The organism is Pedobacter sp. HMWF019, assembly GCF_003061025.1.
GTDB lineage: Bacteria > Bacteroidota > Bacteroidia > Sphingobacteriales > Sphingobacteriaceae > Pedobacter.
In genome coordinates, this window is the sequence record NZ_QAIL01000136.1 from 1 (window position 1) to 49,967 (window position 49,967).

The window sequence follows — 49,967 nt, forward strand, 5'->3', positions numbered from 1 at the left end:
GATGAAAACAACCTTAAAAGCATCCCTTCTTGTGCTTCTTGCAGTATCCCTAAATGCTGAACTTAAGGCACAAGGTGTAAAAATTCCACAGGCCAGTAGTGGACAAACCATCACACAGGATTTTGGTTTAGGCAAAATAACCATCAGTTACTCCCGCCCAAATGTGAAAGGCAGAAAGATCTTTGGAGGTCTGGAATTGTATGGTAATGTATGGCGTACTGGTGCAAACAGCGCTACGGTAATTAAATTTACAGATGATGTTACTTTTGAAGGTAAACCGGTTCCTGCTGGCGATTATGAACTTTTCACTGTTCCGGGTAAGGACGAGTGGACGGTAATCCTCAATAAAATGTCAAAACAATGGGGCGCTTATGAATATAAAGAGTCTGAAGACTTATTGAGGGTTAAGGTAAAACCAGTAGCTTTAAAAGATAAAGTAGAAACCTTCACCATACAGCTGGCCAATGTATATCCAACCAAGGCTCAGTTACAATTACAATGGGAAAACACTTCGGTGAGTGTGAACCTGACCACTGATGTAGATACTAAAGTAATGGCAAGTATTGATGAGGCCATGAAAGGGGAGAAAAAACCTTATTTCTCTGCTGCACAATATTACTATGAAAATGGTAAAGATCTGAACAAGGCTCTGGAATGGATGAATGCGGCAGAAGCTGCAGATCAAAAAGGCCCGTGGATCAGGTTATGGAAAGGCCGTGTGCAGTTAAAAATGGGTGATAAAAAAGGTGCAGCTGCTAGTGCAGAAGCCGGACTTAAACTGGCAAAAGAATCAAACAATGAAGAATATGTAAGATTGAATTCAGCATTATTGGCTGAAGCGAAGAAATAATTCCTCTATCTTCTTTTAAAAGGGCGGCCTTCAGGGCTGCCCTTTTTTATGTTGTACGGGTTTAAGTATCTGCTGAAGAAGAAGACTGATAACCACCACCAGCAAACAGCCGATGACATTGAGCCATAAATAAGCCACCACCTTGTAGTAACCGCAAACACAAACCGCTATTTCGGTTAGAATAGCAGCTATAAAGACCGCTCTTCCATCCACTTTTTTCAAATAAAAGGCCACTAAAAACACCCCGAGAATTGTTCCGTAAATATAAGATCCCAGAATGTTCACCGCTTCGATTAGATTGCCGATCTTACTGGCATATAAAGCCATCAGAATACATACGCCACCCCATAAAATAGTTGCCCATCTGGAAGCATTGAGGTATTGCTGATCTGTTGCTTGTTTGTTGATCAATCTTTTATAGATATCAATTACACTTGTTGAAGCCAGAGAATTTAAAGCGCTGGCCGTAGATCCCATAGAAGCCAGGAAAATAATCGCGATCAGCAAACCAATTAAGCCTTTTGGAAGGTATTTGGTTACAAAGCTTAGAAAGATATAATTGTTGTCATTGATATCGGCCTTAGGGTCATTTTTCAGCATCAGGTCTGTAGCCTTTTTCCGGACACTTTTGGCCTGTTCATCGGCTTCCTTCAAAACGATACGCTGCTGGTCTATCCGAACCTGATCTTTCTGATCAAGAGCGGTTTCCAATTGCTGGAGTTCGTGCTGCTTCCGGTTAAAAATATCAGTATATTCTGCTTCAATTTGCTTCAGTTCTGGTTGATAACTGCTGTTTTGCAACTTATTCAATTCAAAACTATTAAAGAATACCGGAGGACGGTTATATTGATAAAAGGCAAAGACCAATACTCCGATCAGAAGGATCAGGAACTGCATCGGGATTTTGACCAGTCCATTCATCAGCAACCCCATACGGCTCTGTCCTATGGAGGAGCCGGTAAGGTAACGCCCTACCTGGCTTTGATCGGTACCAAAGTAAGAGAGCTGCAGGAAAAAGCCGCCAATCAGGCCACTCCAAACCGTATACTGATTATTCCAGTCAAATTTAAAATCGATGGCATTGGTCCGCCCCATTTTACCGGCAATACTGATGGCTTTGCCCAAGCCTACACTGGCAGGCAACAAATGTACAACCACTACACCGGCAGCGAAAAGACCACAGAAAATAATGGTCATTTGCAGCATTTGTGTGTAAGAAACGGCTTTGGTTCCTCCGTAAACGGTATAGAAGATAACCAGGCCACCGATAAATATAGTTGTATAAGTCGTATTGATGTTCAGTATGGTAGAGAGTATAATGGAGGGGGCATAAATGGTAATTCCTGTAGAGAGACCCCGCTGAATAAGAAAAAGAAAGGCGGTTAAGGCCCGGGTATTTAAATCAAAACGCTGCTCCAGATACTCGTAGGCGGTATAGACCTTTAAGCGATGAAATATAGGCACAAAGGTGATGCACAAGACAATCATTGCCAGGGGCAAACCAAAATAGAACTGTACAAAACTCATTCCGGTAGAGTAAGCCAGGCCGGGTGCAGAAAGAAAAGTAATGGCACTGGCTTGTGTAGCCATCACCGAAAGGCAAACGCTATACCAGGGCATACTTTGATTGCCCAGCAGATACCCCTGGATGTTTTGAGCACCACGGCTCTTGTACACCCCATAAACCACAATGGCCAATAAGGTACAGATCAGTACTGCCCAGTCGAGGTTACTCATTCAAAGTATTTTGTAAAAAGGTAAAACAAAAGGATAAGTACCCCCAACCAGAGAATCAGCAGCCGGTAAAACTGCTGCCAGCTTTTTACAAAGGGCGGCAGTTCGGGGTCTTTTTGGGGATCCTTCATTATTTGGTATTTTGGTTTGAAATTAAATTGACCAGCAATCGGTATGCTCCTGGTACACCTGCAGGAAGTTCACGGTAAAAGACCAGACCGGAATAGACGTATTTGCCTTTACCATAACTGGCCACCAGCAGAGATCCGTTGGAGGGATTTTCTCCGGTGTCGTTCATAGACAGTACTACGGTATATTTGGGATCGATATCTGTGGCAAAATAAATACCACGCTCCTGCACCCAGCCGTCAAAGTCTTTGGCGGTGATTTTATTCGGATAGTTGAGCACCTGGTGCTCTGGTGCAAGGAAAGTGACTTTAGCATCTTCTTCGGTAACCCGGTCTCTTGTGAGCTTAAAAGGATATGGCCCCAGGTCGTTGATCTTCAAAGGACTGTTTACATTGTACTGGATCATCAATGTACCTCCTGTTTCTACATATTTGAGCAGTTTAGGCTGCATAGCTTTTACCTGGTCATTGATGTTGTACAGCCGTACTCCGGTAATGATGGCGTCAAAGCCGGAAAGATCGGTATTGAGCACTTCATGATCAGAGAGCAGCGTCACTTCATAGCCAATCTGTTTTAAAGACTGAGGAATCAGATCGCCCGCTCCGGCAATATAGCCAATCTTTTTACCAGAGATCTTCAGATCTACTTGCTCTACACGGGCTTCGGCTAAGGGAAATAAGGTTTGTACGGGAATATGATCGTAATTGATGATGTGCAAGCCCCGGTTAAAGGTTTGCCCGCCGGTTTGTATTTTTAAAGAAAGTGTACCGCTTCCAGTAGATCCTGCTGGGGTAACGGTGAAATTAACGAGTTCCTGATCACCTTTTGCGGCCAGGTTGAAGTCGATCTTCTCTGGCGACACTTTCCATCCTCCGGGAACCACTGGAATCAGGGTGCCCTGGCTCCCATCTTTAAAGCTGTTGAGTTGTACAGCAAAATTCCGGGGCTGGTTGCCATTAAACACATAGGCTTTTTCTGCCAGGGTAGCGGTAACCGGAGGGGCAATCACCAATGGCTGATAAATTTCTCCTTTTACCGGATCGGTGTATTTATAGACTACCGGCCGGTCGAAGCTGATGATTTTTCCTTCGATATTAAAATTGAAGGTGATCTTTGGCAAGTTGGGGTTTTCAGGGTAGCCAATTAGTAAGGGGTCGTTAATGGTATAGGTGCCAATGGCGTGTTTCTCTGCCAGCCAATAGGGTTGCGATAGCTGATCTGCAGAAATTTTGCTCTGTATATTAATGATCTGATTGCTCTGGGCTGCTGGTGGCGGGGCCACTAAATCTGACACCTCGGAAAGTACGATGGAATTTCCCGGACGGATGAGGATTTGCGAATTCACAGGAATGGATTCTTTTAAGGCATATTGAGCTTGCTTAGCATAGCTTTCGAACCAAAGCCCTGAAGCAGCGACCAGAAGTTCTTTGATCTTTTTTATCTTTTCTGTTTTCCAATAGTCGTCTGATAATTTTTCAGCTGCTGTAAGGATTCTGACCAGGGCTGGTACAGATTTGGAAGGATCGGTAAGCTGGTAAGCCGCATTGGCTTCCTGGATCAGGCGACTGATCTCCTGCCCGTCTTTAACACGTGTCCAGGTTTGGTCTATACCTTCAAAAAGATCCTGTTTAGCCGCGGCACCAGCCACCGGGCTAAAATATTCTATGGCCGGCCCGCGCTGTTTAGCGGAGCCAAAGCCCTGGCTCTTATGGTTGGATCTGCTTTCGGCTGCAATTTCTCCATAACCTTTGCCTAGTAGCGGGTTAAAACTGCCTACATCTATTTTAAGCTGGTCATCAGCAGTGGTATTGTTGCCCCCGAAATTGAAGGTATTCCAAACCAGGCGTTTGGCCTGCCAGATCTTTACATATTTAAGTTGTTCGGGAAATTGTTTTGGATCGGCAGCAGCACTGAAGGCTTCACGGGCAAGAATAGCAGAAGCAGAATGATGTCCATGTCCCGCTCTTGCATCTTCAGGGAAACGGGTAATAATTACATCTGGTCTGAATTTACGGATCACCCAGACCACATCGCCCAGGATTTGCTGTTTGCCCCATATTTTAAAACTTTCTTCAGGGTTCTTTGAAAAGCCAAAATCATTGGCTCTGGTAAAAAACTGTTCTGCGCCGTCGGTGCGTCTTGCAGCCAGGAGTTCCTGTGTACGGATCAGACCGAGCAAATCGGCTTGTTCATTTCCGATCAGGTTCTGCCCTCCGTCTCCCCTGGTGAGAGACAGATAGCCGGTCCTCAACTTACGGCCTTTGGCCAGGTAAGCCAGCAGGCGGGTGTTTTCATCATCGGGGTGTGCGGCAATATATAAAACACTGCCCACCACATTCAGGGCTTCGAGCCCTTGCTTGATCTCGCCCGCAGGGAGTTGAGTAGAGGTTTGTGCTTTAAGAAAAAACGGGGTTGCAAAAATAAGCAGCAATAAAGAAGCCCTAAGTTTCATATGTATAAGTTAATTTCCGAAATTAATCAATACCTATGAAACTTAGGGCTCCCTTCAAATATTTTACAAGAGAATTTTACTGCTGATTTCTTTGTCTATGGTAATAAATCCAGGATACTTGATGATTGCTCCTGCAACTTTAATGCTTGGTCTGATCTTTAAGGTAACAATTCCCTTTTTTTCCGGTCCTCCATTCCTGGCTTTTAAAAAGCCGGTGATGCTTTCCATGGTCTTGCTGTTGGAGATAAAAGGATAGATATTGGCGGTCATATTTACCGGCACTACAGTCGATTGTCCGGAGTTTACTTCTACACTTTGATTTACAAAACCATTGGAAATCTCTTCCTGGTTGATCAGGATCTTATATTCAAATTCATTGATGGAGGCATCGCTGGAAGTTGGATTGGTGATCTCAAGGTTCAGTTTGGCCCTTAGGGGGATATCCCGTCTCAAAAGTCCAAGTGCCAGGCCGGGCAAGCTTCCAATGTTAATGTTCTGATCGCTGATCAGGCTTTTAATGTCTGTTCCAGCAATGGAGATCTGGTCGGCGGATACGATCCTGTAGGTGCATTTTTCAAGTGCTTTGATCTGCTGGGCTTGTTTATTGAGGCCACATCCGGATATAGATATAGTGATTGCCATCAGGCAAAATAATGCGAGTTTCTTCATAATGCTATAACGGCTAATTTTTAGAAATGATATGTTTGGATAAATTAACGTCTTCTGCCTGGTTTTTTACCGATCAGGGCATCTACGCTGTATCTGCCTGCGCCCGAAAACAGCAGGAATATATACACGATCAGGTAGTGACAGGCAAGTTCTTTTTTGGCGAAGGCATCGGGTGCATGTATAATGAAAATGGCAACAACCATGGTAACGATTAAGGGAATCACTGCCAGACGGGTTGCCAGACCAAACAGCAACAGCACTGAACAGCCTACTTCTGCAAAGACGGTGAGGAAGAAAGAAAGTTTTTCGCCCAGCCCCAAAGGGTCTCCAAACTGAATTGGGGCACCGCTAAGTACTGGATTTATTTTACTCAGACCATGGGTCAGCATAAAGGCGGCTATACCTATTCTCAGGAGTAAAAGTGCAAAATCAAGGCTTTGGTGATTGTAGTTGGTGTTAAAAATTCTCCTCATTCTTCAGTTTATGTTAAAGGTATGAGTTGTAAATATATTATTTTTTGTGCTTAATCAACAAGAGCTTTGGTAAATCCAGCCATGGCATCTTGTACAATCATCTTTTTGGTGACGTCTGGTTTTCCGCTTTCAATCATTTGTATGGATACCAATCCATGCAGAATGGACCAGTAGGTGTGGAATTTCAGGAAGTAATCGGCTTCTGGATTTTTGCTGCCTGCAATGGCTTCTTTTATAGTGGAGATCATCAGCGCCGTCATTTCCTGCAGTTCAGGAACTTTTTTGACGGTATCGCAAGCGGGAATGCCCAGGCCAAACATGAGTTGGTAATATTCTTTATTGTCGAAGGCGAAGTCCCAGTAGGCATCGCCCATAGCTGCAAGCTGCTGTGCAGGGTCTGTATGTGCTGTTTTGACTTCCCTCAGGGTTTCGGCCAGCTTTTCAAAGCCTTCTTTGGTAAATTCGAGCAGAATGGCTTCTTTGTTTTCGAAATGGTTATAGATCACAGGGATGCTGTATTCTATGGCATCTGCAATTTTGCGGATAGACAGGGATTGCCAGCCGTCCGTGATCACCAGCTGCCAGGCAGCCTCCAGGATTCCTATCCTGATACTTTCTTTGTGACGTAGTTTGCGTTCGGCGATTCCCATGCTTATTATTTTAGTTAACAGTGTTAGCAAAAATAAGTCTATTCATCAGATAAAAGAAATGATCTGCTGCAATCTGACTTTAGCTTAACAAAAAAGCTGTTTATGGCCTATGTATGGATATATCTAAAGGTTAAATTGATCCTTGGTGCCGACGCTCGGGCGAGCTTTGGTAAACGGTGTTCCCAGATTCTTTGGGTATCGCCACGCATTAGCAGCAGGCTGCCATGCTCAAGTTCAACGGAAATGACGGGGAGCTTTTCCTTGTAGTTCCGGAACTGAAAGATACGCTGGGCTCCAAAACTGACTGATGCAATGATGGGGTATTCGCCAAGTTCTTTTTCATTGTCTCTGTGCCAGCCCATGCTGTCTTTTTCATCACGGTAGTAATTGAGCAGGCAGGCATTAAAGGGGGCATTACATTTCTCTTCCACTTTTTGTTTGATCTCTTTTAGTGCGGCCGTCCACATAGTGGCTTGCATGGTTAGCCCGGAGTAGGTATAGTTAATTTCCGGTCCTCCGTAAAAAGCGGTTAGCCTGGGTTGCATCACTGTTTTTCCGAACATCTTAATGGGTTCCTGCTTCCAGAGGACTTCCTTTATTAAAGTGTCTAAATAGTTGTCACTGTCATCTTTTGGAAAGAAATCCGGGAAGAAAAGCACTTCTGAAGGATGAGTAAGTACGTTGACATGTTCGCCGTAAACGAAAGGATCCATATTGAGCTGTTGAGTATTCAAAGTTACATGCTTTATTCCGGATTTCATGTGGATGCCGGATATGGTGCCTGATCTGAAGAATATGCAGGTTGCTTAGTTGAAAGGGTATGCATGTTGCTTATTTTAAAAAAAAGAACACGCTGCTCGAATGCTGCTTAAGCTTAAGCAGCCTTGAAGAAGATGTGCCAAAATTTTCACACCAGACAAGCCCTGCCAATTTTCACACCAGACGAGCCTACCCAAAATCTCAAATAAAGAATTACTTTTCAACCAATACAGGTAAACTAAAGTAAAAGATGACATGATGCCCTTCTACCCTGACTTTTAAGATGCCTTTGTTTGCGGCAATGTACTCCCTGGCCAGAAGCAAGCCAAGCCCTACGCCACTCTCCTTTGCCGTTCCACGGGTAGAAAGATGATTGTTTTCTTTCAGCAAATTCTCCAGCTGGAGTTCAGAAACACCCGCTGTTACATTGTCTACTGTGACATAGACCCCATCTTCACCATTGCTCAGATCCAATGTAATTTGCTGTCCAATCGGAGTGAATTTAATCGCATTATCCATCAGGTTCCTTAAAACCAGTTGAATTTGGTTTTCATCGGCAAACACCGGACAGGTACCATCTGCCTGCAGGACCAGTTCCAGCCTTTTACTCTTTGCCAGAGGTCCATACACCAGCATCAATCCTTCGGCCATTTCTTTCAGATCGAAAGATACCGGATCACTACTCACCGAATCCATTTGGCTTTTAGCCCAGTAGAGCAGGTTATCCAGGGTATGGTAGATCTGGTCTATATTCTCCCTGCTGCTGTTGAGGAGCATCTTCAGTTCATTCAATTCCAGCAGGTCCATATCCGTTAAGAAAAAGATGCTTTTTAAACTGTTAAAAGGACTGCGCAAGTCATGCGCAATGATAGAAAACAAGCGGTCCTTAACCGCATTGGAAGCTTCCAGGGTTCTTACCGCCTCCAGATACCGTTCTGTTCGCTGTTTGACCACAACTTCCAGCCTGGCCTGTTCTGAGATGATCAGCTCCATATTTTCCTTTTGGGCAGCAATCTTATCGCGGCGCAACGTATTATAATGATCAGCAAGACCAAAAGCCAGGAAAAGCAGTTCGAAAGTAAAACCCATAGGTCCTACTTCGAAAGACCAGTCGTGATAAGGAAGCAGTTCCAGCCGGGTCAGGAACAAGTAAATCAAGGCAATACAGATAAAAGACCAGGCCAGCAAGAAATAAACGGCAGGCCGGTGTCCATTAAGGAGGGCCTTAAACCCAACCAGCCATAAAAGTAAACCGGTGGTTAGGAAAAGTACATTTACAGACCTGGAAATCATCAGCTTACCACCAAATATACCAATAATTAAAATCACCAGCCAGCCGATAATTAATGTATTAAATATCCATAAATAGCCTTTCAGTCTGGTTTTCGCACTTAGAAATTCTTTAGAAAAGTAAATCACCGATATACAGGCCAGACTGGCAAACAAATGGGGATAAAGATTGAGAAATATCCTGGTTGAATTTCCAAAAATATAGCTATACCCCCGGGTATATAAAATCATGTATCCAAATATACCAGCAACATAAAGCGCATAATACAGGTACATTTTGTCCTTAAGACCAAAATAAAGAAAAAGGTTAAACAGCATCAGGGTGAGCAATACACCGATATAGAACAGTTCAAAGCGTGTTTTCGAATTGAATCCTTTTAATAAGGTTTCGGCTGTACCAACCTTCAGGGCCAGCAACATCATATTGTTGGATTTTACCCGCAGATAGACTGTTTGTACAATGGAACCGGTATCCGGATCGGGCAAACTGAACACAAAATTCTTACCCGAAATAACATCTTCGCTCGAAGGATACAAACTCCCCCCATGAAGGTGTTCTGTTCTACCACCGGGTAATGTGGCATAAAGATCAATATCTTCGATATTGGGAACATCAATGACCAGAAAACTATTGCGTTCGGGAATGTTTTTATAACTGAATTTGATCCAGAAAGCCGAAGTACTGGTCCCCAGATCCAGAATCTCGTTTTTGGACCGCCGAAATTTGCCGGCACTGTCCATTACTTTAATCTCCTGAAGGGTCATTTTAGCTGGCTTATCCTGAAAATAGCTCAGGTTCCTGCCGATATTATAATAACCGGAACTTTGCAAATCAAGCACTTGCGATGAAGCCAGGAGAGGGAGCGCAATGAAAAAAAGAAAATGCACCAGCAGGTACCTCATAGAATACAGAACTTATTGACCTAATTTAAGGATTTTCCCTGTACTTTAAATCATAAGTAATGCAGAATTATTTTTTAACTCCCCTGTACTGTTCGGTTACAGGGAAGTTAAGGGCTATATTTTGTGTGTTTTAAGGCTGGAATAAAAGTGGTTCGTTTAGTGTAGAGATTTTATTATGGTTGTTTTTAAGCAGATCAAAAACCTGAATCTCATTTGTCCCCTTTTTTAGCCAGCAAGCAGGAACATAAATAGTCTGCGTAGGACCAATTTCCCAGTATTTTCCGAGATGATGTCCATTTAGATAAACAAAGCCTTTTCCAAAAGAGCGGAGGTCAAGATAGGTATCTCCTGTTTCATTTAAAGTAAAAACACCCCTGGCCACAACAGGTCCATCCTGTACCATTTTTTTGGAATAACGCAGTCCTTTCATAGTAGCATAAGGCAATTTATACATTTTCCAGCCTTTGAGTTCTCTACCGTCGAGACTTACTTTTTCAGTGATTCCATGCCTGTTATCGGTTAAATAAGGTCCATAATTAATCCTTCCGTTATTTTCGACCAGGATGTCCAGCACTGCGTGTGGCGGCAGATCAGACAAATGAACAGAATCCTGTTGTAAACGCCTGTCTAACACCCCGATCTGCTTACCGTTGACATATACAATTCCATAATCTCTTAATTCCCTAATTTTCAAATTGCCGGAACGCTGTGTTCCCAGTATGGTTCTGTATAATACAAAGCCATAGGCCTGGTTCAGCTCTTCAAAACTTAAAGGATGTTCCTGTTGCACAGGCTCCCCTAAATTTTGCAGGACAGCATGGTAACTACTAAGAGAAATGGAAGGAATAGCAATAGTTTTGTGTTTTTGCGGGACCGGTGGGAGTTCAGTGCCATCGGGCAAATGTTTAGCGATAATCTTCCGGAACAAATTGAATTTGAGGGTTGGGTTGCCTGCTTCATCCAGTGGCGCATCGTAATCATAACTTGAGGTTTGCGGTAAATAAGGTTGTTTACTGTCAAAATTTGCACCGTTCATAAAGCCCCGGGTAGTTCCGCCATGAAACATATACATATTGATGGAGATTCCTGCTGCCAGAACCTGATCTAGTTTGTGTGCGGCAGTTTCGGCAGGAACGGTACGGTGCGTTTTTGTTCCCCAGCTATCGAACCAGCCGGGATACCATTCTGCAATATAATAGGGTCCTTTTCCACCATGATACTTGTTGATCAGGGCCTTCACTTCAGCCGGGTTATCCAAACCATTCACGGCAGGCAGATACCCTGGCAAATAGCCGTCAGGCATCTGCCCGGCACCGTCACAGGTAAATAATAAGGCATCAAATCCAGCTTCCCTGAAGAGTTTTCGGTTGATGTCAAGGTATTCTTTGTCATTGCTGTAAGATCCATATTCATTCTCAATCTGTACCATAATGATATTCCCGCCCTTAGTAATCTGTAATGGAGCAAGCTGTTCGGCAAGTTTAAAAATATACTTACGGTAAGCATTCAAAAATCCAGGGTCTTTACTGCGGACTTTCATATGTTTGTCCTTTAACAGCCACCAGGGATAACCGCCAAATTCCCACTCGGCACAAACATAGGGACTGGGTCTCATGACCACCCATAGTCCTTCTTCTTTGGCTATTCTGACAAATTCGGCAATATCATTATTTCCACTAAAATCGTATTGGCCCTGAACGGGTTCATGCACATTCCAGAAAACATAAGTTCCAATGGTGTTCAGGCCCATGGCTTTGGCGGCTTTCATACGTTCACGCCAGTAAGCCCTTGGAATCCTGGTACAATGCATTTCACCTGAGATCATCTGAAGGGGTTTCCCATCGAGTAAAAAAGTGGAGTCTCCAAGTGTAAAAGTATGTCTGGCTTGCTGGGCGTATCCCAAGGATATGTCTGCATAAAATAACACAATTGCCGCAAGGGCTATACGGATTTGTTTCATTATCATTATTCTACGGCTCATTATTTGGCATTATAGATATGTACCCAGTCAATCTGAAAATCTGCCGGTAGCTCGGCACTTACTGGTGTTCCTGAATGTCCTTCCAGACTTAGGATCAGGGGCCTTAGCTGGGTTACAAATTCCGGTGTCGGAGAAGCATCCCATTCCCAGTATTTCACCCCATCCAGGTAAAAACGAAGCTTTCCCTCCCTCCTTTCCAGTCCATACAGGTGAAAATCCTCATCCAGTCCGTTAGAAATATAGAATTGCTTCCAGCCAGGTACGGTATTCCCTTTTCCCCAGGGCCAGGTCAGCAGACTGCTGGCAACACGGTGGGGCACTGTTTTTGCTTCCTTGGTTTCCTGCATATCAATTTCAATATTTGGATTTTTGGCCTCTACCGGCTCATCACCAAGCCAGATGGCGGCACATACATTTGCTGCTTTTTTCACCATTCTTGCTCGAACTTCGGTATAGGTATTTCCTCCGATCTGGAATTTTGATTTCAAACAGCCGGCCGTGTACAGTTTACCTTTATAGTCCTCTCTTTTGACCATGAGTTTAGCTACTCCATTACTCACTTCTGTATTGGCATTTTTGTAGATCAGGTCTTCTGATTCTCCATTCCAGTACCATAAAGGTGCAGCACTCCATTTGCTGTCAGTGAAGCTGTCAAAATCATCGCTCCTGTCGGCGTCCAGCACCCAGTTTGCACCCTTTGGTGTAATAGAAACACTAGTGTCTTTTTTGATGGCTGTTTGGGAACTGTTGTTCTTTTTACAGGCATATAAGCCTGTAATGAGCATAAAGCTTGCTATAAGATGTAAATTTTTCATGTTTTGGTTTTATTTTTTTGATACTTCCAATAACCATCCCTTTTTAGGGGCTACGGCTATAGGCTGTGCAGGATCGAAAATTTTCGCTTCCTGGAAGCCTTCGATGTTAACGGATTGTATTTTTAAATCGCTTGTGTTCATTGTATCTGGTCCTGGCCAGCGAAATTGCGGACGGACATATTGAATGGAATCACTAAAGTTGCCAATAGCCAGCAGCAATTTATCGTGATGCGCATAAACGGATATCTTTACCTCTGGTTTATCGCTGCTGACCGGACACTCTTTGTCCCAGTAACCCAGCATCCTGGCATCCTTTATATTGAACTGGTCCCAGTATTTCCATAAAGCAGCGGGTGAACCTGCGCCCCAGGAGTGTCGTATAGAGGTGCCATAAACCATGCCGAGCCATTTATTGCCGTCGTCCTGCAGCATTTCCCCCATTACACCAAAAGGAATCCCGGAAAACTGCACCAGCCATTCATCCGGACTCATTTCGTTATATTTAAAGGATTCTCCAAACCATATCCTGTCGAGATAAGGAAAAAAAGAAGCATATTGATTGGCTGGCCCTATGGAATAATTATTATTGGAATGCAGATCGATCAGTGCCTGGGCATTATACTTTAGCAGTACCCTTCTTAGGCGTTCGATCACTTCATGGTCGTAGGCCACATCGTCGAGATAAAGGCCATCGATCTTGTCGTGCTCCAGCATCCACCTCAGTCCTTCTATATAATAATTGATCCACCTGGAAAATCCGTTGATCACAACAGAAGCGTCTGCAGTTTGATCCTTAAAGGGGCTATACCAGGCGGCCTTATAACCGGAATTTAAATGTTCCCAAAGCCATGGCGATCCTTTTCCAGGTCCAGAAGGGATAATTTCTGGACCGAGACTTTTCAGAGCGTAGATTTCGGGGGCATGATTGCTCAGTTCGCGAATGGTATAATAGAGTTTTACCTTCCTCGAGGCCTGGTGTTGTTTTTGGATATAGCCCGCCAGGGCCTCCCTTACGATAAAAGGATAATTGATATAAGGATTAAGCGTTGTATTGTGGTGTATATTAATCACATTAGCCCCTTCAGCAGCAGCCTTTTCTATGTGGAGCGGATCTCCCTGGTAATAACGCTCCGAAAAATGCTTCCTGCTGTTTATATCCTTAACCGGGGTGATCAGAATCTTTAATCCAAAACTAACCGCCTGCCGGTCAGTCAATTCAAAAGGACCAGTACAAGCCGTCATTACCATTTCTTGAACCGTTCCTTTTTCAAGGCTTATCCTTCCCATATGGTGGTTAGACCAAATGGCAGGGGGTTCAGGTTTGTAATCATTGAGTAAGGGACCACTGTACCCATCGCCCTCAAATTCCAGGTGCATACCCAGGTCTGTACTGCCGAGCCAGATGCTGTCCCATGGTCCTTTCCAATCCCAGACATAAGGCAGTGCGGGGAGGTTTCCTCCTTTTAAACCAATTCCCATAGCATAGGGTACACTTTCCTTTTTAAAGACTGCTTTAAGCTTAAGGTCGGACAGGCTAACTATTTTTGAAGTTTTTAAAGAGAACCGGTAACGTAAGGTACCATCAAATTCAAAAGTCCCCAGGCAACTGATCTGAACATCCGGAGCACTCCAGATCGTGTTCCAGGTTATCTTACCAGTTTGATCTATATAGCTTAATTGCCCTGGCCTAAAATCCAGCTTTTCTCCAGCGCTCATTGCACTAAGCGACAGGGCGGCAGCCAACAACTCACCCGATTGGCTGCTGATGTCTTGGGGTAAACCGTATTCATTGAGTTTAACCTGTTTTTGACCGGCTTTTAGCAGGTTTCCAGACCTGGTTAAAGGACCATAGGGTGCAATCGGCTGGTCACTAATGCCAAGTGTAGAGTTGAGCCACCTCAGCCTGGCATGTCTCCAGAGTTCATCATCCCCACGATCTGCAAGTACTTCACTGGTGATGTCCAATATCAGGCCAACGGATTGTCTTTTCCCGTTTTCAGCCAACACCGAGAGGCGACCGGTGTATCGCCCGGGCCGAACGTGCAAAGGGACAGAAATACCGATCCACAGGGGTTGGACATGACCTTGTTTCACCTGAATTTTAAAGTGCAGGTCTTTTCCGTCCCAGCCTTTTCCTTCCTGGTTAAAACAAGTGAGGCTGTCTTTGGAAATGCGGTAGTGGTCTTTTGCATTGATCAGATCTGAAAAATTCACCTTCAGATCTTTCAGCGTTTTTTTTGAGGCCAGCACACCCAGCTGAAGGGTATAATATTCATTCCTGCACGCTGTCCCTTTAAATACGGAAACTGGTGCTTTCCGGGCCCATTTAAACGGGATCCGGTCAGTAAGCCGAATTGGGAATGCACGGTCTTCAGGAAAGATCATAAAGTCTGCTTTCGAATGCCGGATCAGTTCCTGCTCTTCCATAGGGCTTGCGGGAAGTCCCATAGAGGTAAAAAAATCGGTCTTTTTTCTGGCCTGGAACTTGAGTACCCGGGCCGCAGGAAGTGCTTTAAAGTGCAACCTGACTTCTTTAAGCCAACCTTGGTCTGGGTGGTATTCAGGCGCAAGATAATCATTCCAGGGCGCACCATAACGGGCATCATCCGATCTTATCTTAAAATGATAGGGCAAATAATAAATCTCGTATTTCCCGGGCCCCGGGGAAGGATCAAAAGCCAGTTCTCCTTTTTCAGCGTTCAACCGGTGTATATAGACGTTTTTAACTTCTTCTCCTGTGCGGGCATAAATGATAACGATCTTTTTCAGTTCGGGTTCAGGATCGGGCCTCCGCCAGGGAAGAATTAAACGAACAGCATTAAAATTACTGCTCGTTACATCCACTATAGCCCGGTGATTTCCTCTAGCTTCGGCATTCCATGCGGAAGTTGCAATTTCATGTACAATTCCATCTGCTGTAAAAGGTTCAAACTGACTGTTTTCTCCATACTGCCCAAAGCTTTGCTGAACACAGCAAAACAGAAAACAAAGCGCAGTGAGGCAGGTAATTTTTGGCATAGCTATCCTATTTAGACAGTATAAAGGCTGTCTGATTAAAAATCTAAATAAATGAATAAACAGGTCTTCCCGGCTGATAGAGGATGCCGGGAAGAAACCCGATCAGGGGTTGACCTTAATTGTCCAGACCTGTTGATCCTGTCGGTTACCTGCTATTACTGTGTACTGAACGGGCTTTGTGAAATCCGTATACGCCCCCATAGCTGGCTTCACAATAGCTCCTTCAGAGACAACAGCGGAAGGAAACAATGACCCGAGTGTTATCCCCGGGCTTGTAAGAACAGTGATCAGGCTCTGCTTTTGATCTATCGTTACAGAACTGATCACATTTACCCCTGCTTCTGTGACCAGACGAAAAGACTGGATTTCTGTCTTTGCACTTGTTGTAGCGGGATATATTTCTTTTTTCTTACAGCTGCACAGGCAAGCCATAAAAAGTATATAGACTAAGGTTATTTTTTTCATTGAAATCTAATTTTATGTTCGTTTAAATTACCAGTCCTTATTTTGTGACAGATTACTATTGACCTGTAATTCTTCTACAGGAATTGGCCAGGTATAATATTTAGGATAGATCAGCTTTTTTGTTTCCATAGCCTGGGACGGCTGTCCAAAGTTTTCTCTTCTGTAACCATAAAAAACAGCACCGAATGGCATGGTCCTTTCAAAATCTTTCCATCGTTTATAATCCCAGTATAATTGCTGTTCTTGTATCAGTTCCACTTTACGTTCGTGTTTAATGATCTCCAGGAGTTCATCACTTCCCCCTGCGGTAACCGGTGGCATACCTGCTCTTGATCTGACATCATTGAGGTAAGGCAAGGCCTCTCCGGTATGACCAGTTGCATTTAAAGCTTCTGCATACAGTAATAAAACATCGGCATAACGAATCAAAATATAGTTGTTGGCGCTGTTGTTGTAATAGTACACCGGATTAAAATTGGAAGGTTCCACCATCTTCTTGAAAAAATAGGCATCATTATCTGCATCCGGCGAGAAAGTACGGTTTGCTGGTTTCCAGTATTCTCCGGGCTTAAGGATCGTCCCCCCCTGTGAATGAATATTGGGGTTGAAGAAAGTTTGTGCCAGGCGAGGGTCGCGGTTAGCAAATTCGTTGTTCGGATCATAACCTGGATACACACCCTCCAGAGGGCTTTTATTACTTTTTGTATCTCTGTACCGGTTCATTGCTGCGAAGCTGATTCCATATGCCTGCCAGCCTTCCTTGCATTCAAACAAATCAATATAATTCTGGTGGGCCTGAAAACCTTTCCAGCCCGGACCGGCAAAAACAGTGGTGATGGAATTGGGACTCAGGTCTTTCATAAACTGGTAGGAAAGCAGGATCTCTTTATTTTCATTTCCTTCATTTTCTTCCAGAAACAGATCACCGAAATCCCGGTTAGGGTCATTATATTTTCTAAACAGAGAGAATTGTCCGGAAGAAACCACTTTTTGCAGGGCATCGGCTGCTGTTTTGTAATATTCTGGTTTATTGTAAAATCCAGCTATATACATTGCTGCACGCGCCTTCAGTACATAAGCTGCATATTTGGTCAAATGCCCGTGTTTACTATCAGAAGAGGTTTCAGGCAATTCGTTAATGGATTTATCAAATTCCGTCATGATAAAGTTAATGATCTCTTCTAAATTGTTTTTGGCTGGCAGGGTCTCCAAAGGAATTGGAGTAGTGATCAGGGGTACTTCTCCATAGCCTTGTAGCAATCGCGTATATAAAAAGGCCCTGATTACCCTTGCCTGTCCCCTGTAATTGTCTAGTTTGCTTTGCTCCAGCTGCCCCTGGAATTTATCTACATTGGCAAAAAAGTTATTTATGTTACGGATTTTGGTATATTTTGCCTTCCAGTTATCTCTTATCCACCAATTGTCGGCGGTTAAAGAGCCATTTGTTGCAGGGAAAAATCCGGCCTCCCACGAATTTTTCAGGAAGAGCAGATCAACGAGGATATCCATATATGGAGCGCCGTCCCCTTCAAGTTCCCGAAAGGATGCATACATGCCATTAACAGCATATTCGAGATCTGATGGCGATTTATAAAAAGAATCTCCCGATAAATTGGTTAACGGTGGGGTATCCAGAAATTTCTTACAGGACACCATCATGGTTAACAACAAAACAGCATATAATAAAATTATCTTTTTCATAATGTTCAGCTTAAAATTTCAAATTCACTCCGAAAGATATTACCCTGAAATTGGGATACCAGTCGTTATTGATGTCCCTTTCCGGATCAAATCCGTCTACATAGTCAGGTGCGTAAGTAAAAAGGTTTGAAGCTGCTGCATACAAGCGCAGGCTCTGTATTTTTGATTTCTGCAACATACCGGAAGGAAATGTATATCCAATCTGCAGGTTCTTGAGCCTCAGATAAGATCCGTTTCTGATCCACCAGTCGGAGTCTGAACGGTTATGGTCGTAATTTTGCAGTATCCTGGGAAACTGGGCATTGGCATTGTGGTTTTCAGGGGTCCATCTGTCCAGGTTTACGGCCAGCGGCGAATTGTAATTTAAGAGAACGTTCCTGATATAGTCGCTGATGACCCGGTTTGTATTTCCTGCTCCCTGAAGGAACACATTGAGGTCGAAATTCTTATATTTCATACCCAGGTTCAGGCCAAACTGGGTTTTGACATAGGAATTACCAATTTTCACCTTATCAAGGTAATCAATCCGGCCATCACCATTCTGGTCCTTGTAGGCCAGATCGCCTAATCCAATCTGAGGAGGTACACCATCCAGGTTCTTATAATTCTTCAATTGTTCTTGTGAATTTATAATACCGGTAACCTGGTACCCATAAATGTCTCCAAGATCTCCTCCCGGCCTCAAACTATCGCTGAAAGGGGTTGCACGGTCTTTAAGGTCGATGATCCAGCTTTTCCAGCCGGATATAGTGAAAGAGGCGTTATAGCTCCAGTCGGCGTTGATCTGTTTGGAATGGGTTAGCATAAAATCATAGCCATGACTGCCCACTTTTCCGGCATTGGTGGTGATCCTTGAACTCGGAAGCCCGATAACTGTTGATACCGGAACACTGAGCAATATATCATTGGTCTGTTTTTTCCATAAATCAAATTCAAAGCCCAGCAAGCCCTTATAGAAACTTCCGTCCAAGCCAAGGTTATACGTGCTCGTGGTTTCCCAGGAAAGATTGGTGTTGGCCGGATTGCCCAATAGCACGCCAACCACCTGCTTATCATCAAAATTATAATAAGCCCCTGAATTCAGATTGGCATAAGATTCGTATAGCCCAACTTTCTCTGCATTTCCGAGCTGGCCATAGGAAAAGCGCAGCTTGAGCAAATCAACCGCTTTCATATTTTCCATGAATTTCTCTTTTTGCATATTCCAGCCCAGGGAGACCGAAGGGAAAAGACCCCACCTATGGTCTTTTGCAAATCGGGAAGAACCATCATACCGTGCTGTGACTTCCAGTAGATATTTGTCTTTGTAAGCGTAGTTGAGACGCGAAAAGCCTGACATAAAAGCCCAGTGGTCTGCAGAACCGTTGTTGGTTTGTGTCGCTGCATCTCCGGCGTTGAGCTCATAAAGTTCATCATTGATAAAATCCCTCCGGTAAGCTGAAATCTTATCGATCCTATAAGATTCTTGTGAGTAACCGCCCATGGCTTTAAAATAGTGATCGCCAAAGGTTTTCTCATAGGTTGCTGTGACTTGCAGGTTGTATTTATTCTCTTTATTCCAGTCTTCATTGAGGCTGTTTGGAATGTACTGAGAGACTTTCCGGGTAATAAAATCCCAGGATTCTGATTTCTTGTTATAGGCACTATTGTCTGCATAGCCACCTATAAAACTTCCCATTACATTAACGGTCAGGTTTTTTATAGGTTTGTAGTTTAGACTGCCCGTAACATTGTACTGGGTTAAATTATTGGATACAGGCCCGTATTGTTCAATCACCGAGACTGGGTTAAATGTAGAGGTCAGGTAATTTCCGTTGGCAAACATCTGTCCGCCCCAGTGTCCGTCTGAAAATCTGACAGGCGAGGTAGCTGATGCCCGTAAGGCCTGGTTAAAAAGCCCTGTGGCCCAGTTCGCGTCCCGGTTTGTACGAAGGTAGGAAGCCAGCATCTGCAGCTCAAGTTTGTCGGAAATTTTACTGGTCACATTGGAACGGAGGTTGATCCTGTGGTAGTGGTCAATCGTTTTTACCGAACCTTTCTGATACAGGTATTCTCCGGAGAGAAAATACCTTCCGATAGCACTGTTTCCGCTTGCACTCAGGTAATTATTGGAAATTAAAGCATTCTTTTGGGTGATCTCATCCAGCCAGTTCGTATTGGCATGCATATCCGGATCTGTACCATCCTGGAACAATCTTAAATCATCGTCAGAATAAACCTTTGTTTTTCCTTCATTGGTGGCTGCTTCATTCAATAGGGTTGCATATTCAAAGGCATTGATCGTTTTTGGAAAAGTGGTGGGCGACTGAAAGCCAGCATAGGTATTGAAATTGATTTCGGCCTTATCCATTTTTCCGCCTTTCTTCGTTGTAACCAAAATAACCCCATTGGCTGCCCGGGCTCCATAAATGGAAGCAGCAGCAGCATCTTTTAAGACAGAGATGCTTTCAATATCTCCGGGCGCCAAAGTCCCGAGATTTCCCCCAGGCACACCATCAATCAGTACCAGGGGATCAGAAGAAGCCCCGTCTATGGTTCCTATCCCTCTGACAATGATAGAAGGTGAGGAACCAGGCTCGCCAGAAGTTTCACTAATGGTCATACCCGGTACCCGCCCGGCAAGGGAAGAAATGATATTTGGCCGGGGATTGTTTTCCAGATCTTGCATTTTTACAGTAGAAACAGCAGCGGTCAGACTGGATTTCTTTTGGGTACCGTAGCCTACGACAACCACTTCATTCATCGCATTGACTTCTTCCTCCAATGTCACACTGATCACCGGACCAGCAGATAGGGGGACTTCTTTAACAATATAACCAATATAGCTGAAGACCAGGCTTCCTCTTTGATCAGGCACTTTCAGCGAGAAATTTCCGTTCCCATCTGTGCTGACGGCAACGGAGGTTCCCTTTAACCTTACGCTCACCCCCGACAGCGGTTGCCCTGTATGGTCAGAAACAGTTCCTTTGATAAGAATTTGTTCATTGAGCAACCCATTCTGGTCTTTCCAGGTGGTAATCTGCTTTGGTTTGACTACAATGGTCTTTTCTTTAATGATATAGCTTAGGTTCTGGTACTGAAAGCATTTGGCCAATACCTCTTCCAGAGTGCCATTCGTAACGTTTATGGTCACCGGATGGGCATCATGGATGAGCTCATCTGCATATAATATTTTATACTCTGTCTGGTTTTGAATCTTCTTCAGTATCTGGCCCAGAGGCGTATTCCTTTCTGAAAGGCTGATTCTTTGACCATAGCTGGCATTACTGATTTGTAAAAAAACAGTCACCAGCATTATAAATGTCAGTTTTATCCGCATTAATATTTTTCTTTTTATATCCCTGTCGGCGCAAAGGTGCCGGCATTTTTTCCATACAGGAGATAAATTAAAGCTGTAGCCCTGCATTACAGGGGGCGAAGCATAAAATTTCATATATTTGGTTGTTTGGGTTTGTCTATTTGGTTTCTTGACTTATATAGGGCGTACCCGGACAATAGTCCCGATGAGCGTCGGGATCTGATCCGGTGGCGTGAGCGCGCCCCCGGATTTCTTCCGGTCTCTTACTGCAGTGAACGTGCTGAAAGAAAGAGAGAAATTTTGTAAAATTACTTCATGACCAGGATCCTCCTCCCTTCAAGTTTAAAATGAACCAATCCTGTTAATTCAAGCATATTCAATACCTCAGTTACATTTTTGTACCTGGAGATTGTTCCTGTAAATTTCTTATCAGTGAGGTTATCCTTAAAGATAACTTCTACAGCATACCAGCGGCTGATACTCCGCATGATGCTCCCCATATCTTCACTATTGAAAACGAAATCACCATTGACCCAGGCTATAGCAGAGCCTGTATCTGCTGATCTAACATTCAGCGCATGCCGGGCATCTAGCACTGCCTGCTGACCGGGAACAATTTGCACACTCTGTTGTCCGGCACTAACTTTCACAGAACCTTCTATAAGTGTAGTTCGAATATCTGCTTCATCTTTATAGGCCTTTATGTTAAAGTGGGTACCCAAAACTTCCACTGTTTGACGGCCCGTATAGACCTGAAATGGATTGGATTTGTTTTTGGCCACCTGGAAATACCCCTCCCCTTTTAATTCTACTTTACGCCCGCCTTTATTTGGGAAAGTTGCCGGATATTTAAGGGAAGACAGTGCATTTAACCACACATGGGAACCATCTGAAAGGATTACCTGGTATTCTCCGCCTGAAGGTGTTTCAATGGTGTTCAACCCAGATGTATTTCCGGTATTTGTTTCCGGGCCGGAAGAGATATCATAAACCAGTTCTCCATGATCAGTGGTACTGATACGGATTCCTGACTGTCTGGCGATTTCTCCTTTATTAGATTGATCTAAAATAATCTTATGACCGTTGGCCAGTGTAAGTACCGCCTTGTTGCTTCCCGCGTGGATCACCACGCTTTGATCGGCTTTTACAACGGCCTGTTCTCTGAACCGGATAAAATATATACCTGCACTTATCGCCAGGAGCAGTATAGCGGCAGAAATATATCTGTACAGGTTAAATGTACGTTTACGGTTTTTATATTTCCTCACATTGTCTATCAGGGATTGAAAGATGAGATTTTCAGTGTTTGTTTCTTCACCCATTAATTTGCTGTCCCAAACGGCATGTCTCTTTAAAAGCTGTCCATAGATCTGGTCAAACTTTTTCCGCTCTTCTTCTGTCGCGGTTTTATCCAAACATTTTATTGCGAGTTCCCGAAATTCCTGATCAATTGCAGAGGTGTCCATACAGATACGTCTTATCAAAGGGACTTAGCCCCCAAAAAAATAAAATATTTTTTCACTTACAGATCAGTGGTAGCATTACGGCTATCCAGAATACATGATCTCCCATAGATTTACGAAGATGTCTAAGTGCTATGGTCATCTGGTTTTCAACGGTTTTAACACTAATTCCCATACGCTCTGCGATCTCTTTATTACTGAGGTACTCTTTTCTGCTCAGCAAAAAAACCTCCTGGCAGCGTTTAGGCAAAGAAGAAAGGTTCAGATCAACCAGCTGATTAATATCATTTTCCGCAAGCCTGTCTTTGAGTTCTTCCATACCTGCCAGTCTTTCAAGCTCACCGGGTTCAACAAAGACTTTGCGGTTGCCTGCAGATTTGATATAAGTAAGAACTTTATATCTGACCGCAGTAAAAAGATAGGACTTCAGAGACTCAATAACAACATCATTTTTGCGCATCCACATCTGAAGGATAACATCCTGCACAATATCCTGACATTGTGCATCATCCCTGATAATACTATATGCGGAGAGATATAATCTCTTCCAGTACTTCGCATAGATATGTTTCAAAGCAGCCTGCTCATCGTGCTTTAACAAGCTGATCAAATTCTGGTCACTATATATTTCCTGCTGTAACACCATTTTTACTGAACGAATCTATACAAATAAACAGGAATTCAAAAATACTTGACTTTTTTAATGAAAATTATCTGACACGCACTTTTCCAGGTTTCCTTTTCAAAAAAAAAGGGCGGTAAATACCGCCTCTTTTTTAACTCAACGATCTCTGTTTTTTACGCTGAAGGAACAATATAAATGGCTTGGTTCTTTACAACAGACAGTTTTATTTTTCCATTTTTCAACGAAATTCGTCTGGATAGCAATACCGGGCCGTTTATAGTGATCTCATATAGATCTGCAAATTTTACTTTTTGCCAGTTCAGTGGCAAAACCCATTGCTTATGCTCATATCCGGATTCGCTGTAGGCAATAATTCTATTTTTTTCCCATAAAGCAGGAACAAAAAGATCATTATTGTCCCTTAACATCAATTCGCCCTGCTTGATAAGGTGGTGACCTTTCTGGTTAAATGCTTTGATACCTTCCGAATAAAGCAATGTATCTCCCTGTAGAGCAATCCTGCTGTGCTGGCTTAAGTAAAACCAGGGCAGGGTTGTTCTACAAAATTGTTCTTTAAAACCCGGAAGGTTTTCCTTGTCCTGAACAAAAATCTCTTCTCCGTGCATACTTGATCCAAACCTGAAATCCCCGTCTCCTTTACGATCAGTACGCCCTCTGGCAGAAAGACATTCAGGCGTGTTCATTTGAAATCCAATATCAGCTGGATACCACCATGACATGGGTTGCAATCCATAGAAGCCCTCTCCCGGAGGATGCGCCCAAAACAATCCTTCACCTGTAACATCGAATCCTTTTGCCCTCCAGTACCTGAATATTTTATGCTGTGTTTCGGCCTCTTTGAAAATGTCGATTCCACCATTTTCTTTTTTGGCATGCCATGGACTGAGTGTAGGCTGAAATTCCGTTTTCGATACAAAAGCATCAATATGAATGGTATGGCCGATCTTTAATTCTGGAATCATCTCCACCAATCTGTCAATTCTGCGCTGCGCAAGGCCTTCAGCCCATTCCCGTGTATAACTCACATTATACAGACTATCACCTTTAATTTGGATACTGCTGCTCAATACCCGCCCATTGATGTCTCTGGCCAGAACATCTTTTTTCAAATATTCATTCCACAACGGACTACTTTTATAGGCATCCGCCATATTGATGTGCAAGCTCACTGTAGTATGATATTTTCGTCCTTCGCGGATAAGCCAGTTCAGACTCTCCAGAGCAGTCTTGTCCTGTTTGCGTTTAAGCCTGGGATTGACTTCATCCCAGGCTGGATAAAGATGGTCGTGGCCACCTTTCTGCCATCCAACCAGGTAAATGATTTTAGGAATGCCCATGGTCAGATTATCCGTTTTCCGGATCACATCAAATGCCTGTTCAAAGGTGCAAATTACATCATGCGCGTTCTGAAACAACGGTTCTTTTTCAAGACGTTCTACAGGTTCGCCTTCCATACCCATCATCAGTTTCATAACCAGTATTTGATGGTATTCCCGGTAGTATGGTCTAACAACAATATCTGTACTTGCTGTAAATACTTGTGTATTCCTTTTGACTGTTACAGTGATGGTTGCAAGCCCTCCTTCACCAGCAAAGGCCTGATCACCTTTAAGGACCAGAACAGGCAGCGCATCACTTGAAAGTTTACTCTTCACCATAAAGCTGATTTCTGAAGGGTTGAGTTTTACCTGCTGTCCATTTTTGTCTACGGCAGAGACAGATAGCTTTGCAAATTCTCCAGGATGCAAGAGGGGATTAAGTACTTTTTTATCTGAATAAAGTGATATGGACTTCAATTGAACCTCTGATGCTCTGGTATAAAGTGTCATAGACACCAGCACTATAAAGAGGGTATAAATGATTGTTCTGTTCATCTAAAACGTGTTTGTTGAGTTTTTAATATTTTCTTATTTTTTTAAGGAAGGTATGACTCTAATTAATACAACTCCCCTGGTCGGTACCATTGCGGTATACTCGCGCGCTGCAGTTCCAATATTTTTTTGACGCCATATATCCCGTATGTTCATGCTTGAATCGGGCAGACCGGCTTCCTTCCATTTTACAGTGACTCTTTCCTGTGTTTCTCCTTTATTACATAAACCAATAGCCCTGCTCCCATCTTCAAGTTCTTTAACAAGGACAAAAGTATTTTCCGTTTTAGAAACAACTGATGCGCATTTCCCAAGTAAATCCTGATCAACATCAATCACTTCAGCATTACAAAGAACATTCAGGCTGAAATCATTCAGCTTGGTCAGATCTCCGCTATAGAACAAGGGTGCGGCCAGCAATGCCCATAAAGACATAAAGGAGTATTGTTCTACCGGACTTAATCTGGTCAGTTCGGGGAGGCCCATTCCATTTGTGTTGCCGACATATCCAATCTGTATATAATCCGGGTCACTCCAGGCCCCTGGCCTTGTCCATTTTCCATGTACAGCATTTTTAAGCGCGACTTCAAAGAACTGGTTAAGTTCCGGCCCAAGGTCAGCCCCCGTACGCCAGGAATTTCCGGCTTCGCTTCCCCAGACCCAAACATCATTTCTGCCATACTGACATAGGTTAAAAGAGATGTCACGGCTCTGGCTTTTAAGCATGTAACCCATCTTAAGATACGGCGCCTTCATCAATTGATCCGAGGTAATTCCGGGAAGGCTATCCCTGATTTTTTTTTCCAGGTATTCATAAGAACAATAATCATATTTCAGGAAGTCAAAACCCCATTTTGCAAATTGCAGGGCATCTGCAGCCTCATGGCCATAGCTCCCGGTAAAGCCAGCACAGGTGGTTGGCCCTGGCGAAGTGTAAATTCCAGCTTTCAATCCTTTTCCATGAATGTAATTGGTTAGCGATCTCATGTCTGGAAAATAGGAATTAGGAAGTATGTTTCCGATGGCATCCCGTGCCCGGCCCACCCGACCGAGATCCTTGTGGTGCTGTGCATTCATCCAGCAGTCGTCAATATTAATATACTGATACCCAGCATCAGCCATACCACTGCTTACCAGGTGATCGGCTGCCTCGCGCATCATTTGATCGGTGATGCGTTCATAATGAGCATACCAGTTGTTCCAGCCCATTGGCGGACTGAGATTGATCTGGTCTCCGCATTTAATCTCCAATATCCGGGTATCTTTGCCATAACGGCTCTTTCCTGAAAGTTTAACCCTGTAAGTTCCTTTTTTCTGGATCTGACCGGTAATGATTCCGGTTTCTTTATGGATACGAAGTCCCTGTGGTAAGCCTCGCGCAGAAAAGCTGATCGGTCTTATACCAGTTGCAGGAATGCGGTAAAGGAAAGGATGACCGGGACGGCAGCCGTAGATCTTTGGACCATTGATTTTAGGTACCGGGCCCGGTTTAGGTGTTAGGATCTCTGCTTCCTGACCTGCAGCTCCAATAGCTGCAGGTATTTTTGTTCCTTTAACATAGATCGTATCCTTCATTTTTGCTAAGGGTTCCTGTGCACTTGATCGCAAAGCGATTCCCGTAGAACAAAACAAAAGAAGGTAAAAGACAGGGAGGTAAGTTTTATGTTTGATCTTATTCATGGTATTAAAAATTAATAACCTGGGTTTTGACCTACATCAGCTCCATGGTTTCGGAAATAGTCGACCTCTGATTGTGGAAATGGCCAGAGATAGTTATTGGCTTGAAATACATATTTAGTCGGTGCTTGATCCAGTCCTACTGCATTGATCTTCTGATCGGCTATTTTCCACCTTTTCAAATCCATTAAGCGTTGTCCTTCAAAAGCAAATTCAATCCTTCTTTCATGCCGTATCTTTTCTCTGAGCCCAGACTGAGATTGTGCAGAAGGATCACTTTCTGCCGTTGGCATTCCGCTTCTTGACCTGACCAGGTCAATAGCCTTATAAACATCGGCACCAGGACCGGCTGCTTCATTTTGTGCTTCTGCAAAAGTAAGCAGTACGTCTGCATACCGCAGGAGCACAACATCATTCTGACAATGACTGCCTAAATCTGTACTGTTTTTATCAGCATCTATATATTTTCTAAGATTATACTTAAGTGGCGGGGTAAGTAAAGGAATTCTCGGACTCCAGTCAGGATAGCCTTCACCTCCAAAACCATAGGAAGAGCCAGGTACCATAATTGTCTGATTTAATCTTGGATCTCTTTTGTCGTATGGAGATGCCGGATTATACACCGCAGATTTTCCTATAGGCAAACCATCTGCTCCTTCATAATCATCTACCATATTTTGGAAAGGCAAAACACTCATCCACCAGCCATATCTGACGGCACTGTTGTTCTCAAAGTTTGGGCTGAGGTATTTTACTGAAAACATAATTTCAGTGTTATCTGTCCCCTGCCCTGCGTCCTGAAAAATTTTATCATACCGGGGATACAGATGAAATTTGTTGTTTTGAATAATAAGTTGTGCACTGGCAGCAGCATCAGCATACTTCTGGTTATAGAGTTGTATTTTAGCCTTGAGCAGTATTGCTGCCGCTTTTACAACATGTCCATCGGTATACACAGCATCTGGAAGATATGAAATTGCCCAGTCCAGATCGCCAAGAATTTGCGTAACTACTGCTTCTTTAGAAGATTTTTTAATCAGGGGATCCGTTACAGAATAAGGATGCAAAATTAAAGGAATACCACCATAAAACTCAGAGAGATGGAAATAATAAAAGGAACGCAAAAACAAAACTTCTGCTTTCCAACTGTTCTTCTGATCGGTAGATGAAGGCACTTTATCTACGTTGTCCAGAAAATAGTTGCAGGTAGCAATTTTACCATAGGTATCGTTATAAAGGTCAGCGACCAATCCACCGGTAGACGGACTAATTGGTCCTGTCATCGCACTTTTGGCATTTACAGCATTATTCCAGTCCCAGGCATTATCAGAATAGCAATCCCAAAGTGGGTAAGTATCCATATTGAATCTGCTCCCGAGCAATGTATTATAGCAACCTGTAAGGGCCATTGTGGCATCTTTTTCTGTTTTCCAGAAAGTACCAGCAGACAAGGCATCATGCGGACTAAGATCAAGAAAGTTTTTTTTACAGGAAGAAAGACCTGCTACAAGCAGCAGACATAATATATATATATTATAATTTATTTTTTTCATCATCAATATTTTTAAAATGCTAAAACTGAATATTTAACCCGAATGTCAGTGAACGCATTAATGGATAAGTGTATGCCCCGCCATTAGACGGATTTTCCGGATCGCCAAACTCATACTTGGTGATCGTAAAAAGATTTTGTGCATTAAGAAAGACCCGTACTTTCTGCATAGCCGCGCGTCTGGTTAATGCCGCAGGTATAGTATACCCAATGGTTATATTCTTTACCCTTAAATAAGAGACGTCTTTTAACCAGAAGGTACTCGCCTGCCTGGTAGATCCTCCATTTGGGCCATAATAATAATCCATGATGGGCTTAACCGTGGAATGGTTCTCTGGTGTCCATGAATCCTGCCACCAGGTTAACGGAGCGGTGCCTCCTCCAAAAGGCATCAGAGTACTGTATTCACCCGTAACTAAAGCTTTCCTGCCTTGTTCTCCTTGCAAAAAGAGAGAGAAGTCAAATCCTTTCCAATTGGCATAGATATTTAAGCCATAGTAATAGTTCGGATTAATTCCGTCAACATCAACCCGGTCATCGGCGTTTACCTTACCATCACCGTTTACATCTTTGATCTTCACATCGCCGGGATGTTCCACCCATGGGGTTTTTGGTCCGTTGTCGATCTCTGCCTGTGACTGGTAAATGCCATCTGCCTGATAAGTGAAATAACGGTTCATTTCATAACCTTCTTTCATAAAAGTATTTCCATTATAGGCCGGTGCGCCGAAATTCCTTAATTTGTTTCTTTGTCTGGTAATATTGCCTTCAAGTCCGTAGGTAAGCTCACCAATTTTCCCCCTGTGTCCGATGATCAGCTCAATACCTTTATTGTCTACGATGCCCTGGTTAACATTTGGGCTGCCTGCTCCGGAATAAGCGGGAACCTGCTGTTGACGGAGGATATCTGAAGTGGTTTTAATATAGTAGTCAAAAGACCCGTAAAGCTGGCCATGCTTTATACTGAAGTCCAGTCCGATATTTTTACTCGAAGTAGATTCCCATTTTAACTTCTCATTGGCCAGGTTTCCAAGACGTACGCCGCCCTGATCGGCAAAGGGATAGTTAGCACCCGTTGAAAGAGTGGATTGGAACGGATAATTTCCATTTACATTATCATTTCCAAGTTTTCCATAGCTGGCACGAAGTTTAAGTTCATCAACCCAGGATACATTTTTGCTAAAAAAGGATTCCTGACTGATCCTCCAGCCAAGGGCTAAGGAAGGGAAATAAGCATATTTATAGGTAGGAGGAAACCGGGAACTTCCATCTCGCCTGACCGTTACATCCATAAGGTATTTACTTTTATAGTTCAGGTTAAATCTGCCAAACTGGGAACGAAGGGAGTAATCTGACTGAGAGGCTCCCGTACTCTGTCCGTCAGAAGGTGCAGCATTCAAGACATCAAGTTCCTGAGAAGCAAATCCGCGACGATAGCCCTGCAAAGCTTTATCTACTGACTTTTCTTCGCTGGCACCGATTAAGACATCAAGATTTAAATCATTAAAAAATGTCCTGGTATAGTTGAGGGTGGTATAAGCAGTATAATATTTTGAATCTCTGGAAGTTTGGGTAAGATCTATTGTCTGAACACCATTGGAATATCCTTCTTTTGCACCAGTAATAAAGTTATAAATCGGAATGACTGGTGTTTGTGCTTTGACATCTGTTGTAACGGAACGCATGCCACCCTTAACTTCCCAGGTTAAATGATCAAGTATCCGGAGCTGAGTATAAGCTGTTGCATTAAGCAGAAAGCGGTTGGTCCACTGACCTCCATTCTCTGTAACTGCCAGGGGAGGTTTCTGTGGCCATTCTGCATTCCATGCTCTCCAGGCATAATGACCGGAACCGTCCAAAACATAGGGCGAATAAGTTGGTGCCTGGGCAAGTGTCGCCAGCAGTACATCGTTAACCCCATTATATGGCTCTTTTTCAGGATCTGAAACGCCGTTGAAGGAAACACCAAATTTGAACCTTTTGCTCACTTCGGAATCCATACTGAACATTCCCGTATATTTCTGGTAGTTGAAACCTTTTACAATGCCATCCTGGTTCCAGACGCCCATTCCTGCATGAAAATTGGTATTGCCGGTTCTCCCTCCTATAGAGAGCGTATTGTTAAATATATTGACCGGCTTAACCATAAAATCCCACCAGTTAAAACTGGGATAATTTATGCCTGGAGTATTTTTATACAGATCAATGGTATTCTGATCATAAGGTGTAGCCCCACCACCAGCATTTTGAATAGCTGTATTTTTCATGGTCATATAGTCTACAGAATTCCACACTCTTGCGGGCTGGTTAATAGCAGATTGATTCACATAACTGCTGTTGAATTCCACATTTAGCTTACTGTCTTTCGCTCCTGTCTTTGTAGTAACCAAGATAACTCCGTTTGCTCCCCTGGCACCATAAATAGCAGCTGATGCATCTTTTAATACCGTAACACTTTCGATAAAACTGGGATCTAATGTGGTTATATCTCCCACTACACCATTGATGAGTACTAAAGGTGTATTGGGAGAATTTTTGGCAAAAGAAGTTGGCCCTCGCAAGGTCACACTTATTTTTTCAACACCCGGCTGACCACTTCCCTGTGTAATACTTAAGCCTGGAACTTTGCCTTCTAAAGATTGTAAAGGATTGACCACAGAGCTGTTATCAATATCTTTTGCCTGAAGAGTAACTACAGCTCCTGTAATATTGGCCCTTTTCTGACTGTTATAGCCTACAACAACCAATTCCTGAAGCTTATCATTTGATGGACTAAGCACGATATTACTTAGGTCTTCACTTGCTTTGACCTCTCGGGTCTGATAACCGATAAAAGAGATCTGAAGTAAAGCATCTTCAGTAACGTTGCTCAATGTAAATTCTCCGTTGGCATTGGAGGAGGCTACCTTATTGCCGTTTTTCACTTTAACAGAAGCCCCAGACAAAGGTTTTGAATTTTCATCTATGACTCTTCCTTTTACATCGATATTAAAAGGATTAGAAAAATGCTCCCTTTCAGTTTTTTCTTTCTGAAGAATTAATATAGACTGATCACGGATGAGAAAGGTCAAATCCTGCCCTTTCAATATTTCTTTCATAGCTTCTTCTAAAGTAGCATGATCAAGATGTACGCTAACTGGTTGCGCCTGCTTCAGTTGTTCCGATTTGTATAAGACAATAAAACCTGTCTGTCTCCTTACATCTGCTAACGTCTTTTTAAGACTGGAATTGCTCGTGCTCATGTTGATCCGCTGTGCCTTGGTAGAAGCACTAACCTGTAACAAAAAGGCCGTTAGGATGATGGTGGTTATTTTCATAATCCGCAGTAGTTGTCCTTGGGCATAAGCACAGGGCTTAGGGCCAAAGAAATCATAAAATTTCATATATTTGGTTGTTTTGGTTTAGCTGCGGCAGCCTGGACCTCGAAAATCGGGCTATCGCGATATGGTTATTTTACATGTTTCCCTTTTAAGAGAATTGCAAATCAAAACATCAGCCGGGTATGTGAATTACATTCCCGGTTTTTATAAATTGACGTGCCGTTCAAAGTGTAGCTGTTTATTTCATGACATAAATCCTCCTTCCTTCAATCTTAAAATGAATGCCACCAAGAAGTTCAAGCTTTTCAAGAACTTTTGACACATTTTCATAACGGGATACTCCACCGCCGTACAACTGCTTCCTGTCCCCGCCCTGGTATTCTATATCTACATCATACCATCTGGATATTCTACGCATAATGAGCTCAAGCGGCTCATCATTAAAAAGAAAAACTCCATTTTTCCAGGCAATCTCCTGTTCTGTATCAGCTTCATGGACAACTAACCCATGGGTATCAAGAACAGCCTGCTGCCCTGGCTTCAGCAGAACAGGGTTTAACACGTTTTTTTTGTTTAGCGTATAAACGGATACGGAACCTTCGACCAAAGTTGTTTTTACAGCCGGCTCTTCTATGTAAGCGTTAATATTGAAATGTGTACCCAATACCTCTACTTCCTGTGCCGGACTATGGACAATAAATGGATGTCTTTTGTCTTTAGCAACCTCAAAATAACCTTCTCCGGTCAATTCCACTCTTCTTTCCTTTGCGACACCAAAACACACAGGATATCTAAAGACTGTCCCTGCATTGAGCCACACTTTGGTGCCGTCAGGCAAATTAACCTGGTACTGCCCTCCTCTTGGTGTTTCAATGGTATTGTAAAGTACGTTTTTCAAGTCAGAAGCTCGCCCGCCAATAGCCTCATAAACAAGTTGCCCATTTGCTTTTTTAATGATTTTGATGCCGGCCTCCTCTGCCACAGCACCACTTTTTCCATCTTCCAGTTGTATACGTTTACCGTTAGACAAAAGCAAACTGGCTTTATTACCAACTGGTTTGATGCCACTTTTTACTACCTGTTCTTTTAATGTAGGCCGGCTCGTTACCCTGAGGTGCCAATAATAACCAATGCTCAGACAAAGAATAACAATTGCAGCTCCCGCTATAATGCGTCGAAGGAGCACCAAAGACTGTTTGCCGTGCATGTGCATGTGTAGAATCTTCCGGCTGTTAAAAAAGTCTTCCAGCAGGTCGCGGGCTTGCGGGAATTGGGTAGAGTCGCCTTGAGCTAAATACCAACTTTCTACATAGGCTTTTTCGTCATCATTTGCTTGACCGTTGTTGTATTTATCTAACAAGTTATGAATTTCATTCAGCTCCATGCTATGGGGATTTTTGGCATATATAGTCTAAAGACACGGCATGTTGCCTTAGGGGGTAGATCGTTTTAAAAAAAACTTAGAACCAGATAAAAAAAACATATGGACCGAGTTTTCCCCGCAATATTCGAAGCGCGTTACGCACCTGCGTACGAACCGTCAGAGGACTCAGATCGAGTTTATCTGCGATTTCGCTGTGACTAAGTTCCTGATTCCGACTCAATTCAAAAATAATGCGCATTTGCGGTGGCAGTGCAGCTATTTCCTTATCAATCAAAGCTCTAAGCTCTTTTTCCCGCAATTGTTCGTCGGTTATACTCGTACCTTGCTCTATGAAAGCCTGCATGGATTTGCTATATTTTCCTCTTACTTTTTGATTTCTGTGAAGGTTCAGAATTCTGTTACGCACAGAAGCATACAGATACGCTGGTAAGCCTAAATGAAGTTCAATTTCATATTTATGGTCCCAAAGATAGGTAAAGAGCTCCTGCAAAATGTCTCGCACCTCTTCTCTGTAAGGGAAACGTTTATAAGCGTGCATATATAAGATACTATAATAACGCGCATGGATTTCAGTAAGTGCAGCACCATCACCGGTTTTCAATAACCTTGTAAGGTCCTGATCACTAAATTCCTTATAAACAGACATTTTCTTTATCCTGAACTTAAATTTAAAATTAAGTTATCAATGATAACCAATAATTTCAAATTTAAGTTCAGGTATCAAACAAAAAAATACTCGAAGCTTCTTCAAAAGGATCTTTGTCCATTTTCGATGCCTGATTATTTAGAAACCACTGTTGTCTAAGGCAAATGTATTTTTTAGATCCTTCCATCGGCCTTTTGTAAAATCCGGAAACTGTTGCGGCATATTCCCTTCTGCAATTGATTTCTCGGAGAGCGGTGTGATGACACTCATTGTTAGTGAATCATAAACATCTATAGGCGTTTGCCGGCGTTGTTTAACCGATTCTACGAAGGCATTAAAAACGAACCAATCCATCCCTCCATGTCCTGCTCCATCGGCCTGATGTTCGTACTTTTTCCAAAGGGGATGATCATACTTGTCGAGCCAGACCTTCGCTTTATCCCATTCGTCATAACTGGCAGATTTTCCCTCCACATAAATCGCATCGGCAACATCCATCCACAGGCCCTGCGTTCCCTGCACCCGAAAACCCAGAGAATAAGGTCTTGGCAAATGCGTATCATGGGTCAGTGTTACAGTTTCTCCATTTGCACAATTGAGCATTGTGGTGACCAGATCACCGTTCTTAAAATTGACTGACAAGTTTTTATTTCCCGGGGATACTTTCTCAATATATTGGTGCAAACCCCTGGATTTAGAGGCAAAAGAAACCAGATTGGTAAATTGATTACCTTTATTGATATCGATATATTGCATGATGGGACCTACACCATGTGTGGGATAGATGTCTCCATTGCGATCTGCATTCCACTGCGTCCGCCATTGGGCTTCACCTACTGTATTGGGACCAAATTCTCCACCTTTACCGTCAAAATTCCTTCCATCGTTAAATAAAACGCCACGGAGATCGTGCTGGTATCCACCCTCGAGATGGATCAGTTCCCCGAAAACCTGGTTTCGCACCATATTCAATACAGCCAGTACATCACGCCGGTAACAAACGTTCTCCAGCGTCATATATGGGACTTTGGTTTCTTCATAGACTTTTAAAATTTCCCAATGGTCTTCTACGGTAATCCCAGCTATAACTTCACAGCCAACATATTTCCCAGCCCGCATGGCATCAATTGCCTGCTCCTTATGAAATTCCCAGGGTGTGGCAATGATCACCGCATCTATATCCTTACGTTCCAATAATTTCTTATAGGCATCAAGCCCTCCTGTATATTCGGCTGGCAATTTCTTTCCCGCCTTTACAAATTGCGCACGGCAATATTTTAAGGAGCTCTCCTGAATATCGCAGATAGCCGTTATTTCAACATCAGACCGAAGTAGCCCTTCTGTAATATGATTTCGGCCTCTTAAACCTACACCAATGTATCCCAGACGGATCTTGTCTTTTGCCCGGGCAAACAGCAAACTGGATGGCATTAAGGTTAGTCCTGCCAATCCGACAACCCCATTGGCACAAAAATGTCTTCTATTCATAATCTTATAATTTAACAAACTGTTTTTTTCGTTTTTTTGCTTCAGACAGGATCCTCTCTTCCATAGTGGTACCCTGTGCTTCCAGCAATTTCAGCAACTGAAGCTGTGCCCGGGTGCGTTGCAAGTTATGCTCAGCAGAACTGATCTTATAGTATTTATCACCATTCAGATAATCGGTCAGAAACCTGACAGCCTGCATATAGGGCATTAAAAGCACACCCTTTATTAAAGACCGCAACTCCCATTCGTTTAAAAAGCTGGCAGCGGATTCCATGTAACCTTTGGTATAGGCATTAAACAGGTCCAGATTGAGCTGAATACGAGACAATTCTATTTCATCTTCAGGTGCAGTATTGACAATAGTACGAATAGCATCCCCAAAGTCATAGGCTACATAACCAGCCATCACGGTATCCAGGTCAATGACACATTGAGCATTTCCATTCAAATCCAACAATACATTATTGAATTTGGTATCGTTATGGATAACCCGTCTGGGCAGTGTAAGTTGTTGTGCTACCTCCTGGAAAAAAGACATCGTTGCACTCCGTTTTTTTATGGTTTCCAGTTCCTGGGAAACAAGCTGGACACGGTCCAGAGGATCTTGCTGTATAGCCAGGCTCAATTGGCCCAGTCTTTTTTGGATGTTGTGAAAATCAGGGATCACTTCATGCATGATGTCTGCTGAAAGATCAGAAAGCATAGCCTGGAATTTCCCAAAGGCCTTTCCTCCTTCATAAGCTTGTTTCTCTGTTTCCACAACATCATAGCTTCGGGTGTCTTTTAAAAAGAGGCACATCCGCCAGTAAGCGCCATTGCTGTCTTCATAAAAGTAGGGTCCTGCTTTAGTGGCCACCAGCGTCATGACTTCTTTCTGAGGATCTCCCTCACCCGATAAGTCCATTTTGCTCTTAAGATGAGCAATGACCCTGCACATGTTTTCTGTAAGACGGGGTACATCTGTAAATATATCATTATTGATCTTTTGCAGTAAATAGTCGTACTCTATACCCGCCAGATTTTTTAAACGATAGGTATCGTTGATGTGCCCTGATCCATAAGGCTTAATTGTAGAAACATCCACATGACATCTGAATTTAGATGTGATTTCAAATAAGTTCTTAATTCTTCTCAAAATAAACAGTTAAGATTAATGGATAATTTTAATAGGCTGATTCGTCTGCCCCAATATCGACACGGCCATTTCTCACCCTTGCTTCCTTATCGATATCGAATTCGCCCGGTTGTGCAATAAATGAAGGTAAGCCCGCATTAACACATAAGGAAGCACTGGTCAAATGAAGGTTTGGACTTGGTAAGACTGCAGAAACAAAGGAAGGGATGGTATATTTTGAATTGGCATCCTGAGCTGTTCCGGCTTTAAATGCTGCTAAAGAGCCATAAGTTGTGCCGTTAATTCCTCCCCAGTCAAAAGTAACCGTGGATGCAGAGCCCGAAAGGGAATAGTAATTGTTATAGTCAAATACCAGATTGGTTGAAGTATAACCCAAAGAAGCAACTACAACGATATTACTTGCCGATTGAATGATGTTGTTTTTTACAACGAGCTGGTCTGTGTTTTGAAGATGTATCTCTCCTCCCCAACCCGTTTTTGAGAAATTTTTAAATAGTGTATTGTTTGTGATGGTTGAATTAATGACCTTACTGTTGGGAGCATTTGATCCCATAATGATCCCGGCTTCTACATTATTATAGATGAAATTGCTTCTGATGTTGATGCCATCCGTGTTGTTATTGTTGTTTTCACAACCCGCACTAATACCTGTTGAATTCTCGTAGCAAGTATTCCCTTCAATATTGATCCATTTGCCTCCATCTACATAAATACCTGCGGAAGTAGCCACCGGAGAAACACAGCGATATACTTTGTTGTATTTCACATTTCCATTGCGCGCAAAATTAACGCTGGCAGTTGGGTTAGCCCAGGAATAGTGACCTGACAAATCGATACCAATATTCTTGATATCGTGAACGATGTTGCTTTCTATTAAGAAGTTTTCAACATTACCGGTTAAGGTCATACCCTCGCTGTAGCCCGTGTTACAGTTATATATTTCATTACTACCAATGTATATATCCGCATAAGATGTTCCTGCTGATCCAACAACAACCATTGGATTGGCATTATCCGTGCTTGTTGGTATGGCGCTGGAATTGCTGGTCCAGCCTATATTATAAATTTTGCAATAGGTAAAATGAACATCACTGCCCGAACCTATCATATAAATCCCCTTAGCGTTACTTCTGATATTATTGGCGATATTAATATGATCGATCCTGATATGGCTTCTATTGGCTATACCAATCATCTCATTTTGGGCATTGTTGGTTGCATCAACTCCATCTAAGGTCACAACCCCATTGTTGTAATTTGTTAAAGTAATGGGTTCGGCGCTCGACGCTCCGGAATTTGGCCAGTAAATTCTTTCCTTATACGTACCTTCTGCTACATAAATAGTAGCACCGGCACCATCGGTGGTTTTCCATAAGGCGGCCTGGATGGTCTTGAGCGCTGTAGAGATAGAAGTCCCTGCATTTGCATCATTTCCAGATGTACCATTAACATAATAGCTGGTGATTGCCAGGACGTTTAGCTTCGAACTTGCTTTTGCATTTTCGACAGACAGACCATTGATTTCATTTTGTTTGGAACAAGCGGTCATGATCACCGCAAATATTCCTAATAAGAGCACTTTTTTCATAAAATATAGTTTAATTAATTCACATTTAATAGTTCAAATACTGGCAGTCTGTCCAGTGCTATTTCTGTTGTAAGGGTTACTGGTCCCTTTATCTTTTTACCCAGATCGCTTTTCCAGCTGCCTTTTGGCAGATAAATGGTTTTGGCCGGGTCGTTCGTTAGCATTGGGGCAACCAGGTATTTGCTGCCCAGCATAAACTGTCCTTTTACCTCAGCGAAGCCCTGGTTAGGGAACTCGTACTCCATACTTCGGGCAATGGGTTCGCCGGTTGCAGCGGACTGTTTGGCCAATTGAAGAATATAAGGTGTGTATTTTGCTCGAATATCAACGGCCTTTTTGACAGCTGCCAGATTCTCTTTTGACAATACCCTCCATGGTGCTGCCGAAAATTGCATCATTGGCATCAGAGCGGAACACTGTGCCGAGCGTACCACCAGTTGTTCATCCAGCTTATCTTTACCGATGAATGACCCATATTCTCCACCACCGATCATATCCGGGCAGCTGAACTGGTAACCCAGCAGGCCTGCAGTGGTGAGGTGTGGTATCAGCTTTTGCAAATCCTCCCAATTGTGCTTTTTATCACGCAGACGCTGTACTAAAGGCTCACCTCCCATTTTCCACATGGCCCGGTACTCGTTAAGTGGATAGTGTAAACCCATTTCGCCCCAAAGCCGGCTGTGTTCATTGGGACTTGCTTTTTTATATGAAACTGCATTGGGTGGATAAAAATCGGCATCCCCTGCATCAAATTTAAAGCCATCCAGATGATAGGTATTAACCATATGATCCAAACGGCCGCGAAACCATGCTTTGGCATCCGGGTTTGTAAGATCAAGCACAGCACTGTAGCCATTCCACCACGAGATCAAGGCGGGTTTCTCTGCCTTTTCCCAAGGCTTGCCTGCCTCTGCTTCGTTGTCAAACAGCAGGAACTTTTTAGCCAGCAGTTCTCTAAAAACTTCGGTATCAGGAGATACAAAGGGACTCATCCACAACATGACTTTAAAACCCAAATGGTGCAGTGTATCTACCATAGCCGCTGCATTACTAAACCGGTCTGATCTGAAATCAAACCTGCCATAATAATCTGCCCAGTTGTCGTCGATCATGATCACTCCGGGTGGAAAACCCTGGTCAATAATTGCCCTGGCATAACTTAAAATGTCCTTTTGATTCTGGTTGTAAACCAGCTCTATCCAGGTATTGTATTGTGGCCTGCTCAGTAATAAGGTGTCGGGCAATTTGTTTTTTGACGGAAAGAAACGCTTTGAGGCGTTGCTAAAAGCCTCACGCAGATTTTTCCCTGCCGAGTCAATGATGAGTATGGACTTCGGATGGCTGATGGTTAGTATATTTTTATCAAAAGTGAACTTATAGGGTTCCTCACTCCAGATGAACCTGCCCTTGGTAGATACCAATAGTGGTGCAGCCTGGTTACCGCGGGTATCGCCATACATATCCAGACTGTAACCATCTTTAAAAGGCATCAGATGAGCATCATTTACAGCACCTCCATACCATTTTTCGCCCTCTTTAATAGGAACAACGGTTTGTGCAAAAAGTCTTGTATCTGGAAGACCCGCCATCATAAGTAAAAATAAGCCTGTTACAAAGATCTTAATCATATACTTGGTTTTTTATTGAACTTTCAGAATATGATTTAACTTATTATAACCTGTTGTTGCTTCCCAGACACCATTATTCGCTAAACGGATGCTAAACTCCGGCTTTGTTGCAATACTGGCATAGGCATCGGGCAGACTCAGGAGCATTTCATAATCGCCGGCAGGGAAATCGGCAGGAATTTTAATACTTTCTGTTACTTTGTTATCTCCACTATACCATTTCCTAACATCAGCAGCCATGTCAAATGATTTTATTTCGTTTGTTTTGGTGTTTCGCAATAGTAATTTCGCCGGGCGTTTATTATAGGGGGATGCATAGCCCGCATTTTTGATGTTCAAGACAAAGTTCAAACTGGTGCCTTTTACCAGATTGTCTGGCAACTGTGCACTTTGTAATACAAAACGATAACCCAGGTTGCGCTTAATATGATCCATACAACCACCATCTTGCCAGTCGTTATTAACGTCTGTATTGTAATGCGCATTAATAAAGCTGTAATGCAGGGCTGCAAACTCTGCCTGGATTTTTCCGGCGGGTTCGCAGTCGTTGGCCGGGCTATAGTCGTCGGAGCAGGTTTCGCCACCTACAACGACAAACTTGCTGTCTGCTTTGGAATAATCTTTTAAGGTGTTTAATACCGTACCGTCAGAGGTACGCGGGCTTGAACTGTTGCCATAATCTTCATAAGTACCAAAATCATTAGCGCTGGCCATGAAACAATCGTTGTGGTAGCCTAAGCGGGCAATATCAGTTCCGTTAAATGCGCCGCTTTCTGTTAATGGAGGAGAACTAAGGGGCGAATTAATGCCATAGAGATAGCGCTGTTTCAATTGTGGATACCGCAGCTGGATCATCCGGTCGGCAGGTACAGCGTCGAGCATTGCTTTGATCACTTCTATCCGGTCTTTCCAGTTGTTGTCTGTCAGTTTGTTGTCCTGACCACCGTTGTTCGATGCATCGCCAAAAAAATCGCTGTAGTATTGCTCTCCCCAGGTACCTATAAAACCCAATTGTATACAGGCAATGACGTCGGCATTGTCGTGCAGAACAGGTTTCAGCTGTGTAATATGGTTAAGGATAATCGCTTTTGGTGCATCACCATATAAGGGGCAAATAAAACCTTCGGGGCAATTACCCGGCTTTGCAGTTGCCGTGTAGACAAAACGGGGGATCAGTTTAACCCCTGCCGCACGTGCGGCATCGAAATCCTTTTTTATATTGGTCAGGAATGATGCTGATATGGCTTTATTCGCCACATCATCCAAAATATAATACCTGAAAACGAGGGTACTTAACACTTTGTAGTTTGCCGTTTCGATAGATTGTGGTGAGCGGTAGCTTTTCAGCTCTGCCTCAGTCAGTACCGTGTAATTACTGGAATGTACTTCAGAATAGCGGTAAAAGCCACGCTCCGGGTTAGGAAAATCCTCATTACTTTCGATGTAAGTAACATTTACCTTTTCCACTTTAACCAGTTCATCTTCCTTATTTTTGCACGAGATGAACAGCAGGACTGCGATGAGGCAAATACTGCATGCATAGACTATATATTTTCTTATCATGATGGTATTTTATCAGGTTTAGTTTATAGTTTAAAAAAGATGTTCCGCTTATACAGCCAGTAACACAGGCCCCATTCCACAATTAATGCTGCGAGGGCCGATGCCACTGCAGCTATATTGACCGGCACATTTAGGAACAGGTGTAACATATCACCCGTAAAAATGGCGACTTTGGCATTCAGCCATTGCACCCCAACCGTTTCAAAGAACAGGTAAATAAATATGGCGTTCATCCCAACTACGGTAAAGATCCAGGCATATTTGGTCTTACGCTTTACATCAACCAACCAATACACAGCGGCCAGGATCAGCAAGACCCAGCCCACAGAGGCAAATGTGAACGAGCTTGTACTGATGCGTTTGATGATTGGGGTAATGCCCGACAGGTCAAGGCCAAAACCGATGACCAGACCAAGCAAGCCTGCCAGGACTAAAATCTTGATTTTGTAAGCACTTGTTTTACCAGAGATCAGTAGCTTACCGGCCAGCACGCCCCAAATGGTATGCGCTGCTGTAGGGATGCAATTGATGGCCACCCAGCCGTCGCTGTTTATTTTGCCCATGAGCAAGGTATCGACATATGCACCAAAATTTTTTCCTTCTGTAAAGGGCTGATTGAAACCTGGTATCTCTACAGTACGGTACAAAATTTCGGTTAACAATAGCAAACCAATACTCAAGGCAAATTGCCAGGCATAGGACTTGTCGATGATCAAATAAGCAACCATAGTGGTGAATGCCAGCTGCGTCAGCACATTCCAAAGTTCCCAAACAGGTTTGCCGGCATAAAAACAATGCAATGCCACTCCACAGATGAAAAGTTTCAGGCTGCGAATAAGAACATGTTTAAGGTTATCACCCCAGCTTTGGCCCTTGGCCATTTTACGATGGTAAGAAATATACATCGCAGCACCAGCCATGAACATGAACGCGGGCTGGACCAAGTCCCAAAATCGCAGTCCGTGCCAGGGATGATGAAAGAACTGAGTGATCAAACCACCCGTAGTATGGACAGAATCTACATGCTTTATGGCTTCGTAAAGCATGCAACTTTCCCCACAAAGCAGTATCATGATCATACCGCGCATAACATCTAAGGACACTAAACGTCCATTAGCCAACGGATCAGCAGTTAAAATATTTGCCATAAGTTACCAGGATATATGTTTTATTTACAGTTTAAAACAGGTTAGGGTATAAAAACTATTCGCTCATATCTAAAAAGAAACTCGAGGTTCCGTCGTCCGGGGCACTACCTAGAGTGACTGACCAGTCATTTTTTATAGCCTGTAAACCGATCCGCAGTCCCGAACCCGATAAGCCTTTAAGTTTACCGCGTGCCAAACGCATTTCAAATTTCACAAGGCCTCCCTCTTCTTTCACGGTACCCAGGGTATAGGCCTCGGCTATGGATTGTTGAGCAAATGAAAAAGCATTCTGGTTGGTACTGTTGTGGTAAAAAACGTCTAAACTCGCTGTGAGCAGCTGACCCTCCAGCAAAATATCATAACCACCATCGGTGAACGTGCCTGTCAACAAGCCGGTAGCCGGGTTGTTGTCTGAATCTATGTACATGTCAAAAATCACTGCATCTGCTTTTTTGCCGGTCATTTCAGCATACAGATATACATAATTGCCATCGTAATCCAGTTTCACCATATTAAAAACGCCCTTCTTTGTTCCTAGGGGAATCACATTTTGGGTTACCGTAGCCCAGTCATCGAAGGAGTTGTCATTGATTTTTACAGGTGATGTTTTAGCGATTCGCAATACGGTCGATGCTTCTGCACTTTGTCCGTTTACTGAGGCCACCAGGGTTGGCACGTATTTGCCCTTGCCTGGATAAACGTGTGTCGGGTTGGCCTCGGTGGAGGTTTTACCATCTCCAAAATCCCATTTGTAATTGGCTACGCCCGCAGTTTTTACGGTAAAGGTTGCGCTGGCACCATCAACGACAACTTCATATAGTAAATCGGTTTTTATCTCGGTTTTATCTTTTTTACAGGAGCTGAATATTGAGCTTGCCATAGCGATCAACGGCAAGAGCAGATAAGCTTTTAAATTTTTCATAATTTTACATATTACAATGTGATCATTAAACTATGGATTTTGCGTGGCCAGCGGATTGCTCAACACCTCGTCAATTGGTAAATAGTAGATGATACGGGGACTGGTATAAGGCACTGTCAGGTTAGGGTAACCTGCTGGTGTTTTTGACAGATCGATATCGGTCTCTTTTAAACCGGTTAGATGGTATCCCCAATAAGCCTTGTTCAAGGTCCGCTTATTGCGGAATACATCATAGATCCGATGTCCTTCGAACGCCATCTCTACCCGTTTCTCTGTTAAAACAACATCCAGGACGGTACTGCCTGCAGGCACAACTTTATTATAAAGCGAACCTTCCAAACCACGGTTCTTACGGATCATGTCTACATCATCGAGTGCTGCAGCCGCGGCACCGGTTTTTGCTTCAGCTTCAGCGCGGATCAGGTACATTTCAGCTATCCTGAACATAATTGGTGAGCTTAAATTTGGCCGACTGTTCTGGAAAGAAAACTTACTGATGTAATATACTTCAATACCATTTTTCTTCTGTACAACACCAGCAGCATCTTTTAACGGAACAATATACGACCAGCGAACATCTTCAGGATGTGCAGACATGACCGAACGCAGTGAGGAAGAAGCATATTCTTCACCCCAGCCGGAGTTTCCGTCTGAGTAGATCATGGAGGCGATAGAACCAAATTTTCCATAGTCATCAACATCGGTAAATGCTATACAGAAAATGGTCTCACTACCGGTAGTTGCATTGGCAAATAAGGCTGGATATGTGGCTTTAGTGGCTAAAGTAAACTTACCGGAGCTGATCACTTTGCCTGCATATTCAATAGCTTTTGCATTGTCTTCTTTGTAGAGATTAACACGTGCGAGTAAGGACCATGCAGCTTCTTTTGAGGCATACTGAACGCCTCGGGACAAGGTCATCAAATCCGCAGCTTTTTCAGAATCTGCAATAACGGCGTCGTAGACTTCTTTAACGGTTGATCTTGCCTTTTTTGAAGGATCGGTGAGATTTGTCCGCAGAATGACACCTGGAGAATTAGGGTCAACAGTATAGGGCTTCCCAAATAACCTGACTAAATTAAAATGGCAAAAGGCACGTAAAAAATAGCATTCGCCTAATAACTGATTAGTGGTCGCATCTGTTTTGCCTGATTTTTCTACCGCATCAATAACCGTATTTACTCCATTGATAATCTTGTACGATACATACCAATAATAACGGGTATTGCTTTGCGATGGAGAGTGGTCAAGGCTAAAGCTATAGTATAACGGATCGGTTGTAACCTGTCCGCAAACAATATCATCACTGGCAAAGTCTGTCAGTTGATAAAACTGACGAAGATACATGTTGTTCTGATCTGTAACTCCGTTAAAAAGGATATGATCCTTAAACAAAGCATATGCTCCATTCAATGCATTGGTTAAACCATCTGTAGTGGTAACCAGAGAAGTTGTGCTCATCGCATCACTTGGACTAACTTCCAGCTTTTTACAGCTGCTTATAGCGATGAAAAACAGAACAAATAAAGTGGATACAATTTTCTTCATTTCCTTAAAAATTAAAATTGACAGTGAACAAATATTGCCTGTTGTTTGGATATTTAAAATCAGACACACCCGGGGTAGAATAACTACCTGGCGTAATGGTGGTCTGGGGATCCTGACCTAAGAAATTAGAGAACGTAGCCACATTATCTGCGGTTACGCCAACCGTGATATTATCCATGCTGATCTTCTTGGCCCAGGCGACCGGCAAGGTGTACGAGAAGGCAACGTTCCTGATGGTAAAGTAGCTCCCGTTTTTTAAGTAACGTGTAGAGGTCTCTGTAGAGTTGGCCGAATTTTGGGGACTTGGTTCCGTTGCCTGAGTATCGCCCGGCCCACTCCAGATCTTGGAGCCATCAGGCAATTTAATCTGGTTATAATAAGGCTCATGACCATCGTTCATCATAAACCTTAGGTTATTACTGAACACCTTGTTGCCATAGTTAAAGTAAGTGCTTACCCTTAAATTAAAGTTCTTATACTTAAAGCTGTTGTTAAAACCACCCTGATACTTAGGCAATGCTGAACCGACTTCCTGATTGGTGGCCTGTGCATAATCTGATGTTTTTTCGCTGGCTACGGCTTTCCCCTCTGTATTGTAAATAATTTTCTCCCAAACTGGTGCCCCAGTTTGTGCATCCACACCTAACCACTTTGGCATGTAAAATTCAAAAAGATTACCCCCATTCCGGTAGATCTGTGAAATGCTCCATGAACCGGTTTTTATGATATCTGAAGGGAAACCTGATAACTTGTTGTTGTTAAAATTAACGGTAAAATCTGTAGTCCATTCAAAGTTCCTGGTCCTTACATTGGTCGAGTTGATCCCCAGTTCAATACCTTTATTGGTTACCGTACCTGCATTGTCCCACTTGGTTTCGAAACCAACAGATAAGGGTTGTGAAACCTGTAACAATAAGTTCTTGGTATCATTACGGTAAAAATCTAATGTTAGATTTACTCTTTTAAACAGACTAATATCCATACCTGCATTGAGCTGGTGTTTACTTTCCCAGGTTAAATTTGGGCTTGCCAATTGATAGGGTACTGCACCTACCAATGAATTATATTGAGTAGTAAGAGAGAACAGGCCCAAGTAGCGCGATGCACCGATATCCTGCGTACCGGTAACACCGTAGCTGGCCCGTAATTTTAAGTTGCTGATGGTCTCGTTGCCCGACAGAAAATCTTCATTACTGGCCGACCATGCTGCCGAAACAGATGGGAAACCACCATACTGTTTGCTTGGTGCAAAATTGGAAGAACCATCATATCTGAATGATCCCGACAGGAAATATCTGTTTTTATAATTGTAGTTGACCTGTGATAACAAAGATTGTAAAATATACTTGTTGTTAGCGCCATTGACCAGCTGGTTATTGGATACCACATTCAGTACTTTCAAACCCTCCGGTAGTCCTTTACCGGAAGCACCAGAATATTCATTTTTACTGCTTTCAAAGGCTCCGCCTGCAAAACCACTTAAGCTATGGTTACCAAATTTGAAATCGAATTTAAATAACTGGTTGCTGATGACGCCATAATTCAAAGTGTTGAGCTCATCAATATAACCTGTACCATGATAGGTACCTGCAGCCAGTGGCGATACATAATTGGTACCTTTGTCGAATGAGGCAGACACTCTGTTTGTACTGGCAAAGGTCAACCAGTCTGCGATGCGATAGTTGATCCCCAGGTCGTAGTTTACATTAAACCCTTTATAAGGGTGATCAGAATTTTGCACCGTATTAATTGGGTTGATTTTATCTCTTGACCACCATTTAAAGGTAGAATTACCATCTACATAAACTGGATTGCCATTGGCATCATAGGGATTGTCCCAGGGCATATTGAGAAAGGAATAGTACATATCCATGTAGTCATAACTTCTGCCTTGCGATGCACTAAGGTTAATATTGTTACTGACATCGAGCTTTTTTGAAAAATGATAGGTGGAGTTTCCACGTAAATTGACACGTTCAAAATTGGTATTGATAAAGGTTCCCTTTTCTTTATAGTAAGATGCACCTACATAATAATCGTTCTTTTCTGTTTTGCCGCTGGCGGATAAATAGACGTTATACAAAGGGGCACTTTTAAATGACTCTTTAGACCAGTTATAATCCTGGTTTCTCAAGGATAAAGGACGCTCTGCATAGAATTTTATCAAGTCTATTTTATAAGAATTGTCGGGAGCGCCTACAATGTAATCCCGGTAAAATTCTTTCTGGTAATCGTAAAGCTCATTGCTGTTCATGAGCTTCATCTTACCAAAATCGGCTGTTCTAAAACCTGTTGATATTTTGGCTTCAAACCTGGTTTCATTTTGTTTGGCCCTTTTCGTGGTGATGATGATCACTCCTGCATTTGCTTGCGAGCCATATAAGGCTGTGGCGCCGGCATCTTTCAATATGGTAACGCTTTCTACATCATTAGGATCATAATTGCCACCAATAATACCATCTACCACAAATAGCGGGCTTTGGTTTGCATTTACAGAGGATACTCCGCGCAACCTGATCTCCGCGATGGCACCAGGCGCTCCTGAGCTGTTCACCACCTGCAATCCGGCAACTTTACCCTGCAACATAGAACCAATATCATTGGAGGTTACATCTTTTAATTTTTCGGATGAGACCACTGAAACGGCACTTGTCAGTTCACTTTGTTTCTTGGAGTCATATCCCACCACAACGATATCGTTAAGCAAACCAACATCTTCGGCAAGTACAATGGTTAAGGAGGCCTCTCCGTTAACCGGTACTTCTTTTTTTATGTATCCGATAAAAGACACAATCAATACGGCATGCTCGTCTACATTCTTGAGGGAAAAATTCCCATTTACATCGGTACTGACTACTTTAAGTTGTCCTTTAACACTCACAGATGCGCCGGGTAAAGGGCTTCCCTGTTTATCCAATACCTTTCCTTTTACATCGATGTTTTTAAAATTCGTATTTCCAGGCTGCATGGGATCAACAGGACGGGGCTTGATCAAAATGGTTTTCCGGTCTACTTTATATATCAGGTTCTGACCTTTAAGCAAGATTTCCATCACCTGGTCCAGTTCCGAATTTTTAAAGTCTGCATGGATTTTCAATTGACTGTTTACATATTGATCAGAATAGAGTATTCTGAAACCTGTTTGCTTTTTGATCTCCAGAAAAACCTGCTGCAGCGTGGCATTCTGTTTTGTATAACTGATCTTTTGAGCAAAACCTGCTGCACTGACTTGCAGTAAGCAGGTGGTGAGAATGACGATGATCAGGTTAACTCTCATTAGTAATTTTCTTTTATTGGTGTTCAGAATTTGCTGAACCACAAAATTCATAAATAATAAAAGTTTAGGCAGTAGCCACCAACGCGGCACACCTAGGTTAAAAGCATTTATTTTCATACTTTTGTTAGCTTGGGTTAATACATGAACGGATCTCAAATTTGTTTTTAGGGTTAACTCAGATATTGCCATGAAGGTGCTGATACACTTTCATGGCTTTTTTTCGATGTAGTTTCTTGCTTTATCTGTTCTCAAGAGGACTACGCCGTTTTCTTAAAACCACTGGAGATATTAACTTGCTTTGCCTTTGATTCTTTTCATTTTGTTTGGTTTTTAGTTGATGATGTTTTGGTTAGTTGTGAGGTGGCGAGAGGTTATCTGGTGAGTACGATTATTCGCCTCCCTTCAATGGTGAAGCGTGTCGTACTGGTTTCTTCAAGCATATTTAAAACACTGGATACATTTTCAAAGCGAGAAATCGATCCTGTAAATGTAGGCATGTGTTCTGGCGGATGGGCATAAATAATCTCTACGTCATACCATCGGGAAACTTTCTTTAAAATATCAGATAAGGGCTCATTATTAAATGCAAATTCACCGTTTTTCCAGTCAATGACGTCGTTAACGTTCACCTCTCTGACACTAAACTTTTTCCCAGTCCAGACAGATTGTTCACCTGGCTTTAAAACCACTTGCCGGTTTAATTTTACAGCCCCTTCGAGTAAAGTGGTTTTTACGATTTGCTCATCAGGATAGGCATTAATGTCAAAATGGGTACCCAACACTTCTACTTCCTGTGTTCCACTGCTCACAATAAAAGGATGGGATTTATCTTTTGCGACTTCAAAATAAGCTTCCCCAACCAACTCAACCCTACGTTCATTTAAGGCGGCAAAGGAGGCTGGATATTTTAAAGAAGAGGCCGCATTCAACCAAACTTTGGTTCCATCGGGCAAATGTAGCTGATACTGCCCTCCTCTTGGGGTTTCAATTCGGTTGTACGCTCTTTCTGCTTTTTTTCCCTGATCGGAAACCGTGTATACCAGTTGTCCGTCGTTGGTTTTAGTGATCTTCACTCCTGCCTCTACGGCTAGGGTACCGGTTGAGGAATTGCTCAGCGGGATCTTCTTTCCGCTGGCTAGTGTAAGGTAAGCTTTATTGCTCCCGGCGGGAACATCATTCAGATAAGCTTTAAGGCTGTTTGCCGAGCCCGAGGTCTGGCCCCGGTAAATATACAGTCCGGCACTGACCACCAGGACAATACTCGCTGCGGCAGCCACAGTGATCCATGTTGTTCTTTGTCTGAACCATTTTTGCTTTTTATCTTTTTGCAATCTGTCCCACATTTCATCAGAGATTTCAGTCAGTTCCTTTTCAGAAAGACCTGCTTCATCATGCTGATGGAGTTGATGCAGCCAAAGTTTGGCAATGGTTTCTTCTTCCGGGCTGTAATTACCCGAATTTACCTTTTCCAGTACTTCTCTAACATCTTTTTTCATTCTGTTATTGCTTAACAAAAGATATAGACGATTCATAGAACCGCATTAGGTACACGGGTTTAAAAAAAATAAAACAAAAACTACAAACAACTGATATACAGTTGAATAATTTAAACAATTACATTTTCATGATCCATAAGATATAGACCAGTACACCTAGTTTTACCCGGAGATGCTTCAGCGCGCGTTTGAGTTGAGTAGATACGGTATGTTCGGAAATCTCTAATTGTTGAGCAATTTCTCTGGTACTCAAAAAGTTCTTTCTTTTTAAAATATAGATCTCCCTCATTTTTGAAGGCATAGCGGCTATTTCGCGCTCGATTAAAGCGGTAATATCTTTTTCACGTATTAAATAGTCTGTTTCTGTAGAATTGATTTCGATGTGATGCTCCCCGCTTTCGGCATATTTCCGAATGATGCCTTTATGT

At 42.9% G+C, this 49,967-nt stretch carries 33 protein-coding genes; 1 reads left to right on the forward strand and 32 read right to left on the reverse strand.

Going from position 1 to position 49,967, the window contains the following annotated elements:
- A partial coding sequence (locus tag DBR11_RS08520; RefSeq protein ID WP_108551581.1) for a DUF2911 domain-containing protein occupies positions 1-850 on the forward strand: 850 nt, incomplete at its 5' end.
- A gap of 30 nt (positions 851-880) precedes the next feature.
- Here the strand turns inward: DBR11_RS08520 and DBR11_RS08525 are convergent.
- The 32 genes from DBR11_RS08525 to DBR11_RS08680 form a co-directional block, all read right to left on the reverse strand.
- Positions 881-2,587 (reverse strand): sodium:solute symporter, encoded by a 1,707-nt coding sequence (locus DBR11_RS08525; protein ID WP_108551583.1) that lies wholly within the window; start codon positions 2,585-2,587, stop codon positions 881-883.
- A gap of 127 nt (positions 2,588-2,714) precedes the next feature.
- Positions 2,715-5,165, reverse strand: a complete 2,451-nt coding sequence (locus DBR11_RS08530) for a PIG-L family deacetylase (RefSeq protein ID WP_108551585.1) — start codon at positions 5,163-5,165, stop codon at positions 2,715-2,717.
- A gap of 63 nt (positions 5,166-5,228) precedes the next feature.
- Positions 5,229-5,834 (reverse strand): hypothetical protein, encoded by a 606-nt coding sequence (locus DBR11_RS08535; RefSeq protein ID WP_108551587.1) that lies wholly within the window; start codon positions 5,832-5,834, stop codon positions 5,229-5,231.
- 44 nt (positions 5,835-5,878) lie between these two features.
- Positions 5,879-6,307: a DoxX family protein gene (locus tag DBR11_RS08540; protein WP_108551589.1), complete on the reverse strand. Its 429-nt coding sequence runs from the start codon at positions 6,305-6,307 to the stop codon at positions 5,879-5,881.
- Between the two features lie 50 nt (positions 6,308-6,357).
- Positions 6,358-6,957: a TetR/AcrR family transcriptional regulator gene (locus tag DBR11_RS08545; RefSeq protein ID WP_108551591.1), complete on the reverse strand. Its 600-nt coding sequence runs from the start codon at positions 6,955-6,957 to the stop codon at positions 6,358-6,360.
- A 107-nt stretch (positions 6,958-7,064) separates the two neighbouring features.
- Complete coding sequence (locus DBR11_RS08550) at positions 7,065-7,718, reverse strand: alpha-ketoglutarate-dependent dioxygenase AlkB (protein WP_233260690.1); 654 nt, start codon at positions 7,716-7,718, stop codon at positions 7,065-7,067.
- Between the two features lie 211 nt (positions 7,719-7,929).
- Positions 7,930-9,909 carry a sensor histidine kinase gene (locus DBR11_RS08555; RefSeq protein WP_108551595.1) on the reverse strand — a complete coding sequence of 660 codons (1,980 nt, stop codon included), beginning with the start codon at positions 9,907-9,909 and terminating at the stop codon, positions 7,930-7,932.
- 130 nt (positions 9,910-10,039) lie between these two features.
- Complete coding sequence (locus DBR11_RS08560; RefSeq protein ID WP_108551639.1) at positions 10,040-11,869, reverse strand: beta-galactosidase family protein; 1,830 nt, start codon at positions 11,867-11,869, stop codon at positions 10,040-10,042.
- 20 nt (positions 11,870-11,889) lie between these two features.
- Complete coding sequence (locus DBR11_RS08565) at positions 11,890-12,705, reverse strand: family 16 glycosylhydrolase (RefSeq protein ID WP_108551597.1); 816 nt, start codon at positions 12,703-12,705, stop codon at positions 11,890-11,892.
- A gap of 9 nt (positions 12,706-12,714) precedes the next feature.
- On the reverse strand, positions 12,715-15,723 hold the full coding sequence (locus DBR11_RS08570; protein ID WP_108551599.1) for a glycoside hydrolase domain-containing protein: 3,009 nt from the start codon (positions 15,721-15,723) through the stop codon (positions 12,715-12,717).
- Between the two features lie 102 nt (positions 15,724-15,825).
- Positions 15,826-16,188 carry a hypothetical protein gene (locus DBR11_RS08575; protein WP_108551601.1) on the reverse strand — a complete coding sequence of 121 codons (363 nt, stop codon included), beginning with the start codon at positions 16,186-16,188 and terminating at the stop codon, positions 15,826-15,828.
- 27 nt (positions 16,189-16,215) lie between these two features.
- The gene (locus DBR11_RS08580; protein WP_108551604.1) at positions 16,216-17,889 is read right to left on the reverse strand and encodes a RagB/SusD family nutrient uptake outer membrane protein; all 1,674 of its coding nucleotides are present in this window, start codon (positions 17,887-17,889) and stop codon (positions 16,216-16,218) included.
- A gap of 10 nt (positions 17,890-17,899) precedes the next feature.
- Positions 17,900-21,322 carry a TonB-dependent receptor gene (locus DBR11_RS08585; RefSeq protein WP_108551606.1) on the reverse strand — a complete coding sequence of 1,141 codons (3,423 nt, stop codon included), beginning with the start codon at positions 21,320-21,322 and terminating at the stop codon, positions 17,900-17,902.
- A 173-nt stretch (positions 21,323-21,495) separates the two neighbouring features.
- On the reverse strand, positions 21,496-22,653 hold the full coding sequence (locus DBR11_RS08590; protein WP_108551608.1) for a FecR family protein: 1,158 nt from the start codon (positions 22,651-22,653) through the stop codon (positions 21,496-21,498).
- A gap of 52 nt (positions 22,654-22,705) precedes the next feature.
- Positions 22,706-23,296 carry an RNA polymerase sigma-70 factor gene (locus tag DBR11_RS08595; protein WP_108551610.1) on the reverse strand — a complete coding sequence of 197 codons (591 nt, stop codon included), beginning with the start codon at positions 23,294-23,296 and terminating at the stop codon, positions 22,706-22,708.
- A 152-nt stretch (positions 23,297-23,448) separates the two neighbouring features.
- Positions 23,449-25,170: an endo-alpha-N-acetylgalactosaminidase family protein gene (locus tag DBR11_RS08600; RefSeq protein WP_199233800.1), complete on the reverse strand. Its 1,722-nt coding sequence runs from the start codon at positions 25,168-25,170 to the stop codon at positions 23,449-23,451.
- 33 nt (positions 25,171-25,203) lie between these two features.
- On the reverse strand, positions 25,204-26,847 hold the full coding sequence (locus DBR11_RS08605) for a glycoside hydrolase family 27 protein (protein WP_108551612.1): 1,644 nt from the start codon (positions 26,845-26,847) through the stop codon (positions 25,204-25,206).
- 11 nt (positions 26,848-26,858) lie between these two features.
- Positions 26,859-28,400 (reverse strand): RagB/SusD family nutrient uptake outer membrane protein, encoded by a 1,542-nt coding sequence (locus DBR11_RS08610; RefSeq protein ID WP_108551614.1) that lies wholly within the window; start codon positions 28,398-28,400, stop codon positions 26,859-26,861.
- Between the two features lie 16 nt (positions 28,401-28,416).
- Positions 28,417-31,779 carry a TonB-dependent receptor gene (locus DBR11_RS08615; protein WP_108551616.1) on the reverse strand — a complete coding sequence of 1,121 codons (3,363 nt, stop codon included), beginning with the start codon at positions 31,777-31,779 and terminating at the stop codon, positions 28,417-28,419.
- 175 nt (positions 31,780-31,954) lie between these two features.
- Complete coding sequence (locus tag DBR11_RS08620) at positions 31,955-33,100, reverse strand: FecR family protein (protein ID WP_108551618.1); 1,146 nt, start codon at positions 33,098-33,100, stop codon at positions 31,955-31,957.
- A 76-nt stretch (positions 33,101-33,176) separates the two neighbouring features.
- On the reverse strand, positions 33,177-33,746 hold the full coding sequence (locus DBR11_RS08625) for an RNA polymerase sigma-70 factor (protein WP_108551619.1): 570 nt from the start codon (positions 33,744-33,746) through the stop codon (positions 33,177-33,179).
- A gap of 138 nt (positions 33,747-33,884) precedes the next feature.
- The gene (locus DBR11_RS08630) at positions 33,885-35,234 is read right to left on the reverse strand and encodes a Gfo/Idh/MocA family protein (protein WP_108551620.1); all 1,350 of its coding nucleotides are present in this window, start codon (positions 35,232-35,234) and stop codon (positions 33,885-33,887) included.
- A 4-nt stretch (positions 35,235-35,238) separates the two neighbouring features.
- Positions 35,239-36,369 (reverse strand): phosphotransferase enzyme family protein, encoded by a 1,131-nt coding sequence (locus tag DBR11_RS08635; RefSeq protein WP_108551622.1) that lies wholly within the window; start codon positions 36,367-36,369, stop codon positions 35,239-35,241.
- 28 nt (positions 36,370-36,397) lie between these two features.
- A complete protein-coding gene (locus DBR11_RS08640; protein ID WP_108551625.1) occupies positions 36,398-37,957 on the reverse strand; it encodes a right-handed parallel beta-helix repeat-containing protein in 1,560 nt (519 codons plus the stop codon).
- A gap of 14 nt (positions 37,958-37,971) precedes the next feature.
- Positions 37,972-39,585 carry a glycoside hydrolase family 31 protein gene (locus DBR11_RS08645; RefSeq protein WP_108551627.1) on the reverse strand — a complete coding sequence of 538 codons (1,614 nt, stop codon included), beginning with the start codon at positions 39,583-39,585 and terminating at the stop codon, positions 37,972-37,974.
- Positions 39,586-39,597: 12 nt separating this feature from the next.
- Complete coding sequence (locus DBR11_RS08650; protein WP_108551629.1) at positions 39,598-41,148, reverse strand: DUF4832 domain-containing protein; 1,551 nt, start codon at positions 41,146-41,148, stop codon at positions 39,598-39,600.
- Between the two features lie 23 nt (positions 41,149-41,171).
- Entirely contained in the window at positions 41,172-42,296 is a 1,125-nt protein-coding gene (locus DBR11_RS08655) for an acyltransferase family protein (protein ID WP_108551631.1), read from the reverse strand.
- A gap of 55 nt (positions 42,297-42,351) precedes the next feature.
- Positions 42,352-43,218 carry a PKD domain-containing protein gene (locus DBR11_RS30525; RefSeq protein ID WP_108551633.1) on the reverse strand — a complete coding sequence of 289 codons (867 nt, stop codon included), beginning with the start codon at positions 43,216-43,218 and terminating at the stop codon, positions 42,352-42,354.
- Between the two features lie 30 nt (positions 43,219-43,248).
- Positions 43,249-44,766 (reverse strand): RagB/SusD family nutrient uptake outer membrane protein, encoded by a 1,518-nt coding sequence (locus tag DBR11_RS08665; RefSeq protein WP_108551635.1) that lies wholly within the window; start codon positions 44,764-44,766, stop codon positions 43,249-43,251.
- A 4-nt stretch (positions 44,767-44,770) separates the two neighbouring features.
- Complete coding sequence (locus tag DBR11_RS08670) at positions 44,771-48,160, reverse strand: TonB-dependent receptor (protein ID WP_233260691.1); 3,390 nt, start codon at positions 48,158-48,160, stop codon at positions 44,771-44,773.
- A gap of 254 nt (positions 48,161-48,414) precedes the next feature.
- Complete coding sequence (locus tag DBR11_RS08675) at positions 48,415-49,539, reverse strand: FecR family protein (RefSeq protein ID WP_158275246.1); 1,125 nt, start codon at positions 49,537-49,539, stop codon at positions 48,415-48,417.
- 118 nt (positions 49,540-49,657) lie between these two features.
- Positions 49,658-49,967, reverse strand: a 310-nt coding sequence (locus tag DBR11_RS08680) for a sigma factor-like helix-turn-helix DNA-binding protein (protein ID WP_233260692.1), incomplete at its 5' end; no start/stop codon positions are given.

What these genes read in the sequence shown, in the direction of transcription:
- DBR11_RS08525 (WP_108551583.1), bottom strand. Translation starts at nt 2,587, where the DNA reads ATGAGTAACCTCGACTGGGCAGTACTGATCTGTACCTTATTGGCCATT.
- DBR11_RS08530 (WP_108551585.1), bottom strand. Translation starts at nt 5,165, where the DNA reads ATGAAACTTAGGGCTTCTTTATTGCTGCTTATTTTTGCAACCCCGTTT.
- DBR11_RS08535 (WP_108551587.1), bottom strand. Translation starts at nt 5,834, where the DNA reads ATGAAGAAACTCGCATTATTTTGCCTGATGGCAATCACTATATCTATA.
- DBR11_RS08540 (WP_108551589.1), bottom strand. Translation starts at nt 6,307, where the DNA reads ATGAGGAGAATTTTTAACACCAACTACAATCACCAAAGCCTTGATTTT.
- DBR11_RS08545 (WP_108551591.1), bottom strand. Translation starts at nt 6,957, where the DNA reads ATGGGAATCGCCGAACGCAAACTACGTCACAAAGAAAGTATCAGGATA.
- DBR11_RS08550 (WP_233260690.1), bottom strand. Translation starts at nt 7,718, where the DNA reads ATGAAATCCGGAATAAAGCATGTAACTTTGAATACTCAACAGCTCAAT.
- DBR11_RS08555 (WP_108551595.1), bottom strand. Translation starts at nt 9,909, where the DNA reads ATGAGGTACCTGCTGGTGCATTTTCTTTTTTTCATTGCGCTCCCTCTC.
- DBR11_RS08560 (WP_108551639.1), bottom strand. Translation starts at nt 11,869, where the DNA reads ATGAAACAAATCCGTATAGCCCTTGCGGCAATTGTGTTATTTTATGCA.
- DBR11_RS08565 (WP_108551597.1), bottom strand. Translation starts at nt 12,705, where the DNA reads ATGAAAAATTTACATCTTATAGCAAGCTTTATGCTCATTACAGGCTTA.
- DBR11_RS08570 (WP_108551599.1), bottom strand. Translation starts at nt 15,723, where the DNA reads ATGCCAAAAATTACCTGCCTCACTGCGCTTTGTTTTCTGTTTTGCTGT.
- DBR11_RS08575 (WP_108551601.1), bottom strand. Translation starts at nt 16,188, where the DNA reads ATGAAAAAAATAACCTTAGTCTATATACTTTTTATGGCTTGCCTGTGC.
- DBR11_RS08580 (WP_108551604.1), bottom strand. Translation starts at nt 17,889, where the DNA reads ATGAAAAAGATAATTTTATTATATGCTGTTTTGTTGTTAACCATGATG.
- DBR11_RS08585 (WP_108551606.1), bottom strand. Translation starts at nt 21,322, where the DNA reads ATGAAATTTTATGCTTCGCCCCCTGTAATGCAGGGCTACAGCTTTAAT.
- DBR11_RS08590 (WP_108551608.1), bottom strand. Translation starts at nt 22,653, where the DNA reads ATGGACACCTCTGCAATTGATCAGGAATTTCGGGAACTCGCAATAAAA.
- DBR11_RS08595 (WP_108551610.1), bottom strand. Translation starts at nt 23,296, where the DNA reads ATGGTGTTACAGCAGGAAATATATAGTGACCAGAATTTGATCAGCTTG.
- DBR11_RS08600 (WP_199233800.1), bottom strand. Translation starts at nt 25,170, where the DNA reads ATGAACAGAACAATCATTTATACCCTCTTTATAGTGCTGGTGTCTATG.
- DBR11_RS08605 (WP_108551612.1), bottom strand. Translation starts at nt 26,847, where the DNA reads ATGAATAAGATCAAACATAAAACTTACCTCCCTGTCTTTTACCTTCTT.
- DBR11_RS08610 (WP_108551614.1), bottom strand. Translation starts at nt 28,400, where the DNA reads ATGATGAAAAAAATAAATTATAATATATATATATTATGTCTGCTGCTT.
- DBR11_RS08615 (WP_108551616.1), bottom strand. Translation starts at nt 31,779, where the DNA reads ATGAAATTTTATGATTTCTTTGGCCCTAAGCCCTGTGCTTATGCCCAA.
- DBR11_RS08620 (WP_108551618.1), bottom strand. Translation starts at nt 33,100, where the DNA reads ATGGAGCTGAATGAAATTCATAACTTGTTAGATAAATACAACAACGGT.
- DBR11_RS08625 (WP_108551619.1), bottom strand. Translation starts at nt 33,746, where the DNA reads ATGTCTGTTTATAAGGAATTTAGTGATCAGGACCTTACAAGGTTATTG.
- DBR11_RS08630 (WP_108551620.1), bottom strand. Translation starts at nt 35,234, where the DNA reads ATGAATAGAAGACATTTTTGTGCCAATGGGGTTGTCGGATTGGCAGGA.
- DBR11_RS08640 (WP_108551625.1), bottom strand. Translation starts at nt 37,957, where the DNA reads ATGAAAAAAGTGCTCTTATTAGGAATATTTGCGGTGATCATGACCGCT.
- DBR11_RS08645 (WP_108551627.1), bottom strand. Translation starts at nt 39,585, where the DNA reads ATGATTAAGATCTTTGTAACAGGCTTATTTTTACTTATGATGGCGGGT.
- DBR11_RS08650 (WP_108551629.1), bottom strand. Translation starts at nt 41,148, where the DNA reads ATGATAAGAAAATATATAGTCTATGCATGCAGTATTTGCCTCATCGCA.
- DBR11_RS08655 (WP_108551631.1), bottom strand. Translation starts at nt 42,296, where the DNA reads ATGGCAAATATTTTAACTGCTGATCCGTTGGCTAATGGACGTTTAGTG.
- DBR11_RS30525 (WP_108551633.1), bottom strand. Translation starts at nt 43,218, where the DNA reads ATGAAAAATTTAAAAGCTTATCTGCTCTTGCCGTTGATCGCTATGGCA.
- DBR11_RS08665 (WP_108551635.1), bottom strand. Translation starts at nt 44,766, where the DNA reads ATGAAGAAAATTGTATCCACTTTATTTGTTCTGTTTTTCATCGCTATA.
- DBR11_RS08670 (WP_233260691.1), bottom strand. Translation starts at nt 48,160, where the DNA reads ATGAAAATAAATGCTTTTAACCTAGGTGTGCCGCGTTGGTGGCTACTG.
- DBR11_RS08675 (WP_158275246.1), bottom strand. Translation starts at nt 49,539, where the DNA reads ATGAAAAAAGATGTTAGAGAAGTACTGGAAAAGGTAAATTCGGGTAAT.